Annotated in this window: 36 protein-coding genes and 2 tRNA genes; 21 read left to right on the top strand and 17 right to left on the bottom strand. The window is 54.6% G+C overall.

Going from position 1 to position 40,854, the window contains the following annotated elements; all coding sequences use genetic code 11:
- Positions 1-149: 149 nt before the first annotated feature.
- The 3 genes from MOY_RS13560 to MOY_RS13550 all read right to left on the bottom strand — a co-directional run bounded on the left by MOY_RS13560 (position 150) and on the right by MOY_RS13550 (position 1,872).
- The gene (locus tag MOY_RS13560; RefSeq protein WP_009100751.1) at positions 150-782 is read right to left on the bottom strand and encodes a thiopurine S-methyltransferase; all 633 of its coding nucleotides are present in this window, start codon (positions 780-782) and stop codon (positions 150-152) included.
- A 40-nt stretch (positions 783-822) separates the two neighbouring features.
- The gene (locus MOY_RS13555; protein WP_009100749.1) at positions 823-1,458 is read right to left on the bottom strand and encodes a TIGR04211 family SH3 domain-containing protein; all 636 of its coding nucleotides are present in this window, start codon (positions 1,456-1,458) and stop codon (positions 823-825) included.
- Positions 1,459-1,542: 84 nt separating this feature from the next.
- Positions 1,543-1,872, bottom strand: coding sequence for a DUF1820 family protein (locus tag MOY_RS13550; RefSeq protein ID WP_009100748.1), 330 nt, complete (start codon positions 1,870-1,872; stop codon positions 1,543-1,545).
- 457 nt (positions 1,873-2,329) lie between these two features.
- Here MOY_RS13550 and MOY_RS13545 point away from each other — a divergent pair, with 457 nt between their 5' ends.
- Positions 2,330-4,372 (top strand): hypothetical protein, encoded by a 2,043-nt coding sequence (locus tag MOY_RS13545; RefSeq protein WP_009100744.1) that lies wholly within the window; start codon positions 2,330-2,332, stop codon positions 4,370-4,372.
- Between the two features lie 29 nt (positions 4,373-4,401).
- Complete coding sequence (locus MOY_RS13540; protein WP_009100742.1) at positions 4,402-5,154, top strand: TlyA family RNA methyltransferase; 753 nt, start codon at positions 4,402-4,404, stop codon at positions 5,152-5,154.
- Positions 5,155-5,178: 24 nt separating this feature from the next.
- Here the strand turns inward: MOY_RS13540 and mscK are convergent, their stop codons facing one another.
- Entirely contained in the window at positions 5,179-8,499 is a 3,321-nt protein-coding gene (mscK, locus tag MOY_RS13535; RefSeq protein ID WP_105208861.1) for a mechanosensitive channel MscK, read from the bottom strand.
- A gap of 181 nt (positions 8,500-8,680) precedes the next feature.
- Here mscK and MOY_RS13530 point away from each other — a divergent pair, with 181 nt between their 5' ends.
- The 4 genes from MOY_RS13530 to MOY_RS13515 all read left to right on the top strand — a co-directional run bounded on the left by MOY_RS13530 (position 8,681) and on the right by MOY_RS13515 (position 10,796).
- Positions 8,681-9,712 carry a phospholipase A gene (locus MOY_RS13530; RefSeq protein ID WP_009100738.1) on the top strand — a complete coding sequence of 344 codons (1,032 nt, stop codon included), beginning with the start codon at positions 8,681-8,683 and terminating at the stop codon, positions 9,710-9,712.
- A 76-nt stretch (positions 9,713-9,788) separates the two neighbouring features.
- Positions 9,789-10,121, top strand: coding sequence for a DUF883 family protein (locus MOY_RS13525; RefSeq protein WP_009100735.1), 333 nt, complete (start codon positions 9,789-9,791; stop codon positions 10,119-10,121).
- Entirely contained in the window at positions 10,121-10,522 is a 402-nt protein-coding gene (locus tag MOY_RS13520; protein WP_009100733.1) for a phage holin family protein, read from the top strand. The genes MOY_RS13525 and MOY_RS13520 overlap by 1 nt, the downstream gene beginning before the upstream one ends.
- Positions 10,500-10,796, top strand: a complete 297-nt coding sequence (locus MOY_RS13515; protein ID WP_009100730.1) for a YqjK family protein — start codon at positions 10,500-10,502, stop codon at positions 10,794-10,796. Before MOY_RS13520 ends, MOY_RS13515 begins: the two co-directional genes overlap by 23 nt.
- Positions 10,797-10,906: 110 nt before the next feature.
- On the opposite strand, the gene MOY_RS13510 is transcribed toward MOY_RS13515, so the two are convergent.
- Complete coding sequence (locus tag MOY_RS13510) at positions 10,907-12,091, bottom strand: NAD(P)/FAD-dependent oxidoreductase (RefSeq protein ID WP_009100727.1); 1,185 nt, start codon at positions 12,089-12,091, stop codon at positions 10,907-10,909.
- 179 nt (positions 12,092-12,270) lie between these two features.
- Here MOY_RS13510 and MOY_RS13505 point away from each other — a divergent pair, with 179 nt between their 5' ends.
- Positions 12,271-13,341, top strand: coding sequence for an efflux RND transporter periplasmic adaptor subunit (locus MOY_RS13505; protein WP_009100724.1), 1,071 nt, complete (start codon positions 12,271-12,273; stop codon positions 13,339-13,341).
- Positions 13,341-16,481: an efflux RND transporter permease subunit gene (locus tag MOY_RS13500; RefSeq protein WP_009100722.1), complete on the top strand. Its 3,141-nt coding sequence runs from the start codon at positions 13,341-13,343 to the stop codon at positions 16,479-16,481. The genes MOY_RS13505 and MOY_RS13500 overlap by 1 nt, the downstream gene beginning before the upstream one ends.
- A gap of 182 nt (positions 16,482-16,663) precedes the next feature.
- Here the strand turns inward: MOY_RS13500 and MOY_RS13495 are convergent, their stop codons facing one another.
- Complete coding sequence (locus tag MOY_RS13495) at positions 16,664-17,089, bottom strand: DUF3617 domain-containing protein (RefSeq protein WP_050949579.1); 426 nt, start codon at positions 17,087-17,089, stop codon at positions 16,664-16,666.
- A gap of 124 nt (positions 17,090-17,213) precedes the next feature.
- Here MOY_RS13495 and MOY_RS13490 point away from each other — a divergent pair, with 124 nt between their 5' ends.
- Positions 17,214-17,423 (top strand): CPXCG motif-containing cysteine-rich protein, encoded by a 210-nt coding sequence (locus MOY_RS13490; RefSeq protein ID WP_009100717.1) that lies wholly within the window; start codon positions 17,214-17,216, stop codon positions 17,421-17,423.
- A gap of 22 nt (positions 17,424-17,445) precedes the next feature.
- Here MOY_RS13490 and MOY_RS13485 read toward each other — a convergent pair whose 3' ends face one another.
- The 4 genes from MOY_RS13485 to MOY_RS13470 all read right to left on the bottom strand — a co-directional run bounded on the left by MOY_RS13485 (position 17,446) and on the right by MOY_RS13470 (position 21,609).
- Positions 17,446-18,288, bottom strand: coding sequence for an ABC transporter permease subunit (locus MOY_RS13485; protein ID WP_009100714.1), 843 nt, complete (start codon positions 18,286-18,288; stop codon positions 17,446-17,448).
- Positions 18,285-19,196: an ABC transporter permease subunit gene (locus MOY_RS13480; protein WP_009100713.1), complete on the bottom strand. Its 912-nt coding sequence runs from the start codon at positions 19,194-19,196 to the stop codon at positions 18,285-18,287. The genes MOY_RS13485 and MOY_RS13480 overlap by 4 nt, the downstream gene beginning before the upstream one ends.
- A 31-nt stretch (positions 19,197-19,227) precedes the next feature.
- On the bottom strand, positions 19,228-20,409 hold the full coding sequence (locus MOY_RS13475; protein ID WP_009100712.1) for an ABC transporter ATP-binding protein: 1,182 nt from the start codon (positions 20,407-20,409) through the stop codon (positions 19,228-19,230).
- A gap of 96 nt (positions 20,410-20,505) precedes the next feature.
- Complete coding sequence (locus MOY_RS13470) at positions 20,506-21,609, bottom strand: polyamine ABC transporter substrate-binding protein (protein WP_009100711.1); 1,104 nt, start codon at positions 21,607-21,609, stop codon at positions 20,506-20,508.
- Between the two features lie 336 nt (positions 21,610-21,945).
- Here MOY_RS13470 and ahpC point away from each other — a divergent pair, with 336 nt between their 5' ends.
- Positions 21,946-22,503, top strand: coding sequence for an alkyl hydroperoxide reductase subunit C (gene ahpC / locus MOY_RS13465; protein WP_443134865.1), 558 nt, complete (start codon positions 21,946-21,948; stop codon positions 22,501-22,503).
- A gap of 223 nt (positions 22,504-22,726) precedes the next feature.
- Complete coding sequence (gene ahpF / locus MOY_RS13460) at positions 22,727-24,283, top strand: alkyl hydroperoxide reductase subunit F (RefSeq protein WP_009100709.1); 1,557 nt, start codon at positions 22,727-22,729, stop codon at positions 24,281-24,283.
- A gap of 88 nt (positions 24,284-24,371) precedes the next feature.
- On the opposite strand, the gene MOY_RS13455 is transcribed toward ahpF, so the two are convergent.
- The 5 genes from MOY_RS13455 to hemA are packed head-to-tail and all read right to left on the bottom strand — an operon-like array spanning position 24,372 to position 28,929.
- Positions 24,372-25,133 (bottom strand): HesA/MoeB/ThiF family protein, encoded by a 762-nt coding sequence (locus MOY_RS13455; protein ID WP_009100708.1) that lies wholly within the window; start codon positions 25,131-25,133, stop codon positions 24,372-24,374.
- Between the two features lie 4 nt (positions 25,134-25,137).
- Positions 25,138-25,638 (bottom strand): Lrp/AsnC ligand binding domain-containing protein, encoded by a 501-nt coding sequence (locus MOY_RS13450; protein ID WP_009100707.1) that lies wholly within the window; start codon positions 25,636-25,638, stop codon positions 25,138-25,140.
- 32 nt (positions 25,639-25,670) lie between these two features.
- Positions 25,671-26,516 (bottom strand): peptide chain release factor N(5)-glutamine methyltransferase, encoded by an 846-nt coding sequence (gene prmC / locus MOY_RS13445; protein ID WP_035540774.1) that lies wholly within the window; start codon positions 26,514-26,516, stop codon positions 25,671-25,673.
- A gap of 17 nt (positions 26,517-26,533) precedes the next feature.
- A complete protein-coding gene (gene prfA, locus MOY_RS13440; protein WP_009100705.1) occupies positions 26,534-27,622 on the bottom strand; it encodes a peptide chain release factor 1 in 1,089 nt (362 codons plus the stop codon).
- Positions 27,619-28,929 (bottom strand): glutamyl-tRNA reductase, encoded by a 1,311-nt coding sequence (gene hemA, locus MOY_RS13435; RefSeq protein WP_009100704.1) that lies wholly within the window; start codon positions 28,927-28,929, stop codon positions 27,619-27,621. The genes prfA and hemA overlap by 4 nt, the downstream gene beginning before the upstream one ends.
- A 223-nt stretch (positions 28,930-29,152) precedes the next feature.
- On the opposite strand from hemA, the gene MOY_RS13430 reads away from it, so the two are divergent.
- The 9 genes from MOY_RS13430 (at position 29,153) to MOY_RS13390 (ending at position 36,514) form a co-directional block, all read left to right on the top strand.
- Positions 29,153-30,928: a tetratricopeptide repeat protein gene (locus tag MOY_RS13430; RefSeq protein ID WP_009100702.1), complete on the top strand. Its 1,776-nt coding sequence runs from the start codon at positions 29,153-29,155 to the stop codon at positions 30,926-30,928.
- 78 nt (positions 30,929-31,006) lie between these two features.
- Complete coding sequence (gene lolB, locus MOY_RS13425) at positions 31,007-31,669, top strand: lipoprotein insertase outer membrane protein LolB (protein WP_009100700.1); 663 nt, start codon at positions 31,007-31,009, stop codon at positions 31,667-31,669.
- Between the two features lie 24 nt (positions 31,670-31,693).
- The gene (ispE, locus tag MOY_RS13420; RefSeq protein WP_009100698.1) at positions 31,694-32,554 is read left to right on the top strand and encodes a 4-(cytidine 5'-diphospho)-2-C-methyl-D-erythritol kinase; all 861 of its coding nucleotides are present in this window, start codon (positions 31,694-31,696) and stop codon (positions 32,552-32,554) included.
- 31 nt (positions 32,555-32,585) lie between these two features.
- Positions 32,586-32,660: transfer RNA gene (locus MOY_RS13415), tRNA-Gln, on the top strand.
- Positions 32,661-32,718: 58 nt separating this feature from the next.
- Positions 32,719-33,660 (top strand): ribose-phosphate pyrophosphokinase, encoded by a 942-nt coding sequence (locus MOY_RS13410; RefSeq protein ID WP_009100696.1) that lies wholly within the window; start codon positions 32,719-32,721, stop codon positions 33,658-33,660.
- A 97-nt stretch (positions 33,661-33,757) separates the two neighbouring features.
- Complete coding sequence (locus tag MOY_RS13405) at positions 33,758-34,393, top strand: 50S ribosomal protein L25/general stress protein Ctc (RefSeq protein WP_009100693.1); 636 nt, start codon at positions 33,758-33,760, stop codon at positions 34,391-34,393.
- Positions 34,394-34,603: 210 nt separating this feature from the next.
- Positions 34,604-35,185, top strand: coding sequence for an aminoacyl-tRNA hydrolase (gene pth / locus MOY_RS13400; RefSeq protein ID WP_009100691.1), 582 nt, complete (start codon positions 34,604-34,606; stop codon positions 35,183-35,185).
- A 98-nt stretch (positions 35,186-35,283) separates the two neighbouring features.
- Positions 35,284-36,375 (top strand): redox-regulated ATPase YchF, encoded by a 1,092-nt coding sequence (gene ychF, locus MOY_RS13395; protein ID WP_009100689.1) that lies wholly within the window; start codon positions 35,284-35,286, stop codon positions 36,373-36,375.
- 62 nt (positions 36,376-36,437) lie between these two features.
- Positions 36,438-36,514 (top strand) — tRNA-Met (locus MOY_RS13390).
- An 88-nt stretch (positions 36,515-36,602) separates the two neighbouring features.
- Here MOY_RS13390 and MOY_RS13385 read toward each other — a convergent pair.
- Positions 36,603-37,907 carry a M18 family aminopeptidase gene (locus tag MOY_RS13385; RefSeq protein ID WP_009100687.1) on the bottom strand — a complete coding sequence of 435 codons (1,305 nt, stop codon included), beginning with the start codon at positions 37,905-37,907 and terminating at the stop codon, positions 36,603-36,605.
- A 138-nt stretch (positions 37,908-38,045) separates the two neighbouring features.
- Between MOY_RS13385 and MOY_RS13380 the strand changes: the two genes are divergently transcribed.
- A complete protein-coding gene (locus MOY_RS13380) occupies positions 38,046-40,130 on the top strand; it encodes a carboxy terminal-processing peptidase (protein ID WP_009100685.1) in 2,085 nt (694 codons plus the stop codon).
- Between the two features lie 171 nt (positions 40,131-40,301).
- Here MOY_RS13380 and MOY_RS13375 read toward each other — a convergent pair whose 3' ends face one another.
- Positions 40,302-40,664, bottom strand: a complete 363-nt coding sequence (locus tag MOY_RS13375) for a metalloregulator ArsR/SmtB family transcription factor (protein WP_009100683.1) — start codon at positions 40,662-40,664, stop codon at positions 40,302-40,304.
- Between the last annotated feature and the right edge of the window lie 190 nt (positions 40,665-40,854).

The following is a 40,854-nucleotide window of genomic DNA, read 5'->3' as shown; positions in this document are numbered from 1 at the left end:
TTTGGTGGCTGTTAACACAACGGCTTCAACTCGTTGACTGTATGAATGTATAGTGCCAGATAAATACGAAACTACAACCCCTGCAGCGCTAGCGCGCTGCCCGCTTGTATCCCCGCCCTCAATCGGGCGAGGGTTTACGCGGATTTTTGCTAAACGTGTGGACCGCGCCTTTTTAATGCCCATACGCTTTCACTGCACCCTCGCTCGTCGGCCTCACCGTTTTCTAACAGCTCGACCTGAAAGTTAGGCGCCAGCAAGCGTTCAACTTCTCTACTGGGAACGCTAAAGGGCGGCCCAGCCTCCTGATCCCCGTGGGATAAGCTGACGAGCAGACCTTGAGCCCCAGGCGGAACTAGCTGGGCTAGATGAAATGCATAGCGCTCGCGGGTGGCCGGTGGCAAAGCAATCAGCGAGGCGCGGTCGTAAAACGCCCCCACTTCCGCCGCCTGCTTGATATGCAGATGAAAGAAATCTCCGCACCACAGCTCAACGCTACCTTGACGAGACACATCAAAGCCTGCCTGGGTATAGCGGGAGACTCCGGCGCTCCGCTGGGCAAAAAACTGCTCAATTGCTTCCGGCGCTAGCTCAATACCCAACACCGGATGCCCCTGTTCAGCCAACCAGCGCATATCTAGACTTTTGCCACATAGCGGCACCAGCACTTTGGCGCCGGGCGTTACCCCTAGCGTTGACCAATAGCGAGCCAACGCCGGATGAGTGTCGGATAAGTGAAAGCCGATACGCCCCTCTTGCCAGCGCTGTCGCCATGGGTTTTCCATCGCTATACCCTCGTTCAAAGCCCTCGTTTAAGGCGCTCGTTTAAAACCAGCGGTCGCGCTTTTTACGACGGCGAGGCAAATGGGGAACAATCAACCCCACCAGTAGGCCAGCGCCCGCCACACCACCGCCGTACATGAAGTAGCGCATTAGCAGGTCTTCTTCCTGGGTATCTAAACGCGCCTGGAGTGCCCGCACCTGCTGGCGAGACTGTTCTGCTGCGCTATCAAGCTCGCGGTTGCGTGCTTCTAGCTCGGCAATACGCTGCTCACGCACTTCCAGGGTTTCACGCATGGAGCTAACCCGCTGCTCCCAGGTAGCGTTAATACTGTCCAGCTCTTCGGTCAGCTCACCCACTTGGCTCTCAAGCACCGGCAGCTGTTCACGGGCGCTGGGGGTTTGCTGTAACTCGCTGCTTAACACCCACACCGTATCGCCGCTGCTACTGCGCACGCGGGTGTAATTACCGCTGGTTTCAAGCGCTTCTACCTGCTCACCAGCATTCAGCGTTCCCACGATGCGGTAACCATCAGTGGGGCCGCTGCGTACATAGGTGTTTAACTCATCGCTGACCCAGGCCTGACTATCAGACTGGGCAAACGCTGAGGTGCCGCTAACGCTTAACAACACACCTACGGCAGCGGCATAACAACTCAAACGAAATTTTTCTACTGGCATGACGTCATGTCCTGATCGTAAAACGGGCGGTGGCCGACGAAGTCACCCGCACGTACCGCTAAGCTTTGCGCTTGTATTAGGCGCTTACCCTTCTCCGCGGGGAGGCAACGGAAAGGGACGAGGAAACTCCGCAACACGGGCATCGCTTTTTACTGCCTTTAAAGGACCTTCGCGCTCTACTTCATCAATGCGCACAATGGCATTGAGAGGCAGATAACTTCGCTTCACCCCCTCAAAGGTTCGCTGTAGTTTTTCAGCTCCTGGATCAACGACTACCCGCGATGCATCGTCAAAGACAAACTCCTCGACTTCAATAAAGCCCCAGAGTTCGCTTTGAAAGATCTCTCTTACATATAAATCCCAAATTTCACCCTGTTGGTGAACCACTACACGGTAAATCGGCTTGGCCGCCATCTTGGCCTATTCCTCTTGCCACTTGAAGGTAACGTTATCCCGCCTAGCCTATCATATTCCAGGGTAGCGCCTTTAGCAGACATCATCGAAAACAGCGCTTTCATTGTTTATCAGCCTCAAAGGGAAGTGATTAGCCGGTGGTAGCGCCCTTCGTGTATGGTGAGATGTACTTTGGTGAAGTTACTTACTGGCCGCCAGGCTTTAAAAACTTTGAATTAATGGAGCGCGTTTACGGTTTTAACGCTTATCAAGCATCAATGATTGCTCTTAACCCGTAAAGTACACAGAAACAAGTGCACACCTTCTTTCCGAAAGAGGCCTGAGGGGGACAGAGGGTTCTGCAAGTTGCTTTGGCGTTTACCCACACCGCCGCATTGGAGGCTTGATCTATTTAAAACGCCCAGAGGATCTCGACTTCTATGTATAATCCCCGCTATAGCAAGGGTAAGGAGTCTATGTGACGAACCACCAAGAGGCCTCTTCACCTGAAGATGCCAAGCTCAACGATCTCTTGAGCAACTTTGATGACGCGGTGCGCCTGCTTTTGCAGGCGCCTGATGCCTCCAAAGTAGCGAAACTCCCCCGGGTAATGGATGCCGCGCGACGTGCCTTGATGGAAGACGGCGGCTGCGCCGCCCTTGAGGCACGCGCGGCGGATTTTGAATCCGCCGGGGTATTTGAAGGGTCTGATTGGGCAACTCCCCAGTATTTAATCCCTACGCTTACCCCCTTTGCGCTGAAAAGTGCCGATGCAAATGTCGTTGTGATCGAAGCATTGAGCGAACTGCGACTTCTGGCCGTTGCTAAGGGCGATTATCTGCATTCGCTGGTCTCCCAGGAGCATGCTCATCACTATTTAACCCAAGTGATGGCCATTAACCTGTGGCTGCTGTTCAACGCACCAAGTGAAGCAGAACGTGAAACCCAGGGTCGGTTAGCTAATATCCCCCGCCAGCTCTTCCAGCACTTGGCTGAGCGTATTGGCTACGAACATGTTATTGACCAGCTAATTGATGAAATCTGGCGAATCCTTAAGCAGCGTCCGATTCAGGTCGATGCCATTAAGCAGATGATTACCCAAATCGCCTTGTGCCAAGCCAACCCAGAGATAGACCTGGGCTCAAGCGGCCAAGGCGCCGACAGGCTGGTCAGCTCGCTTTACGGGCCGACCCAAGCCTGCCGAGAGGATCCAGGCGTTGCGCTTTACCGAGAACGATTGGAGCGGATGGACAGCGCTGCATTGCAAGCGGAATCCACCGGCTTCGCCCGTGCCATGCACGATACGGGGCTAGTATCACCCTACCATGCCGTGCTGATGCGCTATTTGCTGGAAGAAGGCGACCACCTGCTCTCCGAGGCATTAGGGCTATCAGCCACCGGCCGTGACTGCCTGTTGTGCTATCGCGAGCTGGTACACGCGCTAATTCGTAGCGGCGTTTATCCAGCTACCGCCCAGGCAGTTTATGGCCTAGCACTGCTACTTGAGCGAGGTATTCTTTATCAAGCTCCGGTAGCACCCGCCATGTGGCGCCAACTTAATCTGCAGCTGTCTGAGTGGTCAGAGGCGCGGCTTACCATTGCCTACGGCGATTATGCGTCTCCGCGGGCACGCTTAATTGAAGGCGTACTCTGTATGCTGGGGCTTCCGCTAGGCGTTGGCCAAGGCAACAATCCCACATGCCAGTCGGCTCGGGCACTTTCCATGTGGGCCTATAACGACCCCGACTACCTGCTGCAAATGGTGACCTGGGCGGCACGTGACGACGAAATTATCATGCATTTCGAAGGCCAACCTATCTCTTCCATGGAAAGCGCGCTGGGCGTTGCCGCCGAGTTGCCTATGGATCTAGATCCAGTCTCGCTGATTGTTGTGCCCCACCTAGACCGTATTTATGCCGAAATGGGCAGGCGCTGTATTGGCCGTGAAGGCGACCCCCACCGCTGGGTAAATCCCGAGTTTCACGGATGGTGGTCTGGTCGTGGCTTTAGCATCAATGTCGACGTTGCAACAGGTCAACTCTGTAATGTGGATGACTTTGTGCGCCACTTCTACGCAAGCTACCACCCTTACTACAATGGTAATCAACCGCTTATTCACCCGCAGCCGGCTGGCATTGCGGTGACCGACAGTGCCGCCCGCTTTATTGGCTGGCATGCGATTACGATTTTACGCGCGTCACTCGACCCAAATGACGTCATGCGTATCTACTTCTATAACCCCAATAACGATAGCGGGCAAAACTGGGGCGACGACGTAAAAGTCGGCACCTCCGGTAACGGCGAACGGTTTGGCGAAGCTTCACTGCCCTTCGACCAGTTCACCTCCCGGCTGTATATTTACCACTACGACCCACTGGAACGGGGCGAGCTTGCCAAAGTATCGCATGAGGAGCTTGAAAGCGTTAAAGGCTATCTTCACCGTAGCTGGGGGGCTGCTCGACTGCCGCCTACCGAACTTCAGGCAAACGAAGGCCCCAACACGCCGCCAGAAGGGCCCTAATAGCTGCCATTAATAACCCCATAGACCCCATGATTCGACTCGATCAATTGTTGGTCAGCCAAGGGCTGGCCAACTCACGTACCCGCGCCCAACGGCTGATCCGTAATGGACGCGTTCACCTTGCCGATGGGCGCGCGCTTATCAAACCTTCGGAAAAGTGGCCCGCCGATATCCCGTTACAGGTAGAAGATGATCCGGAGGAGCGCTATGTTTCCCGGGCGGGTTTAAAGCTGGAAGGTATCCTTAAGGCACTTGAGATGCGCCTGGATGGGCGAGGCGTGCTGGATATTGGCCAGTCCACGGGCGGCTTTACCGACTGCGCGTTGTCGTTTGGTGCCCAGCATGTAGTGGGCGTTGAGGTGGGCCACGGCCAGTTGGCAGACACGCTGCGTGCCGACCCAAGGGTAGCTTGCCTGGAAGGTTTAAACGCCCGCCAAATGAGCACCTCGAAAGCCCTTCTGCAGGCGCTCACAGAGCACCCCATTGACCTTGCCGTCATGGATGTCTCGTTTATCTCGCAAACCCTTATCTTACCCGAGATTGCTGCACTGCTGCCCCAGGCAGGCCAGCTTCTCTCGCTGGTAAAGCCACAGTTTGAGCTGGAGCCCGGCGCGTTAGATAAACGCGGCGTGGTGCGCAACCGCAGCCGCTATGCCGAGGTAGAGCAGAAAATTCGTGGCGCCTGTGAACAGTGCGGGCTGCATGTTAGCCATTGGCAAGAGAGCCCGATTACCGGCAGTGACGGTAATCGGGAGTTTTTACTGTTCGCCAGTAAGCGATAGTCAACGTATTGAGTTTGAGATTAATTAGCTTAAGTTAGCGGGCGGTAGCCGCTTGGCGGACTGCACTTTGATGGTCTTCCCATCATCGGGGTGCAGCCACACATCCATCTGCTCAAAGGCTATCCGCACGCCCGCTTCCCGAAATAGCTCATCCACCCGGCAGTTAACCTCATCGGCGGCAAACAGCCGGTCAACCAAGTCATTAACAAAGATACGCAGTTCAAAGTTCATACTGTGCTGCCCATAGCTTAGGCAGAACACTTGGGGCTCCGGGTCTGTTAGTACTCGCTCGTTCTCATCGGCGGCTTGGCGCAGCAATTGATGTACTAACGGCAAGTCAGACCCGTGGGAGACACCATAAGTGAGTACCACGCGGGTAACGTTATCCGACAGCGACCAGTTGATAAGCTGATCGGTGACAAAGGTTTTATTAGGAATAATAATCTCTTTGCGATCAAAGTCGGTGACCGTAGTGGCACGAATGCGTATTCGGCTAACGGTGCCATGAAGGTTGCCAATGGTAATCGTGTCACCAATCCGTATGGGGCGCTCAAACAGGATAATCAGGCCGGAAATAAAGTTGGCAAAGATCTCCTGCAAACCAAAGCCCAAGCCGACACTCAGCGCCGCCACCAGCCACTGCAACTTATCCCAGGAAACGCCCAGCGTGGCCAGGGCCATCACGACCCCCGTACCGACGATGGTGTAGGAAAGCAGCGAGCTAATCGCATAGGCACTGCCCTGCTTGAGCGCTAGGCGCGAAAGCACCATCACTTCTAGCAAGCCAGGTAGGTTACTAGCCATAATAAACGTTAGCGCAATAACAAGCAGCGCGGCGAACACATCCGAAATCGATAGCGTATCGCCAACTAAGTCGCCCTCCTGGGCATCCCATAGCGCTACGTGATCTAGATAGCCCAACACCGTGAGCAGATCCGCCCACACCAAATACAGCAGCGCGCTGAACCCAATTAACAAGATAAGTTTAGAGAGCCGCAGCGACTGGGTATTGATCTTCTCCATATCCAGCGGCGGCTCCTCCACAACCTCCAGCCCGCCTTCAGCACCTTCTTGCACCATGGCGCGGCGCCGGGCCAACGCGCGACGATACGCAAGCCTGCGCGCCGCCACTGCCAAGCTACGCACGACGGTAGCTTCAACCACTACCCATAGCCCTAAGAGGTAGAGCGTACTGGCAAAGCGCCCGACTAGGCGCAGCGCAGTATACTCGTACCCCCAGGCGACTAAGCCCAGCAGCATTAGCGGCACCGAGGCCATCGTTAACCCGAGTATCAAACGAAAGAGCCTTACGCCAAAAAATGGTACATGGGATAAGATCAATTGCCCCAGCCACCAGCTCATGGCGAGTAGCCCCATAGAGAATAACCCCATGGCCACTGGTCGCAGCGCCAGGGGTGTTTCCATCTGTTCTGACATGGCGGCAATAGCCACCACAGGGGCCAGCGCAACACCTAATCCGCCAAGCAACTTACGCAGCCGTGCGTTATAGCCGGGAGACCAGGTAAAGTGCCGCTCGGCTACTCCGTCAGGTATGAGCAATCTACGCCCAAGAGCTACTACGCCCCAGCTTAAGCCTAGCTGCAACAGCGCTGGCGCCACACTATTTGCCAACGCGCCTTGCCCCGCCTGCAGCCCAACGCCGATGCCCGCTAACGCCAGAGGGCCAGGGATGGCCAGCAAGGCATTGAGCAGCACCGCTTTAGGCGTATGGAGCTGGGTATCGCTTTTTAATCGCCCAATTTGCGAGTGGATAAGCGCTAGTCGGGTTTTAATGCGACGACGCAAGCCGACGAGTAGCAGGCCAATCAACACCAGCGGCGCTCCGCCAAGCATTTGCCAAGAAAGCCCCTCCCACCGGTTCGGCAAAATAGCGCGCCATTCGCCCTCCCGCCATTCAGCACGGACATTGTTAGGCAACTGACGCAGCCAATTCAAATCTAACGGGCGGCTATTGGCGACCCAGAACAACTGCTCATCAATCGTGGCGCGTAAGCTACGCGTGGTCATTAGTAACTGCTGCTGATTGAGCTGCAATTCGATGGCGGCACTTAACAAGCTGCCATAAGACTGTTCAAGCTGTTCTACCAGCTCGCGACGGGATTGATACAGCCGTGAGAGGGAGTTAACCAAGCCCGGTGTAACCTCGACCCCCGCTTCTTGCAGCCGCTGGGTGGCTAGGCGCTCGCCTTGGCGTAGCTGGTCACGTTGGCGGATTAAATCAAACTGCTTTAGGCGCAGGTCTGCAATTTCGTCCTGTAAATCGCGCCGGGGAGCGATAGTCGGCAACGACTGACGCTGCTCGCGAAGGATGCGTGAGAGCAGTTGGCTGCCGCGAATCGCATCTAGCTGTTCATTTAGGCTGCGCTGCAGTTGACGCACTTGGTCTAGCTGTCGATGGGCTTCAATATTTTCTCGCACTATGCCGTTGGCGCGATCGGTAGCACGCAGGAGTTCAAGACTCAGCTCTTGGTTAATTTGCTGGGCGCGCAGCACCACAGGGTGACCTTCAGCAATCAGCGGGTCGTCTCGGGCGGCATCGGCAATCGCCTGCTCAGACTGCAGGCGCCGCTGGCGATCAATCACGCCTCGTAGCAAGTTGAGCTGCTGCTCTTGATGCTCTATTTGCAACGACAGCAAATCACGGCGCTGCTGGGCTAGCTCGCGTAATCGACTGTTAGCACTTAGCTCGCGCTGATTTAAGTTTACTTCGCGCTCTGCCAGAGCCCGCTCAAGGCGCAGCTGAATCAGCTGCGGATCGTTCTGAGCGGAAAGCTGCCGACCTTCAAGCAATGATTCCCGTTCGTCGTAGTCGCGTCGTAAGGTCTCAGCGCGCTGCAATGCGTCGGAAATTGATTGTTGGGCACGTTCTGGTAGCGTTTGGGCGGCAAGCAGCTGGGAATTGACATCAGCCAGTTGGCTCTCCAACTGCTGCAGCTCTACCACGGACTGCGCCTGCTGAGCCTCCAGCGCTTCAAGCGGCATATCACTTAGATTATCTACCGAGAGCTGCAGGCTCTCCTCTTCTGCTTCGTTTAACTCTCGCTCTAAACGTAGTAATAACTCCGGCGCTTGCGCAATACGTTGCTCAAGGGCGTTAAGACGCTCATCAACAGCGCTCAAGCGCTCATAGGTCTGAAGCGCGGCCTCTAAGGCTTCTTTGTCTCTAAGCTGCTGAGCGTTTAACTCGCTTTCCTGAGCCACCAAGTCGGCCAAACGCTCAGAAAGTTGCTCCTTGGGCGGCACCCCGCTGGGAATATTCGCGTATACGGCAGTGACACCGATACCCATAATAAACGTTAATGCCCAAACGGTTTTTATAACCATCTTTACCGCGAATTTCACCACGCTTATATGCCTCATCGACACCGAAATCCCGCGACTACGAGAAACAGCGCCATTGTCAGACGTTCTTTCCCCCAGCGCAATCTAGAGTAGTTGACTTAGACCCGCAGCCTGTATAAAAACAAGCCTGACAACTGCTTTTCTCTATTTGCGAGCCACCTTGATGGTCATCCGAAAATTATTATGTACCGGCGTTATGGCACTTTTAGGCGCACAAACGTTCACGACCAGTGCGCTAGCGGAGTCCCGCGAAGATGTCGAAGCGCGTATTCGTGCGTTAAATACTGAGCTTTATCATCTCCGCCAACAGCTGCAACAAATTGACGCTCCCGAAGAGGCGGCGATGGGCTTACCGGTGGAGTTGCTTCCTGAAGAAGTAGCGCTTGAGGATCTTAGCGACCGCCGCCAATTGGAGCAGGAGTCCTCACGCAACCCCTTTGCGATCACCACACACCGCCTCAACTATTTATTCCCAGTAAGCTACAACACCAAGCAAAACGCCGAGAACTTTCGCAATGTTACCGAAGATAGCTCTGCGGATAGTGCCGAAGTGAAATTTCAATTCAGCGCCAAATTTAATCTTGCAGAAGACGTTTTTGGCGATGTTGGCGATATCTACTTTGGCTATACGCAACGTAGCTGGTGGCAGGCGTATAATACCGATGCCTCCTCCCCGTTTAGGGAAACCAACTATGAACCGGAAATCTTCATCGATTTTGATAATGCATGGCGTGCCTTTGGTTGGGTGAATACTCGTAACCGATTCTCCTTCAATCACCAGTCTAATGGCCGTTCAGACCCGCTGTCCCGCAGTTGGAACCGGGTGTATTTGGAAAGCACCTTTCAGCGTGGCGACTGGGCGCTTGCATTAGTTCCGCACTGGCGCATACCTGAGTCGGATAACAGCGACGACAATCCTGATATTCATCGTTTTATGGGATATGGTGACGTACGCTTAGCTAAACGCCTGAATAATAACCATGAAGTAGCAGGCTTTGTACGTGGCAACCCAAGTGCAGGCAATTATGGCACTCAAGTCGATTACAGCTGGCCTGCGTTCAATAGTGTCCGAGCCCATCTGCAGTACTATTACGGCTATGGCGAGAGCATGATTGATTACGATAACCGAATACACCGAATCAGCCTCGGTTTCAGTTTAAATCCTCTGTTCAGCGCTACCGGACTGAACCGTTAAGGTTTAGGGGTTGTCTACTCGGCGTCGGCTGCTATGCTTGAAGTCGTCACTTATCACTTCGTCAAAGGAAGACATCATGGCTAAACGTAATACTGACTCCTCTGCTCGCGCTGATCAGCTTAAAGAAGATCTGCGTTATCTCAGCGAAACCGTTGAAGAGCTGGTTAATGCCACTTCAAAGGATGCTAGCGGCGAAATGCGCGATCTTCGTGAGCGCGCCGAGCGACGCCTGAAAGATACCCGCTCACGGCTTGAAGCAAAAGGCGAGCGCATTTATGACGAAACCCGCGAGTCCCTCTCTCATCAAGTGGACTGCTGCGACCGTTACGTTCACGACAACCCCTGGACCAGCATCGGTATCGGCGCTGCTGCAGGCCTAATCGTGGGTATGCTGCTCGGTCGTCGCTAATGGCTTTGGGGCCAACCCAACGCGTATTCTCTGCCGCTAAACGCCTGCTGAATTCACTAATAGCGAATGGTGAAACCCGCCTGCGTTTGGCGGTGTTGGAACTGGAAGAGGAGCGCGCACGTTTACTCACGCTGCTGTTATTAGCGGGTGCAAGCCTTTTGCTACTGCTTCTAGGTGTGGCAACGTTAACGGCGCTTGTGGTCGTGCTTTTTTGGGACACGTATCGCCTTACGGCTATCAGCGTAAGCGCCTTTGTGCTAATCGCCTCAAGCTTGCTGTTGGCGGTTATTGCGCTTCGCCAAGCTAAACGACATACGCTGTTGAAAGAGACACTAAAACAGCTAGCCGCTGACCGTGCGCTGTTGGAGGCAAATGAAGATGACATCACCCACCGTCGATAAGCCACTTACCCGTGCTGAGCGAAAAGCGGCTCTGCTTGCAGATCTAGAGCAGCAACGCGTGGACATGCTGGTCAATAGTGATTACTTACTGCGGGCGACTGCCCCGCTGGATAAGCACTGGAACAGCTTAAAACTACCCCTATACGCTGCTGGCGGCATAGTGGCATTTCGACTGATACGCCACCCTGGCGGGATGATGGCAGCAGGCCGCAAAGCATTGGCAGGCTATATGTTGTTCCGTAAGTTTAAGCTGCTGGCGAAAGCGGCCTCTTAAACAAAGACTTTAAATGCCACCCATGGCTTGAAAACGATGAAGGCCGCATCAAAGGTTATCCAACCGATGCGGCCTTCATCGTTTTTGCTTAGGGCTTTTTCATCCAAGAATCAACACGACTCTCCGCAGGCCACTCCACTTGCCCATGCCCACTGGAAGTTGTACCCCCCAAGCTCGCCGGTAACGTCCAGCACTTCTCCAATAAAACGCAGTTGCGGTAGGTGTTTTACTTCAAAGGTTTTTGAAGAGATCGCCTCAGTATTGACGCCCCCCATGGTCACTTCAGCCGTCCTCCACCCTTCCGTACCTGCGGGCTTGAGCTGCCAGCGATTTAGCCGTTCTGCCCAGCAGTCTAGAGCATCGTTGCTATAGTGAGCCAAGGGGCGAGTCGGGTCATTTTCGGGCATCCACTCAAGCAGCGCCTGGGCAAATCGTTTAGGAAAACGCTCCCCCAGCCATGTGGAGAGCTGCCGTTTCGGCGTCGCCGCCCGGGCATCTCGTAGGGATGCTGCTGCGTCTTCATCTGGCAACAGATTAATTTCAATGGGCTCACCGGGCTGCCAAACGCTGGATATTTGCAGCATTGATGGCCCCGATAACCCGCGATGGGTAAATAGCATCGGCTCGACAAACTGGCGTCCGTTGCAGCTCACCGCTGCCGGCAAGCTCATACCTGAAAGCTCAGCAGCCCGGGCTTTCCAGGTATCACTTAAGGTAAAGGGCACCAAACCAGGCCGGGTAGGCATTACCTCTAAACCAAATTGCCGAGCAAGTTCATAGCCAAATCCCGTTGCGCCCATAGTTGGAATGGAGAGCCCTCCCGTCGCCACCACTACCACGCCAGCATCAACGCGGCCTAGGGAAGTAACTAAGCGCATTCCCTCCCCGACTTGCTCAACGGACGTAATATGAGTGCCCAGAGCAATCTCTGCACCTGCCCATTCGCACTCGGTGAGCAGTACTCTTACAATCTCTTTGGCAGAAGATGCACAAAACAGCTGCCCCGGCGCCTTTTCTACGTACTCGACACCGTGGCGCTCCACCAGAGAAACAAAGTGCTCTGGTCGATAACGCTTTAGCGCAGAAATACAAAAATACGGATTTTCCGCGTAAAAGTGCTGAGGTGTGGTGCCAAGGTTGGTAAAGTTGCAGCGTCCGCCGCCTGACATAAGAATTTTCTTGCCTGCTTTTTTGGCATGATCCAGCACTAGCACACGCCGCCCTGCGTAGCCTGCCTGGGCCGCACACATTAACCCTGCGGCACCAGCGCCAATTACTACGACGTCGTAGACCATAAAAGAGGCTCCCAACAAGTAAAGCCAAGCATTTTAACAGGTAACATGGGATGATTTACTGTACCTTAAAATCACTCTGTACAATTAAAGTACAAAAATGTATCAATGACAGAACACACAAGGCCCCTTAGGGCCTTTTTACGCGCTGCTACTTTATAGCTTACTACGCTGAGACACTGATGCACGTTTATAGACGTATCGCACTTATTTTTCTGGTGGCACTACTATGCTCTACCTCACTCTACGCCCAGTCGCTCCCTGCCGTTATTGGAAGTCGCGCCGAACTCACTACTTGGTCTGACCCCCTGGAAGCCCTTGGCACCCTGAGTGCTGACGAGAGTGTCACACTCTCTGCCACGGTTACCGAAACAATTGCCGAAATCAACTTTCAAGATGGTCAACAGGTTGAGCGCGGCCAGTTACTTATTCGCTTGCAGGACGCCGAAGAACAGGCTCAGTTAAGGGCCGCACAAGCGCTAACCGATGAGCGTCGCAATGCGTCAGAGCGAGCGGCACAGCTGCAGCAACGCAACCTGGCCGCCCGGGCGGATGTGGAAGATACTCAAGCGCGGCTTCGCCAAGCAGAGGCCGATGCTCAGGCATTAGAAGCGCGACTGGCCAATTATCAAATACAGGCCCCTTTTAGTGGGCGCGTAGGTTTTCGCAACGTCAGCGTCGGGGCACTGGTCACGCCAGGCATGGAGCTCGTCACCCTGGATAAGCTCAACGTAATGAAGCTTGATTTCAGCGTTCCCGAAGTGTTTTTGGGGCGTTTATCCTCCGGGCTTTCATTAAGTGCCAAAACAGCGGCCTTCCCCGATGAGATTTTCAGCGGTCAAATTGCCAGTATTGGCACCCGTATTGACCCTGTTTCACGCAGCGTGAGCGTTCGTGCAGAGCTTGATAACCCTGGCCTGCGGTTACGTCCCGGCATGCTGATGGAAGTTATCGTACAGCAGCGCGCCCGTGACGCAGTGGTACTTCCTGAAGCAGCGCTTGAGCCCAGTGGTGACCGCCACTACGTGATGCTGATTCATGAACAGGACGATGAATCTTGGCGCCTTGAGCAGCGGGAGGTCTCCATCGGCGAACGACGCCATGGCGAGGTGGAAGTTCTTGAAGGCATCGAGTCAGGTGACTTGGTCGTCGTACATGGCCTACAGATGGCCAGGGATGGCCAAAAAGTTCGCTTGCTAGGCGTTGTCGATAGCGACACCAGTATCCGCGCGCTGCTGGAGGCTGATCGCTAATGCGCTTATCCGATATTTCGGTTCAACGGCCCGTACTCGCGATGGTAATTGCAGCGCTTATCGTTGCCTTCGGACTGATGGCGCTCAACCGGTTGCCGCTTCAGGAATACCCTACCGTTGATCCCCCCATTGTCAGTATCGACACCCGCTATCCCGGTGCCTCTGCAAGCGTTGTTGAAACCCGTATTACCCAGGTGTTGGAAGACCGCATCGCTGGGGTTGAAGGCATTGAGCTAATCACCTCCCGAAGCGAAGACGGCCGCTCACGCATCGAGATCGAGTTTGCCATTACCCGTGATATTGACGCCGCCGCCAACGATGTGCGCGACCGTATTTCTGGGGCACTGCGTAACCTACCAGATGATGCCGACAACCCGGAAGTCACCAAAACCGATAGCAGTGAAACAGTGGTCATGTGGCTGAGCCTTTCAGGGGCAGACTACACCATTACTGAACTCACCGATTACGCCAACCGCTTTTTAGTCGATAGCCTGTCCGTACAAACCGGCGTGGCTAGGGTACGGGTTGGCGGTGGCCGCGATTACGCGATGCGCGTCTGGTTAGACCGCAACGCCCTCGCCTCCCGTGGATTAACCGTCGGTGATATCGAAGACGCGCTTCGCGCTGAAAACGTTGAACTGCCGGCAGGCTCAATCGAGTCTGTAGACCGCCAGTTTATCGTGCGCCTTCCACGCAGCTTTGCTACCCCGGACGACTTTAAACAGCTCGCTTTAAGCCGAGGCGATAACGGTCACTTGATGCGTTTATCAGAAGTCGCCAGGGTCGAAATTGGCTCGGTTGAAGACCGCTCCGTGTTCCGCGCCAATGGTGTGCCCATGGTAGGTTTGGGCATCATTATGCAGTCTACCGCTAACATCGTAGAGCTATCAGCAGCCGTCCAGCAGGAGATGACCCGACTACAGAGCACGCTGCCTGAAGGCATGTCGCTCAACCTGAATTTTGATGCGTCGGTCTTTGTATCGGGAGCCATTAAGCAGGTCGTGATGACGCTGTTCATTGCCATGGGGCTGGTGGTGGTAGTGATTTTCCTCTTTCTAGGCAACCTGCGTACAACGCTCGTCCCCGCGGTGACGGTGCCTATAGCAGTGATTGGTGCCTTTACTGCCCTTGCGGCCATGAACTTTTCGATCAATCTGCTGACACTGCTGGCATTAGTACTAGCGATTGGCTTGATTGTCGATGATGCCATTGTGGTGCTTGAGAACATTAACCGACGCATGCACGACTACGGCGAAACACCGCTGGTCGCGGCGTTTCGCGGTACGCGCCAAATTGCTTTTGCGGTGATCGCCACCACCCTGGTGCTGGTAGCCGTCTTTCTACCCTTAAGCATGTTACAGGGCGATATTGGTCGGCTGTTTTCAGAGTTCGCGCTTACCATGGCAGCGGCAGTGGTGGTATCTACGCTGCTGGCGCTAACCCTCACGCCCATGATGGCGTCCAAAATCCTCAAGCCCGGCATGCACGACAGCCGCATTGGCCAAGGCGTGCAGTGGGTGCTAACCGGTACCCAGCGCCGTTACCAACACGGTTTAGAAGCGGTACTGCGATTTAAATGGATCGTTGTTGCGCTGTTTGTGTTGCTGATTGCGGCAACGGCGTGGCTAGCATTCGAATTACCCAACGAGTACACCCCCCAGGAGGATCGTGGCAATTTTATCGTGTTGGTGAATGGCCCTGAAGGGGCAACGTTTGACTACATGATGGACTATATGGATGAGATCGAGGCTCGCTTAACGCCTTTCGTTGAAAGCGGCGAGCTGGAGCGTATCGTGGTACGCGCCCCGCGTGGGTTTGGCAACATCGAAAACTTTAACAGCGGGTTTATCATCATCAATATGGCGGACTGGGGTAGCCGTCGCAGCGCATGGGAGATTATGGCGGATGTTCGTCAAACCTTAGGCACTCTACCCGGGGTCCAGGCGTTTCCTGTGATGCGGCAAGGCTTTGGTCAGCGTACCCAAAAGCCCATTCAGTTTGTACTGGGCGGCGGCACCTATGAAGAGCTCGCTGGCTGGCGAGACACGCTACTTAATCATGTGCGCGAAGATAACCCTCGGCTAACCGCCCTAGAGAGCAATTACGACGAAACACAGCCCCAGCTTCGTGTAGATATCAACTATGAGCGTGCTGCCGATCTTGGCGTTACCGTGACGGAGATAGGCCGCACCCTTGAAGTGTTGCTGGGTGGGCGCAATGTCACCCGCTACGTGGATGACGGCGAGGAGTACGATGTCATTTTAGAGGGCGACCGGGGGCGGCAAAATAGCCCCCGTGCGCTGGATAATATTCAGGTGCGCTCAGCCCGCTCTGGTGAGCTGATCCCGCTGGCCAGCTTAGTGACACTCTCAGACTTTGCTGGCGCTAGCACCCTTAACCGCTTTGACCGGGTTAGAGCAATTACCATTGAAGCTAACCTAGCCGATGGTTACCCGTTGGGCGAAGCGCTTGCCTACCTTCAGCAAACCGCTGACGACATTCTGCCGGAGGAGGCTCAAACCAACCTAGCAGGGCCATCGCGGGACTTCCAACAGGCCAGCGGTGCCACTACCTTTTTGCTGGTGCTTGGCGCGGTGGTGGTCTTCCTGGTGCTTGCTGCGCAGTTTGAAAGCTTAATCCACCCCTTTGTGATCATGCTCACCGTGCCGTTAGCCATGAGCGGCGCGCTGCTTGCCCTGCTACTAACGGGCCAGTCGCTTAATATCTACAGCCAAGTGGGGCTTGTGCTGTTGATCGGCCTGGCGGCTAAAAACGGCATCTTGATAGTGGAGTTCGCCAACCAGCTGCGCGATGAAGGCCAAGCGTTTCGCTCTGCGCTTATTGAAGCCTCGGTAACGCGGCTAAGGCCCATTCTAATGACCGCTATCACCACCATGGCCGGGTCAATTCCGCTGATTTTATCAAGCGGCCCAGGTGCGGAATCGCGCCTGGTTATCGGCACTGTGATCATGGCAGGCGTTGGGGCAGCCACGATCTTCACCCTGTTTATCGTGCCTGTAGCGTATGACCTGCTAGCACGCTATACGGGTTCGCCGGGGGCGGTGAAACGCAGGCTTGAAGATGAGATCGCAAGCGCTCCAACGGCAACCCACGAGCCCCTTGAAACGCCGGATCGATAGCACCGTTTGGCGCTAAATAAGTGGCGCCATTGCTAAACACCCTGTGAAATACAGCGATTGTGCAAGCTATTAATGACTGCAGTTAAACGCACAGCGCGCCCCTAATAAGGGGCGCGCTGTGCGTTTGGTGATACGGCTAGTTTACTTGATACTACTAGTTAGCCAGTGCCGCATTTCACTTATTAGCAGTCGCCAATACGCTCGCCTTCAATCACAGTCTGCATGGTTAGCTCACCCATGGGCGACTGCGTAAAAATATCAACGGTGCCTTCAATCTGCTCGCCCATAAAGCGCATTTCACCATCGATAGTGGCTTCGCCACCTTCAGCACGGCACACCATGCTGTAGGCGAGGCCGTCGGCATTTATATCCTGATTAAGCAGCTCGCAGCCCGCCTCTTCTTCGATAAACCCAAACTCAGCGCTGTCTAACTCATCTTGAGTAATGCACTGGCGCTCGGTTTCGGTTTGATCCGGAATCTGCATTTCGCCACTCATCGTGGTCACGCTGACGAACTCCCACTCGCCAGGCGTTACGTTAGGTGTTTCTGCCAGGGCGACCATCGGGAAAGCCAAAAAGGCTGCTACTGCCATGTTACGTATCATCATCGTTATACTCACTGCGTTGCTTTAGAAAATCTTTATTATCCTACCTGATTCGGCACAGCGATGCCCGCGCAAGAGAAGCACTGCTACACTCAGGCCTTAAAGTATCTGCTTAAGAGAAGCCGCTATGCAAGACGATGCCTTAGTGAATCACACCTTTGACTGCCCCTACTGCGACACAACGCTTACTTTCATCATCGACACCTCTCAAGGGAGCCACGACACGTGGGAGGACTGCCACCAGTGCTGTGCGCCCATTCAATTGCAGGTGATTATCTCGCCCATAACCGGTGAGCTTGAAGCCGTCGTCACCGGCCGTGACGACGACGTGCTATGAGCTATGAGACGGGCACTATGAACTAGGCGCTATCCGTCTGCTTTAAGAGCATTAGGCGTTTGGCCTCGTTGCGGCGCATAAAGTACCACGCCAATAGTGTTACCAATGAGACGGTCAATATAATCAGCGTAGCTAACGCGTTGATCTTCGGCGACACCCCCATACGCACCGATGAAAACACCACCATGGGTAGGGTATTTGCCCCTGGGCCAGAGACAAAACTGGCGATAACCAAGTCGTCTAACGACAGGGTAAACGCCAGTAGCCAACCGGCAGCCAGCGCAGGCGCAATGACCGGCAGTGTCACAAAGAAGAACGTTTTCACCGGCGGAGAGCCAAGGTCCATGGCCGCTTCTTCTATCGAGCGATCAACTTCGCGCAGACGTGCGGCGACCACCACCGCTACATAAGCACTACAGAAGGTAGTGTGAGCAATCCAGATAGTCGCCATACCGCGATCAGCGGGCCAGCCGATTAGCTGTGCCATCTGCACAAAAAGCAGCAGCAACGACAGCCCCGTAATAACTTCTGGCATGACCAGTGGTGCGGTCACCATGCTCGAAAGCGCTGTTTTACCCCGAAACTGACCATAGCGCGTCATTACAAACGCGGCGACAGTACCCAGACACACCGCCATGCTGGCCGCGAAGAAAGCGATTTTGAGACTGGTCCATACCGCTGCCAATATCTGTTTGTCGCGGAATAACTCCCCGTACCACTGAGTGGAAAACCCTGCCCACACGGTAACTAACCGCGAGGCATTAAAGGAGTAAACCACCAACACCACCATAGGCAGGTAGAGAAACAGCAGGCCCAGCACCAGCATCACAGTGGTAAAACTAGGACGACGGCGAGCGCTGATCATTTTTCAAGCTCCCGTGATTGGTAACGGTGAAACCACACGATAGGTATTAGCAACAGCAGTAGCATTACCATTGCCAGTGCGGAGGCGACCGGCCAGTCGCGGTTTAAGAAGAACTCTTCCCAAAGCACTTTACCGATCATCAGTGTATTAGGCCCACCCAGTAGCTCCGGGATGACGAACTCACCCACAGCAGGAATAAACACCAGCATAGAGCCTGCCAAAATCCCTCCCATAGAGAGCGGTAGCGTGACCGTTATAAAGGTATTGAGCTTGCGCGACCCAAGATCAGATGCCGCTTCTAATAGAGAATTGTCCAATCGTGTTAGGTGGGCATAAAGCGGCAGCACCATAAACGGTAGGTAGGCATAGACAATTCCAACAATGACCGCAAACTGGGTATTCATCATCCGTAGCGGTGAGTCAATCAACCCGACCCCCATTAGGAAGTTATTGATTAGCCCGCTATTGCTCAAAATCCCCATCCAGGCATACACCCGAATCAAAAACGATGTCCAGGAGGGCAGCATAACCAGCAGCAGCAAGATAAGCTGCCATCGCCCCGGCGCCCGTGCCATGGCGTAAGCCATTGGGTAGCCAATCAATAAACAAACCGTGGTGGAAATAAACGCGGTTTTAATCGAGCCCCAGTACGCGGCAAGGTACAAAGAGTCCGAGAGTAAGAAAAGGTAGTTCCCCATGTTGAGAAACACATGCAGCGTTTGGTCAGCGTACTCTACCAGCGGCCCATAGGGCGGAATGGCGATGACTGACTCAGACAAGCTGATTTTAAGCACCAACGCAAACGGCAACAAAAAAAACAGCGTCAGCCACACCAGGGGAAGCGCAATCACCCCCCGGCGGCCTAGCTGCAGGCGCTTCATAAAACCAGTCACACGAGATGGCATCATTTAAGGCGATCTCCTAAGGGCCAACAGGGCATTAGCGATTCAGCACGATAGCGCTATGGTCTTCCCAATAGACGTAGACGCTATCCTCCCAAGTTGGACGGTCGCCTCGACGCTCGGTATTGGCCATGCTGACTTTTATCCGCTGCCCCGATGCGGTGCGCACGTAGTAGAGCGAGTAGCCGCCTAGATAAGCGATATCGTCTACCGTCCCCTCTTCCCAGTTGTGCGCCGTGGCGGGCTTTTCACGGGTTAGCCAGATTTTTTCTGGGCGAAGCGCGGCCCACACCCGGCGATCTACCGCTTGAGTGGTAATGCCGTGGTCAATATAGAGCGGCCGAGAGAGAGCAGGCGAGCTAATACGGCAGTGGTCGGCAGCATCTTCGACGATCTCTCCTTCAAACAAATTTACGGTGCCAACAAACTCCGCCACCATGCGGCTGGCTGGGCTCTCGTAAATGTCCACCGGTGAGCCCACCTGCTCAATCCAGCCATCGGCCATAATGGCCACGCGGTCCGCCATGGTCATGGCTTCTTCTTGATCGTGGGTCACCATGATGCAGGTCACCCCAACTTGCTCAATAATTTCGACCACTTCCAGCTGCATTTCGGTACGTAGCTTTTTATCCAACGCCCCCATGGGCTCATCGAGCAACAACAGTTTGGGCCGCTTAGCCAGCGACCTTGCCAATGCCACACGCTGGCGCTGGCCGCCGGACAGCTGGTGCGGCTTACGCTTGGCAAACCGCTCCATGTGCACCAGCTTAAGCATTTGGGCCACACGTGCCTCAATGTCTGCTTTGGAGAGCTTGTCTTGCTTCAGCCCAAAGGCAATGTTTTGCGCCACGGTCATATGAGGGAACAGCGCATAGGACTGGAACATCATATTGATCGGGCGTTTATGGGGCGGCATATCGGTAATATTTTCACCGCTCAATAAGATTTTGCCTTCACTGGGCGTTTCAAAGCCTGCCAGCATGCGTAGCAGCGTTGATTTACCCGACCCCGACCCACCCAGCAGCGCAAAAATCTCGCCACGCTTTACCGTAAGGTTAACGTCATCCACCGCTAAAGCATCGTCAAAACGCTTACTGAGTCGCTTTACCTCCAGCACGATATCCTCGGCAAACCGCGGGGTTTTTCCCTGGGGCCGCGAAGCCGACGAGGTTTCCAATGGTGAAGAGGACGACGCGCTCGACAGGGGCGTAGTGACCATTCGCCACTCCCATCAAAAGGCCCGACAAACCGGGCGTTAAAAAGACAAACAGCGAGCCAGGCACACGACCTAGCTCGCCATCAGACGGTGGATAAATTAACGGCCGGACTTAACGCGGTTCCAGATACGCGTGCGGGCACGCTGAACTTCCTGGGGTTTTTCTACCGCGACATAAAGGTTCTGCAAAACGTCCGTTTCAGGATATACAGCAGGATCGTTCAACAGCTCTTCAGAGACAAACTCGTTAGCCGCTGCGTTCGGGTTAGCATAGCGCACGTATTCGCTAATTTCGGCGGCAATTTCAGGCTCAAGAATAAAGTTAATAAAGGCATGGGCATTTTCAGTATTAGGCGCATCTGCCGGTATCGCCATCATATCAAACCACAATGCCGCCCCTTCTTTGGGAATGCTGTAGCCAATCGTAAAATCACGGCCCGCTTCTTCGGCACGGTCAGCTGCCTGAAAAATATCGCCGGAATAGCCCGCTGCCACACAAATATCGCCATTAGCTAAGTCAGACACATAGCGCGAGGAGTGGAAGTAGGTGATGTTGCCACGAATAGCCGCAATCAACTCGCCGGCGGCTTCTAAATCTTCAATGTTTTCACTTAGGGGGCTAAGACCTAGGTAGGCCATAGCGGGTGACAACATTTCATCACCAGAGTCGAGCATGGCTAATCCACAGCCCGCATCGTTGAGCTGGGTCGTAATTTCAGGGTCAAACAGCAGCGCCCAACTATCCAGGGGAGCATCGTCACCTAGTATCTCAGTGACGCGATCGACGTTATAGCCAAGACCGTTGGTTCCCCACATGTAAGGCACTGAGTATTCGCTACCCTGGTCAATGGCTTCTAAATTGCTCATCAAATCAGGGTCTAGGTTGCCTAAATTGGGCAACAGGTCATGATCGAGCGGCTGGTAAACGCCAGCTCTCAATTGGCGAGTGAAGTAGTGGGTTGACGGAACGACGACATCGTATCCTGAGCGCCCTGATAGCAATGCAGCATCAAGAATTTCATTACTGTCATAAACATCATAAGTGACACTAATACCGGTGCGCTCGGTAAATTTCTCCAGCGTTTCTGGTGCAATATAGTCTGACCAGTTATACACCCGTACTTCATCAGCATGGGCAGCAGTGGCCGCTACGGCAAAAGAGATGGCCGCAACGGCCCCGGAAAGTTTGTGGATGTTCCTCATGTCACTCCTCCTCGTCAAAACAATTATCGCAAACATTCAATGGTCAGTTACGCGCGTCAGCCCCTACGTCACCACCCGCAATAGCTTAGGCGATTCTGCAAACCGTGCGAATTTTGCGGTGCAGTGCGGACAACCGCAAGTCAATGTGAAAAATTCTTGTCTTATGCCATCAGTGCCCCCATCTCACAGTCTGTGTCGCAAGCAAACACGTCACTATACAAGCTCACTATCAATAAGATTGTTTTTTTCAATTTTAGCTATTAGTAGTAGAGCGTTACCATATGGGACAGATTTTCCCCCTACCAATCACTTAACACGGAGATTATTTAAATGTCTTTGATCAACACTGAAGTAAAACCGTTTAAAGCGACTGCCTATTTGAACGGTGAGTTTGTTGACGTTACCGAAGCAGACCTTAAAGGCCAGTGGTCAGTATTTTTCTTCTACCCCGCTGACTTCACGTTCGTTTGCCCCACTGAGCTTGGCGACCTGGCCGACAACTACGCAGAATTCAAGAAGCTGGGCGTTGAAATTTACAGCGTTTCAACCGATACCCACTTCACTCACAAAGCGTGGCACGACAGCTCTGAGACTATCGGCAAGCTGCAGTACCCAATGATTGCTGACCCGACGCTGCGCATTTCGCGCAACTTTGAAGTCCTCATCGAGGAAGCCGGTCTTGCTGAGCGCGGCACCTTCGTTGTTGACCCAGACGGCAAAATTCAGATCGTTGAAATTAACGCTGGCAACATCGGCCGTAATGCCGAAGAGCTACTGCGTAAAGTGAAAGCCGCTCAATACGTTCGCGCTAACCCGAACGAAGTTTGCCCGGCAAAATGGAAAGAAGGCGAAGAGACGCTAGCGCCCTCTCTGGATCTAGTAGGCAAAATCTAACTCGCCCTCAGCTGCCAGCCTAGGTTTGTCAGCGCTAAGCTGCCAAACCATGGTGGCCCTATAGACAGTATGACACCCGGGCATAGTTCCGGGTGTTTTTCTTCAAGCACCATTTTTACGCAACTATCGTTTTCCCTTACGCCATTATTTGCGCTGAATGTTTTTAGTGAGCGGCGTTTAAGGTCGAGAACATTGACAAGCAGATCGCGAGGAAACCACTGTCATGCTGGACGCTAATTTAAAAAACCAGTTGAAAGCTTATCTGGAAAAAGTGACTCAACCGTTCGAGATCGTTGCGTCCCTCGATGACGGTGCCAAGTCACAAGAACTGCTGGGCCTGCTGGAAGATATCAGCAGCCTCACCGATAAAATTACTCTGCACAGCGATGGCCAAGATAGCCGCAAGCCATCCTTTGCTATTAATCGCCCCGGTGAAGAGACCGGCGTGGTATTTGCAGGTATCCCCATGGGCCACGAGTTCACCTCGCTGGTACTGGCGCTGCTGCAAGTCGGTGGCCACCCACCGAAAACCTCTCAAGAACTGCTGGATCAAATCAAGAACCTCGACGGCGACATGCTGTTCGAGACTTACTACTCGCTTTCGTGCCAGAACTGCCCTGATGTCGTTCAAGCGCTCAACTTAATGGCGATCTTTAACCCGAACGTGCGTCACGTCGCCATTGATGGCGCGCTGTTCCAGGATGAAGTAGAAGCGCGGGAAATTATGTCGGTGCCCAGCATCTACTTAAACGGCAAGCCTTTTGACCAGGGTCGCATGACACTTGAGCAAATCTTAGCCAAAGTAGACACTGGCGCTGCCGAGCGTGAAGCGAAAAAGCTTAGCGAAAAAGCCGCCTTTGATACGCTAGTGATTGGTGGTGGCCCCGCCGGTGCATCAGCAGCCATTTACTCTGCCCGCAAAGGCATTAACACCGGTGTTGCTGCAGAGCGCTTTGGTGGCCAAGTGGCCGACACTATGGGCATTGAGAACTTTATTTCAGTTTCCCATACCGAAGGCCCAAAGCTAGTTAGCGCATTGGAAGAGCACGTCAAAGAGTACGAGGTTGACGTAATGAACCTTCAGCGCGCTACGTCATTCAAGGCTGCTGAAGCGGAAGGCGGTTTGCATGAAGTCACCCTGGAGTCCGGCGCGAAGCTAAAGAGCAAAACACTCGTGCTAGCCACTGGCGCACGCTGGCGTGAAATGAATGTTCCCGGTGAGCAGCAGTACCGTAACAAAGGCGTGGCTTATTGCCCCCATTGCGATGGCCCACTGTTCAAAGGCAAGCGCGTTGCCGTTATTGGTGGCGGCAACTCTGGTGTAGAAGCGGCCATTGACCTTGCGGGCATCGTGGGTCACGTAACGCTGGTAGAGTTCATGGGTGAAATGCGCGCAGATGCCGTGCTGCAGAGAAAACTCAAGAGCCTGCCCAACGTCGATATTATTTTGAACGCGCAAACCACCGAAGTAACCGGCGATGGCAGCCGCGTTAACGGCCTAACCTATAAAGACCGTACTACCGATGACATCAAAACCATCGCGTTAGAGGGTATTTTTGTTCAGATTGGCTTGGTACCTAATACCGAGTGGCTGAAAGGCTCACCGATTGAGATGACGCCCCGCGGAGAGATTATTGTCGATGCCCATGGCATGACCTCGGTACCCGGTGTGTTTGCTGCAGGGGATGTCACCACCGTGCCCTATAAACAGATCATTATTGCCATGGGCGAAGGCGCAAAAGCCTCGCTAGGCGCCTTTGATTATCTGATTCGCAATTAACTAGCCAAAGGGCGGGTTACCGCCCTTTGGGATCGTTCTTTTGACGTATAAGACCGTGACGTCACGCCCGCTACTTAGCGGGCTTTTTTTACTCTCTTTTCCCACATACCTGACAGGCGGGATCTCGGAGCACCTGGAAGTGGCGCCATTGTCCACTCATACCCTCAAAGGTCGAAAGCCCTTGGTGGGGCTTTCCAGCACCGCTTAACAGTTTGAAGGCTTCCACCGCTTGAAAACAGCCAATTAAACCAACGAGCGGTGCCATCACCCCGCTTTCAGCACAGCTAAGAGCTTCATCATCGCTATCGCTATCATCAGGGGGATAAAGGCAGGCGTAACAGGGGGCATCTGAGTTTCGGGGGTCAAATACCGCCAGCTGCCCGGAAAAGCGTATCGCCGCGCCAGAAACAAGCGGCACGCCCGCCTGCTGTGTGGCGGTATTAATCGCGTAGCGGCTTGAAAAACGGTCGGTGCAATCAAGCACAACATCTGCCGAATCCACTAACGTCTGTAACTGCTCGCCTGCTGCGTGCTGCTCCACAGCCACTACCTGGCACTCAGGGTTCAGCGCTTCCATGCTGGCTTTCGCTGAGCATGCTTTATTAACGCCAATGCTTGCCTGCTGATGGGCGATTTGCCGCTGCAGATTAGAAAGCTCAACAACATCTGCATCGGCAATGGTTATACGCCCAACGCCCGCGGCCGCTAAGTAGAGTGCTGCCGGCGAGCCCAACCCACCTGCACCTATAATCAGCGCGTGGGCGCCTCGCAGGCGCTCCTGCCCGTCGATATCAACCTCGGGCAGCATGATTTGGCGGCTATAGCGCAGCAGCGCCTGATCGTCCATCATCGGCTTACTTATCCTCAAATTCCTCGAAGTCGGGTATGTGCAGGCTGAAGCTCTCTTTCACCTCTTCCATGACCACGTAGCTTTTCGACTCTTTTACCCCGGGCAAGGTGAGTACCACATCGCCGAGTAACTGGCGGTAGGCCGCCATCTCAGGAATCCGGCACTTCAAAATATAATCAAACTGACCAGAGACTAAGTGGCACTCTTGTATCTGCGGGAGCGTTTCCACCGCGCGGCGGAACTCATCAAATACTGCAGGCGACTGGGTTTCCAGGCTGATTTCTACAAACACCAGCAGGTTAGCTTTTAAGGCTCGTGGGTCGAGAATCGCTTGGTAGCCGCGAATGATACCGGCTCGCTCAAGGCGCTTGACGCGCTCTAAGCAAGGGGTTGTGGATAAGCCAACTTCTGAGGCAAGGTCCACGTAGGAAATACGCGCATTCTCCTGCAGACATCGCAAAATTTTAAGATCGATACGGTCCAGCGTTCTATTTTTAGGTTTCATGGCAGGATCCATTACTGATGAATCAGGCAGTTTTAAAGGTGCCCTAGGGTAACCCGTTCATGACCGCCAACGTCTCGCACACTTTCAACGTTCTGATAGCCGGCCAGTACAAGCGCTTCGCGCACCTGACCAGCCTGAGAATAGCCATGCTCTAGTGCCAGCCACCCTCCGGCGGAGAGATGCGCACTGGCGGTATTGGCTAAATGAATTAAATCAGCCATACCATTGGCCTCAGCGACTAATGCAGAACGCGGCTCAAAGCGCACATCACCTTGGCATAAGTGGGGGTCGTCAGCCGCAATATAGGGCGGGTTACTAACAATGATATTGAATTTATTAGCGTATTCAGGCGCCGAAAAAGCGCTGAACCAGTCACTTTGTACAAACTGTGCATTGGCAATCGCCAGCACCTGGGCGTTGCGAGCCGCAAGGCGAACTGCTTCCAGGCGAATATCCGCGCCCATCACATGCCAGCCAGGTTTTTCACTGGCAAAGGCCAGCGCAATAGCGCCGGTGCCGGTGCCTAGATCAAGCAGCCAACCGGCTTTTGCCTGCCCACGACCCAGCACCGCTTCTACCAGTGTTTCCGTATCAGGCCGGGGGATAAGCGTATCAGCCGACGTGGCCAATCGCAGGCCCCAAAACTCACGTTCACCGGTTAAATAGGCCACTGGTTGCCCCTGAACGCGAGCAGCAACTAGAGCATCAAACCGCGCATGTTCCCAGGTAGGACATTCACGGTCGCCCCAGGTATAAAGCCAAGTGCGGTTATACCCCGTTGCATGGCTAAGCAGCACTTCCGCATCTATTCGCGCTGAGGGCGAACCCGCGGCTTGCAGACGCGGCACTGCAAGCCGCAGTAGAGCATCGTAGGTCATGACAGACAACGCACCCATTAGGCTTCCTGAAGGGCGGAAAGCTGCTCTGCTTGATACTCGTGGATCAGCGGCTCAATGACTTCATCTAGCTGCTCACCGCTAACAACTTCCGTTAGCTTATAGAGCGTTAGATTGATGCGGTGGTCAGTAATGCGACCTTGGGGGAAGTTGTACGTACGAATACGTTCGCTGCGGTCCCCAGAGCCTACTAGCGAGCGGCGGGCATCAGCCTGCTCTTGTCGCTGGGAGTCCACCGCGTTGCGCTTGAGCTTAGCAGCCAGTAGCGACATCGCTTTGGCTCGGTTTTTATGCTGGCTACGCTCTTCCTGGCACTCCACCACTACGCCGGAGGGCAGGTGGGTAATACGAATAGCAGAATCGGTGGTGTTAACGTGCTGGCCGCCCGCACCGCTTGAGCGGTAGGTGTCCACACGTAAATCAGAAGGATTAATATCAATATCGCCCACGTCGTCTACTTCTGGCATTACCGCTACCGTGCAGGCCGAGGTGTGAATGCGCCCTTGGGACTCAGTCGCTGGTACCCGCTGAACCCGGTGGGCACCTGATTCAAACTTCAAGCGGGCATAAACGCCGTCACCTTTCACCCGGGAAATAACCTCTTTATAGCCGCCCTGCTCGCCGTGGCTGGCACTAATCACTTCAACGCGCCAGCCACGCTTCTCGGCATAGCGGGAGTACATACGAAACAGGTCACCGGCAAAGATCGCGGCTTCATCGCCACCAGTGCCCGCGCGCACTTCTAGAAACACGCCACGGCCGTCGTCAGGGTCTTTAGGCACCAGCAAGCGCTTAAGCTCAACGTCCAGGTTTCCAAGCTGCTCGCGCCCGTCGCTGATCTCCATTTCTGCTAGTTCACGCATTTCTGGGTCGCTGTCGCGGCTGAGTTGTTCAGCCTCTTCAATACTGACCTCAACCTCACGATAACGCTGCCAAGTGGCAACCAGCTCCTCCAGCTCGGCGTATTCACGGGAGTAGTCACGGAAACGCTGCTGGTTGTTAATCACCTCAGGATCAGACAACAGCATTGCCAGCTCTTCAAAGCGTTCGGTAAAGCTATCTAAGCGTTGGCGCAAAGTCTCTTTCATGCGGGTGTATCATCCTTCTGGCGTTTTACCGGGCGTGCGGGCTGCTCAAACGCAGGTTTAGCGGGAAGCAGTAACTGCGGCATGGCATTCAGCAATTCGTGGTTTTCTTGGGAGGCCGCTTCTCGCAGCGCAAGCGTCGGGTGGTGCATCAAACGATTGGCTAATTGATGCGCCATTCGCTCAATCACTTTAGCGGGGTCTTCCCCACGCGCTAAACGCTCAAGCGCTTGCTCTCGAGAGTGGTCGCGTATCGCTTCACCGTGACGACGGTAGTCGCGAATCAACTCACCGCCTTTGCGAATACGGCGCTCGTGAAGCCAATTACCGACACCGTGCTCAATTAGCGATTCAGCCTGGTCAGCGGCCACTTGGCGATGGCGCCGATTCTCTTGAATAACCTCTTCCAGATCGTCAACGGTGTAGAGGAAAACATCGGCAAGCTCGCCTACCTGCGGCTCAATGTCTCTAGGCACCGCAATATCCACCATGAACACAGGACGGTGGCGGCGTTTTTTCAGCGCCCGCTCCACCATCCCCTTGCCTAAGATTGGCAGCGGAGAGGCCGTCGAAGAGATGACGATATCGGCATACTCTAGCGCATCAGGAATCTCAGACAGCGTGATGGCAGTGCCCCCAAGCGGTGACGACACCTGTTCAGCCCGCTCTCGAGTACGGTTTGCCACCGTGAGCTGACGCACACCGGCTTCATGGAGGTGGCGCGCTACCAGCTCGATGGTTTCCCCTGCACCAATCAGCAGCGCACGAGCTCGGCTAAAGTCATCAAAAATTCGGCTGGCCATACTCACCGCGGCATAGGCGATTGAGACGGGGTTTTTACCAATACCGGTTTCTGTGCGCACCTGTTTAGCCACCGCGAAGGTATGCTGAAACAGACGCTCCAACTCGCCGCCTAAGCCTTTGGCCTGGCGCGCTTGTTGGTAGGCATCTTTTAATTGCCCAAGAATTTGCGGCTCGCCCAGCACCATAGAGTCCAGGCCAACGGCGACGCGCATCAAATGGCGTGCCGCATCGCTGTCTAGATAATGGTAGGCACAACGGGAGAGGTCTTCGACGCGCAAATTATGGAAGCGTCCAAGCCAATCCAGCACAACCTGCTCACCGGCAGCATCCGTCACGCAGTAAAGCTCGGTACGGTTACAGGTCGAGAGCACGGCTGCTTCGTTGATTTGTGGCAGGCTACGCAATTCAGCCAACGCACTTTCCAGCTGCGTCGGCGTAAAGGCCACCTGCTCACGCACAGCCACACTGGCAGTACGATGATTTATTCCCAGGGCAAGAAGCGTCATGCGATATGCGTCTTCGCTAGTAGATCGGTCGTCACGTCACTCGTCTATGTGTCTGGCTTGCTAAAGCAAGTCTATCGGGCGCCGCCGTTAAGAAATTGCGCTGACGCTGCTCTTTTTCAAGGTGAGATATCCTACCACAGCAGAGCATGATCTGGCCCACACCACTTTGCCGCAGGCAGCCAAGCCGCTATGCTGAGCACTCGGCCACTTGATCGAGAGACGCATGCCCCTTCGCGCACCACTATCGGGTTTATCCCTACTGCCATTGGCCACCACGCTATTCTTAATGAGCGGCTGCCAATCTTCAGCCTCTTTCACCGAGGGCGGCTTACCTACCCATACAAGCGACCCCATGCAGTCGGCGCCGCCGATTACCCGCGGCCTTGATGCGGCCGGGCTTCGTACGTTGCTGACAGCTGAGCTTGCAGGCCAACGGGGTGATTACCGCTCCGCTAGCCAAGGCTATTTGGAAGCTGCTCAACGCTATAGCGTACCGGCACTTGCTGAACGCGCCACCTTTGCTGCCCGGTTTGGCAACGATATCGCGTTAACTGAGGCATCTGCCCTGCGCTGGCGTGAGCTAGCCCCAAACGCAGAAGCCCCTAATCGCCTGCTCTCGGCGCTCTCTTTACAGCGCGGCGATTGGTACGACAGCCTAGAACAGCGCCTGGCGATTACCCAAGCAGGTGGCAATGGCGAAATAGCCGCCTTTGCTGAAATAGCGGTAGCCGAAGAAGCTCCTCTAAATCTGCTTATTCAGCCACTACGTGCGCACCTTGCCCAACCCAACGCTGACCAGCTTGAGTTTCATAGCGATGTATTACTCGGCACCGCTCTTATGGAAGCTGCCCTTGGCGATACACATCAAGCACAGCAGCGCCTTGACCAAGTTGCCCAGCGAGAACCCACCTCTGCCCAGCTATGGCTTGCCAAGGCACGCCTTGCCTTGGAAACCGGCAATCACCAAACAGCGCAGCGAGCGGCCCAAGCGGGGCTTGAACTCGCACCTGATGATGTCCGCTTTGTGCTAATGCTGGCTCAGGCGGAAATTCGCCTAAACAACATTGCCGCTGCCGAAGTACAAACTAATACTCTGCTGGAAAACCACGGCGGCAATCAGGATCTGCGCATTGCGCTGGCTCAGCTGTATCTGGAAGAGGGTCACAGCGAACCTGCTTACCGGCTACTCCAGCCGCTAATTGGCCAAGACACCGTTCCCAACATTGCCTACTACCTGCTCGGCGCCATTGCCCAATCCCAGGGTGAGGTTGATGATGCCCTGCTTTACTACCGCCAGGTACACGATGGCGATGAGTTTCTGCCCGCCCGTGCGACCGCGGCGCGTATGTTGATTGAAGACGACCGTTTGCTAGACGCACGCGCCCTTCTGCGCATTGAAAGGATGCGTCACGATGACTATTTCGGCGACCTAGTCATGCTTGAAGTACAGCTATTAGACGAGCTAGGTTTGCAAGAAGATGCCACCACATTGCTAAACCGGGAACTCACCCGCACCCCCGACGACACCACGCTGCTCTATTTACGGGCAATGCGCTTTTGGGAGCTGGGCGACGTTGACGCTATGGAACAGGATTTGCGCCAGATTTTGCGCACTGAGCCCAATGACGCAATGGCGCTTAATGCGCTGGGCTACACCCTCGCGGACCTCAACGTACCAGGACGCCTGGAAGAAGCTCGCGAACTCATAGAGCGCGCCTACGAAGTTGACCCGGAAAACCCTGCAATACTCGATAGCATGGGCTGGGTCTACTTTCGGCTTGGCCAACCTGAAGATGCGCTTGCCTGGCTAGAAAGTGCCTATACTCAAATGCCCGATCAAGAGATCGCCGCACACCTCGCCGAAGTTCTGCATGCGCTCGGGCGCAGCGATGAGGCGCGCCGTATCATTAGGCAAATACGCCAGCGCACTACTCAGCACCCACAAATCGATGAGCTACTGGAGCGTCATCCTGAACTAACGCCAACAGATACGCCCTAACGCTTGTCTTTAATTGCAGTGACTCACCGCACCTATTAACTGCCCCTATATTACGCAGTACTGACATGGAGTTTGTTTATGTTGACCCCACGCCCCGCCGCTTCACGCTTACCCACACCCTATCTTTTTAAGGCAAAACGTAGCGCTCGCCTGTGGGTAACCAGCATTGCCCTGCTGGCACTTGCTGGCTGTGCCAGCCAGGCACCGGTTGACGAGAGCGGCCGTCAAGCAGGTCAGTGGGAACGTCAGCAGGCCGACGTTGAAGCCTTCGACACTTGGACAATGGCAGGCAAAGCGGGACTAAGAACCCCCGACGAAAGCACCAGCGCTAATTTAGACTGGAATCAGCACCCCCACTATTTCCGCATGCTGATTAGCGGGCCATTTGGCGGCGGCCGAAGCGTACTGGAAGGTCGCGAAGGACGTTTTTCACTTACCACCAGCGACGGCCGCTTTGAGGCAGAGACACCCGAAGCCTTAATGGAAGAGCAGTTAGGCTGGTCGCTGCCGGTAAGCGCCATGCCCGACTGGGTACGTGGCCTACCCGGCGACCACGCCAGCTACCAAATGGAAACCGATGAGCTTGGCTACCCCAACTTCCTCCAGCAAGATGGCTGGGAAATTGATTACCGCGACTGGGAGCAAGTAGAAGGCATGTGGCTACCCCGCCGATTGGTCATGAACTATGGGGATGTGCGCATTACCTTGGTGGTCAACCAGTGGCGCCCTACAAATAGTTAATTGATGAATTGATTGAGACCTTGAATGCCTGCCTCAACCTCTTTAACGCTTCCCGCACCAGGGAAGCTTAACCGGATGCTGCACATTGTGGGCCGTCGACAAGACGGCTACCACGAGCTGCAAACCATTTTTCAGTTTATTGATCTGTGCGACCAGCTACACTTCACCCCGCGTCAAGACAGTAAGATTGAAATGGCTAACCATGTGATGGGCGTTGCCCACGATGACAACCTAATCGTCCGCGCGGCACGGCTGCTTCAAAAGGCAAGCGGCACCCACTACGGTGCCACCATGACCATTGATAAGCGCCTGCCCATGGGCGGCGGCTTAGGCGGCGGCAGCTCAAATGCGGCAACCGTACTCCTGGGACTTAACCACTTATGGCAGCTTGGCCTCACCAACACTGAGCTAGCCACGCTCGGGCTTACCCTGGGTGCCGATGTTCCGGTTTTTATTCATGGCCACAGCGCGTGGGCAGAAGGTGTGGGTGAAAAACTAACCACCGTCACCCTGGACACTCCCTGGTTTGTGGTCATCCACCCCCATGTCAGCGTCGCTACCGGTGCGGTCTTCCAAGACCCAGAATTGACACGCGACAGCCACCCCATTACTATGGCGCGCGCATTGCAGGGGGGAGCGCCGGAGTGGCGTAACGACTGTGAAGCCATCGTCAAAAAACGCTACCCGCCCATTGCGGAAGCGCTTGATTGGCTCACACAGTATGCACCTAGCCAGCTGACCGGTACCGGCGCCTGCTTGTTTGCGGCCTTTGATTCACAGCAAGCCGCACAAGCTGTCGTCGCTGAGCTGACCGGGCAACACTGGCACGCATGGGTAGCACGCGGGCTCAACACCTCTCCCCTACAAGATGCTCTGGGCTGCTGAAAGCGCCCGGTCATCGCATTAGGTTTATTGCTGGGGTATCGCCAAGTGGTAAGGCACCGGTTTTTGGTATCGGCATTCCCAGGTTCGAATCCTGGTACCCCAGCCAACCTGATTATGATCTGCGTTTTCTCCCCTGATCCCCAACACTGCAAAGGTGGCTGCGCGTGTCAAAATTGATGGTTTTCACCGGGAATGCCAATCCCGAACTCGCTCAAAAGATTGCCGAGAGCTTGGACAGCCGTATGGGCAATGCCACGGTTGGTCAATTTAGCGACGGCGAAATCGCGGTCGAGATCAATGAGAACGTGCGCGGTAAGGATGTATTCATCCTTCAATCCACCTGTGCACCTACGAATGACAACCTGATGGAACTGATTCTGATGGTCGATGCCCTGCGTCGCGCCTCAGCCGCTCGTATTACCGCGGTAGTTCCCTACTTTGGCTATGCTCGCCAGGATCGTCGTGTACGCTCCGCCCGCGTTCCCATCTCAGCAAAAGTCGTTGCTGATATGATGGTGAAGGGGGGCGTTGATCGCGTTATGACCATGGACCTGCATGCTGACCAAATCCAAGGTTTCTTCGATGTGCCGGTTGATAACGTCTACGGCTCGCCTATTTTGCTTGACGACATCGAGCGCCAAAACTACAGCGATCTCGTTGTTGTTTCCCCCGATGTTGGCGGCGTTGTGCGTGCCCGCGCCATTGCCAAACAGCTAAACGCTGACTTGGCCATTATTGATAAGCGTCGTCCACAGGCTAACCAAGCCCAGGTCATGCATATCATCGGTGAAATCGAAGGCCGCACCTGCGTGGTCGTTGATGACATGATCGATACCGCTGGCACGCTGTGCAAAGCGGGTGAAGCGTTAAAAGACCATGGCGCTGCGCGCGTTGTGGCCTATGCGACGCACCCGATTTTGTCTGGCCCTGCGGTCGACAATATTACCAACTCTGTACTGGACGAAGTCGTCGTGACCGACACTATTCCACTCTCTGACTACGCACGTCGGAGTGGAAAAATTCGTCAGTTGAGCGTTGCTGGCCTGATTGCGGAAGCGATTCGCCGGGTGAGCAACGAAGAATCTGTCAGCGCGATGTTCCATTAATCGCCTGGCAACATAGCCCCCACCTCGGGGGCCCTGGAAGCGTCGTCGCCTGGTCGCGGTCGGCGGCGCTTCCTTACTTAAACTAAGAGGCAATTCCATGTCTGATTTTATCCTGAAAGCCAGCGTTCGTAACGACCTGGGGAAAGGTGCGAGCCGCCGCCTGCGTCGTGCGAACCAACTCGTACCGGCCGTTGTATACGGCGGCGAGAAAGGCGCTCAATCAATCTCTGTAGAAAAAACTGCTTTCTACAAAGCCATTGAAGATGAGTCCTTCTTCTCCTCAGTAATCAAACTGGTTGTTGATGGTACCGAAGAGCAAGTGGTTGTACGTGACCTGCAGCGTCACCCCTTCAAACCGCTTCTGACCCACGCTGACTTCATGCGTGTTGACGCCACTCACGAAATCACCATCAACGTGCCGCTGCACGTGGTGAACGAAGAGAAGTGTGTAGGCATCAAAGACCAAGGCGGCGAACTACACGTCCTGGCTAACGAAGTTGCTATCAGCTGCTTGCCGAAAGACCTTCCGGACTTCCTGGAAGTTGACATCAGCAAAGTTGAACTCGGTACTACTCTGCACCTGTCTGACCTGACCCTGCCGGCCGGTGTGACGTCTGTCGACCTGTCCCACGGTGAAGAGCACGACAACGCTGTTCTGAGCATCACCAAAGTGAAAGTACGTGGCGGCGATGACGAAGAAAGCGAAGGCGAAGAAGAGTCCAGCGCTGAGTAAGCTCTGGTTAATTAACGCTGCTTTGCTGGGTGCTACTTAGCGACCCACCAAGCAGCGTTGAGCTTGGGCTGCCCTTATGGCCCAAGGATGTTAAAATCAAGCGCTTAGGCGCTTGATTTTTTTTGCGGCCTGCCAGCCGTGGCAGCTGCTTTTAGAGCTGCCGCTGACACGATGTCAAAATTTCTCCCAGACGTTTTTGGAGGTGGGAAAATGAGCCAGGTAACGGCCATTATCGGGCTGGGCAACCCCGGCGCAGAGTATGATGCCACGCGCCACAACGCTGGTTTTTGGCTAGTAGACGCCATTGCACGCAGCGCCCATACGGAGCTTCGCCCTGAGAAAAAATTCTTAGGCCTCTATGCCAAAGCACGTATTGGCGACCAAGACGTGCACCTACTCAACCCCTCCACTTTTATGAATCGTAGCGGTGCTGCTGTCGCGGCCCTCACTCAGTTTTTTAAACTGACCCCTGAGAACCTGCTGGTCGCTCACGACGAATTAGACCTGCCGCCAGGGCAAGCACGTTACAAAACCGGCGGCGGGCACGGCGGGCACAACGGCCTGCGAGACATCATTAGCGCACTCGGCAATCAAAGTACATTTCACCGGGTTCGCGTGGGTATCGGCCACCCCGGCGAAGCGCGCCAAGTCACTAACTATGTGCTTGGGCGCCCAGGCAAAGCAGACCAGGAAGCCATTGAGCACGCCCTGGGTGAGTGCCAAGCCACCCTACCTTTTGTGTTAAAAGGCGAATGGGCCAAAGCCATGAACCGCCTACATAGCGTAAAATAAGGGCAAACGCTTAACAGTACGCGCTTTTAGCACTCTCTTTTTTCAATTACGGCACGCGCCTCGTAAATGGCGCTGCCCTAGCGGCCAGGAAGTTATTTATGGGCTTTAACTGCGGCATCGTCGGCCTACCTAATGTAGGTAAATCCACGCTTTTCAATGCGCTGACAAAATCCGGCATTGATGCGGAAAATTTCCCGTTCTGCACCATCGAACCCAACGTGGGTATCGTGCCGATGCCTGATCCACGCCTGGACAAACTGGCGGCGATCGTTAAACCACAGAAAATCCTGCCAACCACAATGGAGTTTGTGGATATTGCTGGCTTAGTGGCTGGCGCCTCCAAAGGTGAAGGCTTAGGCAACAAGTTCCTGGCTAACATCCGCGAAACTCAGGCGATCGCCCACGTGGTGCGCTGCTTTGATAACGATAACGTTATCCACGTCGCCAACCAGGTAGACCCTCGGGCAGATATCGAAACCATTAATATTGAGCTAGCGCTTGCCGACTTAGATACCGTCGAAAAGGCCAGCCAGCGCCTGCTTCGCTCGGTTAAGGGCGGCGATAAAGACGCCACCGCCACCAAAGCGATACTCGATAAAATCCAGCCCCACCTCGCAGAAGGGCAGCCGTTGCGTAGCTTTGAGCTAACCGACGATGAAAAGCACCAGGTGAAGAGCTTTGGTTTCTTGACGCTTAAACCCACCATGTACATTGCTAACGTCAATGAAGATGGCTTTGAAGACAATCCTTACCTGGACATCGTCAAAGAGATCGCCGCCGAAGAAGGCGCCGTAGTGGTGCCGGTGTGTAACCAGCTTGAGGCAGAAATTGCCGAGCTTGAGGACGAAGAGCGCAGCATGTTTTTGGCCGAAATGGGCATGGAAGAGCCGGGGCTGGATCGCGTAATTCGTGCCGGCTACGCTCTGCTTGGCCTGCAAACTTACTTTACTGCCGGAGTAAAAGAAGTTCGCGCCTGGACAGTGAAGCAAGGTGCCAGCGCACCAGAAGCAGCAGGCGTGATTCACACCGACTTCCAGAAAGGCTTTATTCGAGCCGAAGTGATCGCCTATGACGACTACGTTACTCTTGGTGGCGAGCAAGGCGCCAAAGATGCCGGCAAATGGCGTCTGGAAGGCAAAGAGTACATTGTTAAAGATGGCGACGTTATCCACTTCCGCTTTAATGTCTAGAAGTAACCACAGAAGTTCTTGACGGGCGGCAATACAGTGAGTATCATTCGCCCCCGTTGAATGGCTACGTAGCTCAGCTGGTTAGAGCACATCACTCATAATGATGGGGTCCCCTGTTCAAATCAGGGCGTAGCCACCAACCCCTCGCAAATACAGACTGCGAACATACAGACACAGAAAAGCCCGCTGACATGTCAGCGGGCTTTTTCGTTAGAGCTAGGCTCAGCTCAGCGCAACTCAGGACGGTCTAAAAACGCCGTTAACGCTCGGGTTAGGTACTCAACGTCTTTCGTACCCGCTGTTTCACGAATCGAGTGCATCGCCCATTGGGGTAGCCCCACATCAATGGTCGGCACCCCCACTTCTGTCGCGGTAATTGGCCCAATAGTGCTACCACACCCCATGTCTGCCCGGGTCACAAACGACTGCACCGGCACCTCTGCTTTACGGCACACGTCGCGGAACAGTGCGCCGGTGACGCTATTCGTTGCATAGCGCTGGCTGCTATTTACTTTGATAACCGGGCCACCATTGATTGCCGGGCCGTGTCGCTCGTCGTGCTTATCCTGGAAGTTAGGGTGCAGCGCATGGGCGTTGTCGCACGAAATCATCAAAGACGCTTGAATCAGCTGTATCAGCGACTCCTCTGAACCGCCCCCCACTTGGGCATTTAAGCGCTTTAATACATCCCCTAAAAATGGCCCCTGGGCGCCACAGGCGCTCGCACTGCCCACTTCTTCATGATCATTTGCGACCAGCAACGCACCTTGGCTTGCATCACAATCAAGCAGCGCCTCTAGCCCTACAAAGCACGACAACAGATTATCCAAGCGAGCACTCGCCACTAGCTCCTGGCGCAACCCTATCAATGACGGGGGCTGAACATCGTAAAAACTCAGTTCAAAATCCACCACTTCAACCGCACGCAAGCCATGCTGCTGCTCCAGCCACTCCCCCAGCAGGTCGCTGAGATTAGCCGTGTCGCTCTGCATCAACACCGGCGACATTTGCGTTTGTGGGTTAATCGCGCGGCCTGCATTCACATCGCGATCTAAATGTATCGCCAAGCTAGGGATCATCGCGATAGGACGGTCGACATTTAAGAGCACACTTTCCAGCCGCCCATCTGCATGACGCACATGAACGCGCCCCGCCAAGCCCAGATCTCTGTCAAACCAAGGGGTTAACAGCACGCCGCCATACACTTGCACCCCCAGCTGTAGCCAGCCAGCAGCATACTGCGTGGCATTTGGTTTTAAGTGCAGCCCGGGGCTGTCGGTATGAGCACCCAGCATACGCAGGCTGGTTAACTTGCCTGCAGGCAGTTGAAAAGCGATAACCGAGGAGTCGTTACGCGTTACGTAGTAGCGTTTTCCCGGTGCAAGCTGCCAATTCGCTGCTTCATCCAAGCGCTGAAAGCCCGCCTGCTCCAAACGCTGCGCCATACTACGCGTCGCGTGCCATGGCGTAGGCGACTGGTGCAGAAAATCACATAGTCGCGTTAAACGTTCTGCGTTGAAAGCTTCGGACATGGAAATCCTCATAACAGTAATGATTGAGTCTCACAGGCTAAATGACCTGCTACAATGCTCCCTCGGCCTACGCAACTCATAGGCTATCTGCGGGTCTAGGGAAGAATGAGTTTACACAAATCCGGGAGAGCTTGACTGATGAGCTTGTTTGCAACGCTTTCACGCTCGGTCGCATTTGCCGTCATGCTGGTTATCACCAGCCCGGCAGCACTGGCGCAACTCGCGCCGACCGACGAACAACGCCAAGCGGCCGTAGAAATTGCGGACTCGCTTCGCTACGGCCACTATGCTGATATTACCTTCGACGAGCAGTGGTCTCAGGAAGCTTTCCAGCGCTATCTAGATATTTTAGATGGTCAGCGTTCATATCTTCTAAGCCGCGATATTGAACCCTTCCGTCACCTGGAAACCAGCATGGTGGAGGTACTTTTCGACGGTAACCTAGACGACGCATTTGAACTTTACAACCGCCTGAGTGATCGCCATGTAGCGCGCCTTGAGTGGCTTTTAGCGCGCCTTGATGCTGGCCTCTCTTTCGAGTTCGACAGCGACGAGCGCCTGGAAGTAGACCGCGAAGATGCGCCTTGGGCTAACCGCGAGAGTGAACTGGATGAGCTGTGGCGCAAACGGCTTAAAAACGATGCGCTCACCCTGGCCTTGACCGACCAAGACGATGAGCAAATTGAAGCCAACCTGCGCCAGCGTTACGAAGGGCAGCTTACACGACTGCGCCAAACAGAGGCTGAAGACGTATTCGGCTTATTGATGGCTTCTGTTGCAAGCACCATCGATCCTCACACAGGCTACCTCTCGCCCCGCCAAGGAGAGTCGTTCGATATTCAAATGAGCCTTTCCCTTGAAGGCATTGGCGCACTGCTGCAAGCCGACGGCGAATACGTCAAAGTATCTAGCCTGGTTCCTGGCGGCCCTGCTGATCGCGCCGGCGTACTAGAGCCTGCCGACCGCATTATTGCAGTGGGCCAGAAAGAGGGCGAGATGGTCAATGTGGTGGGCATGCGCCTGGATAACGTCGTAGACCTGATTCGCGGCCCCAAAGGCTCAGTTGTGCGCCTTGATGTTGTGCCCGCCCAAGCAGTGGATATGACCCGTTCGCAAATTATCGAAATTACCCGTGACACGGTAAGCCTGGAAGATCAGGCCGCCAAGAGCGAAATTGTCGAAGTCAATCGAGATGGCAAACCTCACCGCATTGGCATTATCAATATCCCCACTTTCTATGTGGATTTTGATGCCTGGCAGGCCGGTGAAGAGGAGTACCGCAGCACCACGCGAGATGTTGCCCGCGAAGTTGAGAAACTCAAGCAGGAAGGCGTAGAAGGCATTGTACTCGACCTGCGTAACAACGGCGGTGGCGCCCTCCAGGAAGCTAACTCACTGATTGGCCTGTTTATCGACCGCGGTCCCACGGTGCAAGTACGCGACGCCCAGGGGCGCATTCAGCTCTATGGCGACACCGAAGCAGGCACACTATACGACGGCCCGCTAACCGTTCTGGTCAATCGTCTTTCCGCCTCTGCCTCTGAAATTTTTGCCGGTGCTATTCAAGACTATGGCCGTGGCATCGTGGTAGGCACCCCTACGTTTGGTAAAGGCACTGTACAAACCTTAAACGACTTAAGCCACGGCCAGATCAAGCTGACCCGCGCTAAGTTTTACCGCATTTCTGGCGACAGCACGCAAAACCGCGGTGTCGTTCCGGACATCACCTTCCCCAGCTTGATCGACCCCGAGCGCATTGGTGAAAGCAGCTTGGATAACGCTCTAGCCTGGGACACGGTACAAAATGTCCAGTACCGCCGCTACGGCTCTCCTGAGGACGTGCTCGCCACGCTGCTTTCCCAGCATGAAGTACGGGCCGAAGAAAACCCCAACTTCCGCTACCTTGAGCACCAGTCTACGCTTTCCCGTCAGCTACGCGAGCAGCATACCAGCGTGAGCCTGAACCGCGAACAGCGCCAGCGCGAGCTGGAAGCCCGGGAGGCCGAGCAACTCTCTCTTGAGAACCAACGCCGCCGCGCCCTGGGCTTACCTGAACTGGAAGAGTGGATGGACGCACGGGGTGATGGTGCTGAGTCAGGCAGCCCAGACGAGGACGATAACAACGACGATATGCCCGTTGATCGCGCCCACGCCCTAGAAGCTGCCGAGATTTTACTCGACTACGCTCACCTGAAAGCTATCCAACGGATGGCCAAGCGCTAAACGCACCCTGCCTACATGCTAGGCAGGCGCACTACCCAACGAAAACGCCAGCCCGCTTATTCAATCGCAGGCTGGCGTTTTTTGTGTGCTTATTTTTTATGCGCGCACTGGCTTACGCCACACGAGTGTTTACAAGGAAAGTGTCGACCGAAAGTTCCCTAAAACGCTTAACTAGCAGAGGGCTGCTCGACGCGCAGGCCGGTCACCCATCTTAGCAAGCCGCTGGCTAAGCTCACTGACCCGCAAGGCACTACCATCACTACCGGCCTGGATAATGGCTTGCGCCCACACAGGCAGCTGTGACGCCAAGCGGTAATACACCCACTGCCCTTCTCGCTGGTCGCTAAGCAAGCCACATTGACGCAGCTGAGCCAAATGACGCGACACCTTTGGCTGTGACTCGTCCAGTGCATAGGTCATCTCACAGACGCACAACGACTGCTCTTTGGCGATCAGCAATACCAGCATTAGCCGTGTCTCATCGCTTAAACACTTAAACACCTGCAACGCTTCCAGGCTCGCTACTTTGCCCACAACACTCTTCCTAACCAGTGAATGATGCACATAGTTTACGCTAGTGACTGCTCCCCACCCTACGTCGCTACGCAACCACGGGTGAGGCTTCCCACGTCTTAGGCCGCAGCCGGTGCGTGACCGGTCTTACACAGGCCTCGATGGGCAGAGACGGACAGCCCTTCCGCCTTTAATTTTAAAATGCCTTGCT

Origin of the sequence: Halomonas sp. GFAJ-1 (assembly GCF_000236625.2) — a bacterium.
Taxonomy (GTDB): Bacteria; Pseudomonadota; Gammaproteobacteria; order Pseudomonadales; family Halomonadaceae; genus Vreelandella.
The sequence above is the reverse complement of the archived record's forward strand: the minus strand, read 5'-3'. Positions and strand labels throughout refer to the sequence as shown.

What these genes read in the sequence shown, in the direction of transcription:
- MOY_RS13560 (WP_009100751.1), bottom strand. Translation starts at nt 782, where the DNA reads ATGGAAAACCCATGGCGACAGCGCTGGCAAGAGGGGCGTATCGGCTTT.
- MOY_RS13515 (WP_009100730.1), top strand. Translation starts at nt 10,500, where the DNA reads ATGACATCACCCACCGTCGATAAGCCACTTACCCGTGCTGAGCGAAAA.
- MOY_RS13525 (WP_009100735.1), top strand. Translation starts at nt 9,789, where the DNA reads ATGGCTAAACGTAATACTGACTCCTCTGCTCGCGCTGATCAGCTTAAA.
- mscK (WP_105208861.1), bottom strand. Translation starts at nt 8,499, where the DNA reads ATGGTTATAAAAACCGTTTGGGCATTAACGTTTATTATGGGTATCGGT.
- MOY_RS13520 (WP_009100733.1), top strand. Translation starts at nt 10,121, where the DNA reads ATGGCTTTGGGGCCAACCCAACGCGTATTCTCTGCCGCTAAACGCCTG.
- hemA (WP_009100704.1), bottom strand. Translation starts at nt 28,929, where the DNA reads ATGACGCTTCTTGCCCTGGGAATAAATCATCGTACTGCCAGTGTGGCT.
- ychF (WP_009100689.1), top strand. Translation starts at nt 35,284, where the DNA reads ATGGGCTTTAACTGCGGCATCGTCGGCCTACCTAATGTAGGTAAATCC.
- MOY_RS13430 (WP_009100702.1), top strand. Translation starts at nt 29,153, where the DNA reads ATGCCCCTTCGCGCACCACTATCGGGTTTATCCCTACTGCCATTGGCC.
- MOY_RS13500 (WP_009100722.1), top strand. Translation starts at nt 13,341, where the DNA reads ATGCGCTTATCCGATATTTCGGTTCAACGGCCCGTACTCGCGATGGTA.
- MOY_RS13550 (WP_009100748.1), bottom strand. Translation starts at nt 1,872, where the DNA reads ATGGCGGCCAAGCCGATTTACCGTGTAGTGGTTCACCAACAGGGTGAA.
- ispE (WP_009100698.1), top strand. Translation starts at nt 31,694, where the DNA reads ATGCCTGCCTCAACCTCTTTAACGCTTCCCGCACCAGGGAAGCTTAAC.
- ahpF (WP_009100709.1), top strand. Translation starts at nt 22,727, where the DNA reads ATGCTGGACGCTAATTTAAAAAACCAGTTGAAAGCTTATCTGGAAAAA.
- MOY_RS13510 (WP_009100727.1), bottom strand. Translation starts at nt 12,091, where the DNA reads ATGGTCTACGACGTCGTAGTAATTGGCGCTGGTGCCGCAGGGTTAATG.
- MOY_RS13530 (WP_009100738.1), top strand. Translation starts at nt 8,681, where the DNA reads ATGGTCATCCGAAAATTATTATGTACCGGCGTTATGGCACTTTTAGGC.
- MOY_RS13475 (WP_009100712.1), bottom strand. Translation starts at nt 20,409, where the DNA reads ATGGTCACTACGCCCCTGTCGAGCGCGTCGTCCTCTTCACCATTGGAA.
- MOY_RS13450 (WP_009100707.1), bottom strand. Translation starts at nt 25,638, where the DNA reads ATGAAACCTAAAAATAGAACGCTGGACCGTATCGATCTTAAAATTTTG.
- MOY_RS13540 (WP_009100742.1), top strand. Translation starts at nt 4,402, where the DNA reads ATGATTCGACTCGATCAATTGTTGGTCAGCCAAGGGCTGGCCAACTCA.
- MOY_RS13455 (WP_009100708.1), bottom strand. Translation starts at nt 25,133, where the DNA reads ATGATGGACGATCAGGCGCTGCTGCGCTATAGCCGCCAAATCATGCTG.
- MOY_RS13485 (WP_009100714.1), bottom strand. Translation starts at nt 18,288, where the DNA reads ATGATCAGCGCTCGCCGTCGTCCTAGTTTTACCACTGTGATGCTGGTG.
- prmC (WP_035540774.1), bottom strand. Translation starts at nt 26,516, where the DNA reads ATGACCTACGATGCTCTACTGCGGCTTGCAGTGCCGCGTCTGCAAGCC.
- prfA (WP_009100705.1), bottom strand. Translation starts at nt 27,622, where the DNA reads ATGAAAGAGACTTTGCGCCAACGCTTAGATAGCTTTACCGAACGCTTT.
- pth (WP_009100691.1), top strand. Translation starts at nt 34,604, where the DNA reads ATGAGCCAGGTAACGGCCATTATCGGGCTGGGCAACCCCGGCGCAGAG.
- MOY_RS13405 (WP_009100693.1), top strand. Translation starts at nt 33,758, where the DNA reads ATGTCTGATTTTATCCTGAAAGCCAGCGTTCGTAACGACCTGGGGAAA.
- MOY_RS13490 (WP_009100717.1), top strand. Translation starts at nt 17,214, where the DNA reads ATGCAAGACGATGCCTTAGTGAATCACACCTTTGACTGCCCCTACTGC.
- MOY_RS13385 (WP_009100687.1), bottom strand. Translation starts at nt 37,907, where the DNA reads ATGTCCGAAGCTTTCAACGCAGAACGTTTAACGCGACTATGTGATTTT.
- MOY_RS13480 (WP_009100713.1), bottom strand. Translation starts at nt 19,196, where the DNA reads ATGATGCCATCTCGTGTGACTGGTTTTATGAAGCGCCTGCAGCTAGGC.
- lolB (WP_009100700.1), top strand. Translation starts at nt 31,007, where the DNA reads ATGTTGACCCCACGCCCCGCCGCTTCACGCTTACCCACACCCTATCTT.
- MOY_RS13495 (WP_050949579.1), bottom strand. Translation starts at nt 17,089, where the DNA reads ATGATGATACGTAACATGGCAGTAGCAGCCTTTTTGGCTTTCCCGATG.
- MOY_RS13555 (WP_009100749.1), bottom strand. Translation starts at nt 1,458, where the DNA reads ATGCCAGTAGAAAAATTTCGTTTGAGTTGTTATGCCGCTGCCGTAGGT.
- MOY_RS13380 (WP_009100685.1), top strand. Translation starts at nt 38,046, where the DNA reads ATGAGCTTGTTTGCAACGCTTTCACGCTCGGTCGCATTTGCCGTCATG.
- MOY_RS13505 (WP_009100724.1), top strand. Translation starts at nt 12,271, where the DNA reads ATGCACGTTTATAGACGTATCGCACTTATTTTTCTGGTGGCACTACTA.
- MOY_RS13470 (WP_009100711.1), bottom strand. Translation starts at nt 21,609, where the DNA reads ATGAGGAACATCCACAAACTTTCCGGGGCCGTTGCGGCCATCTCTTTT.